Here is a 57671-nt window from a genome sequence, read left to right as displayed (position 1 = left end):
TGGTGCTGGTCGCCGCGCTGAGTTACCTGCAGCTCCGCTACCCGGACATCTGGCCGCGCACCTTCATTGAGGGCAAGGGCCTGACGCCACTGAAGATCGCCATCGAGTGGCTGATCGTCGCGCTGCTGGTGGTCGCCGCCCTGCGCTTTTCCCAAGCCCGCGCGGAGAATCCGCCATACGACGCCGGCGGCATGCTCGCCGCGACGCTGATCGCGATCCTGTCCGAGCTGTGCTTCACCGCTTATAACAACGTCAACGACATCTTCGCCCTGCTCGGTCACCTCTACAAAATCATCGGCTACTGCTTCATCTACCGGGTGGTGTTCGTCTCCAGCGTGCGCGAGCCCTATGAGCGTCTGAGCGTCGCCATCGCCCAGCGCGATGCCGCCGAACAACGCGCCGACCGCCTGGCGTTCTACGACGGATTGACCGGCCTGCCCAACCTGACGCTGCTGCAGGACCGCGCCGAACAGGCGCTGGCTGCCGCCCAGCGCAATCACAGTCAGGTCGCCCTGCTGTGCATGGACATCGACGGCTTCAAGCTGATCAACGACTCCCTCGGCCATGCCCACGGCGACGGATTGTTGCGCGCCATCGCCGAGCGCCTGCGCGACTGCGTGACCGATGCCGACACCGTCTGCCGCCCCGGTGGCGACGAGTTCGCCATCCTGCTCACCGATCTCGCCGACGCGGAATCCGCCGCGGCGGTGCCGGAGCGGATCATCCAACACCTGAAAGCGCCTTTCCCGCTGTTCGGCCAGAGCCTCGAGGTTTCCGCCTCCATCGGCGTGGCGCTGTCGCCGCACGACGGACTCGACTTCCAGACCCTGCTGCGCAACGCCGAAACCGCCATGTACCAGGCCAAGCGCAGCAACCGGCAGCCCTGGTGCTTCTACGACGCCGCGATGAACACCGAAATGAGCGAACGCCTGAACCTGCTCAACGGCCTGCGGCGCGCCTTGGACGAAGACCAGTTGCAGCTCCATTACCAATTGCAGTTCGACCTCGACAGCGGCGCGATCGTTGGCGCCGAAGCCCTAGTGCGCTGGCAACACCCGCAGTTGGGCCTGTTGATGCCCGGGCGCTTCATCGCTGCCGCGGAAGAAAGCGGGCTGATCATTCCCATCGGCGACTGGATCATCCACCAGGCCTGCCGCCAGGCCGTGCAGTGGCGCCAGAGCGGGCTGCCGATCCCCCGGGTGGCGGTCAACCTGTCGGCAATCCAGCTACACGACGGCAAGGTGGAAGACAGCGTGCTCTCCGCCCTGGCCGCCACCGGCCTGCCCGCTTCCGCGCTGGAACTGGAGCTGACCGAATCCAGCCTGATCGAGGACACCGAGCAGGTGCAGGCCACCGTCCGCCGTCTCAAGGCGCTGGGGGTACGGCTGTCCATCGATGACTTCGGTACCGGTTTTTCCAGCCTGTCGTACCTGCGCCACCTGGCGGTCGACAAATTGAAGATCGACCAGTCGTTCATTCGCGACCTGACCGTGACCGCCGACGCCGGGGCACTGGTCAGCGCCATTCTCAACATGGCCGCCTCCCTGGGCCTGAAGACCATTGCCGAAGGCGTGGAAGACCGGGAGACCGCGGATAAGCTGTGCGAACTGGGCTGCCGGCAGGCCCAGGGCTATCTGTTCGCCCGCCCCATGAGCGCCGAGCAGTTGCCCGATTTCATCGCCGAATTGCCCACCCGCTGACCCGCCTGGCGCTTCTCCCCTGTCGTTGGGCGCGAATCCGCCTTGTCCTGGGCTGGCCGTGCCTCCTACCATCGGGCTTCCTCCCTTCCCGAGAGTCGCCATGCGCGAACGCACCATCGCCAGCCATTTCGTCCGTGCAGCCCTGCGGGGTGCCGAACGCCAAGGCCACGACTGCGTCCCGCTGCTGCGCCGGGCCGGTATCCAGCCGGCCGTGCTGGAAGAGTCTCGCGCACGGGTGGCGCCGGAGCAGTTCGCCAGGCTGATTCAGTTGCTCTGGGAATTCCTCGACGACGAATACCTCGGTTTCTGCCATCAGCGCAGCAAGCGCGGCACCTTCGCCATGATGTGCCACGCCATCATCCACTGCCGTACCCTGGAAAAGGCGCTGAGTCGCGGCACGCTGTTCTACGGCCTGTTCCCCGAGGCGCCGGCCATTCGCCTGCAACGGGAAGGCGAATGGGCACGCCTGACGGTCGGCGATGTCCACCTGTGGGACCCGGATCATTTCCTGGTGGAAAGCCTGCTGGTGATCTGGCACCGCCTCGGTAGTTGGTTGATCGGTCAGCGCATCCGCCTCGAGGAAGCCACCTTCACCTATGCCGAACCGGCCCATGCCGCCGAATACGATCTGCTCTTCCCCTGCCGCCGACGCTTCGATGCCGGCGCCACCAGCCTGCTGTTCCAGGCCCGCTACCTGGCCATGCCGTTGCTGCAGGACGAGCGCACGCTTAAACACTTCCTCGAATATTCGCCAGCCGACCTGCTGGCCCGCCCGGACAGCGGCGACAGCCTGACCAGCCAGATCCGCCGCCTGCTCGGCCGCGACTGCATCCGCTGGCCAGACCTGGAAAGCGTGGCGCAGCAGCTGCATATGAGCCCACAGACCCTGCGCCGCCACCTGCGCGAGGAAGGCTCCAGCTTCCAAGAGTTGAAGGACCATCTGCGCCGCGACCTGGCAATCTACCACCTCGGACGCGACGAGCTGTCGATCCAGGACATCGCCGAACAGCTTGGCTTTTCCGAACCCTCGGCCTTCCACCGCGCCTTCAAGAAATGGACCGGCCTGACACCGGGCGCCTACCGCAGCCAGGAGAGCTGAGCGGCAAACCGCTCCCGTTCTGCCGGCGCGGCTGCTGCGTGGCCCCATTCGCGAGCAAAGCTCGCTCCTACAAAGCCTCCGAACCTTCCGTGTGTGAGTTCATTCGCGATTGGCGAAGCATGGTGTTCGCCCATCGCGAATGAATTCGCTCCTACAAACTAAGCACCCACACCAGGCTGCTTTTCGTAGGAGCCAGCTCTGCTGGCGAACGCTCCTACACGCACGACAGGTCGCCTCACAAACAAAAACCGCGGCCGAAGCCGCGGTTTTCTCTCACTCTCCGGATCAAGCCGCAGCCGCTGCCTGACGCAGCTTCTCCGGCTTGATCATGAAGCGTGCCAAGGCCGGGAGCAGCCAGATCGCGCCCACCATGTTCCAGAGGAACATGAAGGTCAGCATCAGGCCCATGTCCGCCTGGAACTTGATCGCCGAGAAGATCCAGGTGGCCACGCCGATCGCCAGGCAGACGCCGGTGAACAGCACTGCCTTGCCGGTGGACTTGAGGGTCTCGTAGTACGCCTCCTGCAAGGGCATGCCCTGGCGCAGGTAGGTTTCCAGACGGCTGTAGATATAGATGCCGTAGTCCACACCGATCCCCACGCCGAGGGCGATCACCGGCAGGGTGGCGACCTTCACGCCAATGCCCAAGTAAGCCATCAGCGCGTTACCCAGCACCGAGGTCAGCACCAGCGGCAGGATCACGCAGAGGGTCGCCGCCACCGAGCGGAAGGTCAGCAGGCACATGAAGATCACCGCCGCGTAGACCGCGATCAGCATGGTGGTCTCGGAGGCCGCGATCACTTCGTTGGTGGCTGCCTCGATACCGGCGTTGCCGGCCGCCAGGAGGAACTGCAGGTCGTCCTTGTTGTGTTCATCGGCGAACGACTTGGCCGCGGCGACCACGTGCTCCAAGGTCTCCGCCTTGTGGTCGTTGAGGAACACCAGCACCGGCGCCAGCGAGCAGTCGGTGTTGTACAGCCCCTCGGCACGGGCGATGGAGTTGTTCAGCACATCCTGGTTACGCGACAGGGTTTCCCACTTCAGGTTGCCCTCGTTCATGCCCTTGATCACCTGCTTGGAGACGGTGACCATGGAAATCGCCGACTGCACACCGGCCGTGTTCTCCATCTTCCACATCAGCTCATCCATGGCCGACAGGGTCTGGTAGGTCGAGCAGCCTTCCGGCCCGGTCTTGACCATCACCACCAGCACATCAGAGCTGGTCGAGTAGTTGCGGATGACGAAATCGTTGTCCAGGTTGTAGCGCGAGTCCGGATGCAGCTCCGGCGCGCCCTGGTCGAGGTCGCCGATCTTCAGGTTCTGGCCGTACCAGATACCGCCACCAAAGGCCAGCAGGGCGATGACCACCGAGATCGGCGCCACCACCGGATGGGCGAAGTTGGCGATCAGGCGCCAGAACGGCTGCTCCCGGGCGGCCTCGTCGCGGCTCTTCTGCACCGCGCGCTTGCTGATGCCGATGTAGGAGATGGTGACCGGCAGCAGGATCAGGTTGGTGAGGATGATCACAGCCACGCCGATGGAAGCACCGATGGCCAGCTCGCGGATCACGCCGATGTCGATCAGCAGCAGGGTGATAAAGCCCACTGCGTCGGAGAGCAGCGCCACCAGGCCAGGAATGAACAACTGGCGGAAGGCCATGCGCGCGGCGCTCAGGGCATTGGTCGCCTCGCCCGAGGCCATGGCGATGCCGTTGATCTTCTGCACGCCATGGGAAATGCCGATGGCGAAGACCAGGAACGGCACCAGCATGGAATACGGATCGAGCCCGAAGCCCAGGGTGTGCAGCAGGCCGAGCTGCCAGACCACCGCGATCAGGGTGGTGAAGACCACCGCCAGGGTGCTCTTGAAGCAGCGGGTGAACCACAGCAGCAGCACGAAGGTGATGCCGATGGCCACGGCGAAGAACAGCGCCACGCCGATCAGGCCGTCGATCAGGTCACCGACCTTCTTGGCGAAGCCGATGATGTGAATCTTCACTTTCGGGTTCTGCGCCTGATATTTCTCGCGGATCTTCTCCTCGAGTTCGTGGGAGAACTTCTGGTAGTCCAGCTTGAGCAGCTTGCTCTGGTCCTGCGGGTCCGGATAGGACTCCAGCAGCGGCACATCGACGATGCTCGACTTGAAGTTGTTGGCCACGAGGCGGCCGATCTGGCCCGATTTCAGGATGTTGGCGCGCAGGGCTTCCAGGCTCTCGGGGGAACCGTCGTAGGTCTGGGGAATCACCTCGCCGCCGGCGAAGCCTTCTTCCGTCACCTCGGTCCAGCGCACGCTGGGGCTCCACAGGGATTTCAGGCCGGAGCGGTCGACACCGGGCACGTAGAACACCTCGTCATGCACCTGACGCAGGGTTTCCATGTACTCCTTGGTGAAGATGTCGCCTTCCACCGCTTCCACCGAAATGCGCACGGTGTTGCCGAGGTTGGCCAGGTCATTGCGATGCTCGAGCATCTTCTGGATGTAGGGATGCCCCAGCGGGATCATCTTCTCGAAGCTGGTTTCCGGGCGAACCTGGGAAGCCTGATAGAAGAGGAAGATGCTGATCAGCAGGCACAGCAGAATCACGGCCGGGCGATTGTTGAAGATCAGCCGCTCGAGAAGGGACGCGGGTTGTTGTTGATGCTTACTCATGCAAAGGCTCCCGGCTTATTTTTGTTGGCCCAGATCGGCGCCAGTCGGCGAGGCGACATGCACGCCGCCCTGCCCCACCAGGATCAGGTTGCCGTCATCCGTAGCGCTCACACCGGCCAGGGAAAGCCGGTCGGGCCGATTGGTCACGCTGAAGGTGCGGCCGTTGTCGGTGCTTTTCAGCACGCTGCCACCATGCCCGACGACGACGATGGCGCCATCTGCCAGGAGGTTGCCGTCGGCCAGGCCGAACTCCAGCGGGCCATTGTGCTGGGTGTTCAGCTCGAGCTGTTCCCAGGTATCGCCGAAATCGTTGGAGCGAAACAGGTGGCCGCGCAGGCCATAAACCATCAGGGTGCCTGGCTCGGCCGTACCCAGCGCGCCGAACAGCGAGCCCTCGTAAGGCCCTTCGACCTTTTCCCAGGTCTGGCCCCAATCGCGGGAACGGAACATCGCGCCGGCCTCGCCGACCACGAACAGGCCGGAATCCTTCACGGCGACGATGGCGTTCAGGTGGAAGCCGTCTTCGTTGTCCAGGCGATCGCTGACGTCTTCCCAGTTCTGCCCGCCGTCGGTGGTTTCCAACAGGGCGCCATAGGCGCCGACGGCGATGCCATGGCTGGCGTCCTGGAACCAGATATCCAGCAGCGGTGCCTCGCGTTCGAGATCCTGGTATTGACGGGCCCAGCTACTGCCGCCGTCGGTGGTGGCCAGCACCTGGGCATCGTGTCCGACCGCCCAGCCGTGCTTCTCGTCGATGAAGAACAGCGCGGTGAGCATCTGCCGGGTCGGCACCTTGGCCTGCGTCCAACTCTTGCCGTTGTCGTCGGAATAGAGAATGTGGCCGCGATCGCCCACCGCCACCAGGCGCTTGCCGGCGCGGGTGACATCGAGCAGCAGGCTACGTACGGCCTTGGGCGACTCGATGGCGTAAACGGGGTTGGAATCGGTGGCACCTTCGGCGTGCAGCGGAGCGGCGAAGGTCAGGACGGACAGCACACTGCACAGCGAGAGCGCTTTAGCCAGCGGCGATAGAAAGCGGAACGTCGGCAAGCGGAAAGACTGCTCGACGAAACCGGACGGGGTGCGCCGCAGGACGGGCTCACTCATACACCTTTCCCCCTTATTGTTATAGGTGGGTCTGCCTGGAAGCAGGCCGCTTATGCTATCCAGCTTTCAAAAGGCCTGACAATCAGCGTGACGTTATGTTTTGTTAAGCCAAAATCCGCGTGATCCGGCCCTATCAGCCGGGCTGATGGACGAAGGCCGCTCACGCTGGAGCGGCCTTTGCCAATACAACCTTAGCGGGTACCGCGCCGACGCAGGGCCGACGGCTTGAAGTAACCGTCATCCGGCGTGGCCTGGCTGAAATCGATGGTGCTCGACTCTTCGTTATCCAGGTTCTGCACGTGGTAACGGCGCGCCTGCAGGTCGTGGAACACATCGAGCGCGGACCAAGTGGTCGGCAGGTCGTAGTAGTTCTTCAGATAAGCGATGGATACGCGCCACAGCTCACCACGGCCGTCGTACTGATCCGCCACCGCGATCTGCCAGCTGTCCTCGTCGAGGTAGAGGGTGCGCTTGGAATAGATGTGGCGAGCGCCGGGCTTCAGCGTGCCCTCCACCACCCAGACGCGGTGCAGCTCATGGCGGGTGACCGCCGGATTCAGGTGGCCGACCTGCAGCAACTGGTCGTACTTCACCTCGGGGCTGGTGACCTTGTAGTTGTTGTAGGGGATGTAGATTTCCTTCTTGCCCACCAGCTTCCAGTCATAGCGGTCCGGGGCACCGTTGAACATATCGGTGTCATCGGCGGTGCGCAGGCCGTCTGCGGCGGCGATGGGCGTGTCGTAGGCCAGGTTCGGCGCGCGGCGCACACGGCGCTGGCCGGCGTTGTAACCCCAGGCCTGGCGCGGCTCCTTCACCTGGTCCAGGGTCTCGTGCACCAGCACCGCCCCACCCGCCAGGCGCGCCGGGCTTTTGGTGAAGGACAGGTAATAGAAGAGGATATTGTCCAGGTTGGCGAACGAACCCTTGGGCTCGTAGAACTTGAACAGGGCTTCCTGCTGGGAAGTCACCAGGTTGAACGCACCGTTGCGCTGCACCGCCACTTCCGATGCGCGGCGCACGACATAGGTGCCGCGGTAACGGGCAATGTGGTTCCACAGCGCCTCGACACCGCTCTGCGGGATCGGGAATGGGATGCCGCCGAAGGCATCGGCGAAACCGTTGCCGCCATCCAGCAGCTTAGCGCTGGTCGCGTTTTTCAGCGTGTTGTCATATACCCACTGCGGTGCCGAGCCGGAGCGCCGGCTCTGGTAGACCGGCATCTGGAAACTGTTCGGGTAGGTGGCGAACAGAGCGATCTGGCCGGGTGTCAGGTTCGCCTTGTACTGCTCCAGGTTGGCCTGGGTAATGGTGAACAATGGCTTGTCGCCGGCGAAGGCGTCCGGGTGATGCTGGCCGGGCTTCTTGTAGTCGGCCGGCGGCTGGGTGATGCCGCCGGTCCATTCGGGAATGGTCCCTGCCGCGTTGCCGGCCTTCTCGGCGCCAAACGGGGTCAGGGTGGTTCCCAGCTTGGCCGCTTCTTGCGGCGAAACCGCCGCCAGCGCGCCGCTGGCAGACAGGGCCAGGGCAATCGCGGCGCCGATCAGCGAGTGCTTCTTCAGCATGCTTGTGTTCTCCATGATGAGCCGGGCCTCGCCGGCCCGGCATCTGTGATCGGGATTCAGAGCGAGTACTTGACGTTGACGCCGACGTTATCGCGGTCGCGCCCGGCGTTGTTTTGGCCAGCGCCGTAGAACTCGGTGTATTGCAGTTCGGCTTCGAGGTTGCTCAGGTAGCTGGCGCGAACGCCCAAGGTGTAGGCCTTGCGTCCCTCGATGAAGTTGCCGGTCTGGTGCGAGTTGCCTTCGAAGTCATGCTTGAACACCGCGAACGGCGAGAGGTTGACCCCGGCGTAGACGTCGTTCCAGGTTCCGTTGAGCATCAGGGTGTAGCCATAGGCGTTGCGGTTGACTTGGTCGTCGCGCTCGTAGCCGGAGATATAGGAGCCGTTGCCACGGCCGGCGTAGTAGCGGGTGGTACCGTCGTAGGCGGTGTAGTGCAGGCTGTCTCCGCGCAAGTGCTCGGAGGCCAGCTCGGCGACGCCGAACAGCGAGTCGAAGCTCATCGCCGGGCCGAAGTTGTAGATGGTGCCCAAGGACGTATTGAACGCTTCCACACGCGTGGCGTTATGAATCTGATCGGTGATCTGCACCTGCTGGCCGCCAATGTTGACGGTACGGCCATCGGCCAGCAGTGCCGCCTGGGTCAGCAGGTCACCGAGCAAATCGTTGGTGGCGGCGATGCCGATCGGCATGTTCGGCCGGTAGGCCAGTTCACCGAACACCGACGCCTCGCCCAGCGTGGTATTGAAGCTCATGCCGTACATGCGAATGTCTTCGGCATACTCGCGGCGGCCGTTGACCTGATTGGCCACGTCGACGGCGGCGGCGCCATTGATCAGATCGAGGACGCTCCTTGCACCGGCGTTGCCGGCTGCTGCCGCGACCAGCGCATCATAGGATGCAAAACCACCGAGGCCCGCCAACTGATCGATGTTCAGACCGGCATAGCTGCTATTCAGGTCGGCGTAGATGGTCGGCTCTTTCGCGTGATAATTGACAAAGTAGAAGCCGAACTCAGTGGAGTTCAGTTCCTCGGCAATATAGCGGAAGGCCACGCCGAACTGGCCGTCGTTCTTGGCGTTGATGTCCGAGCCGATGTTGGCGACCTTGAATACGCCGTTGCTGTCCAGGTACTCGGTACCCTGCAAGCCGCCGAAATGGCTGGCAGAGAGCACTGGATAAAGGGACTGGAACGTCGGATTGCTCAAGCCTTCCACGGTGGTATACGCCGTATTCCCCCCCTCCGCGAACAGATCGGTCTCGGAGAAGAAGGTCCCGGCCGGGTCGATCGCGGTCTCCTTCCAGTTCCACTGGTAGAAGGCTTCCATCGACAGGTTGTCGCTCAGGCCGATGTTGAAGCTGAACGCCTCGACCGGCACCAGCACTTCCTTCAGCTCCGCGCCCGGCAGGCGGAACTTGGCGGCATCCACCGGGTTGGTGGTGTTCACGCCGCCCCGGTAGAACACCCCCTCGCCCCAGTTGAACACTTGACGGCCGACCCGTGCCGACAACGGCATGTCGCCCACGTCCCAGTTGCCATAGACATAGGCATCGAGAATCTCGGCGTTGCGCCCGGCGGTGTGGCGGGTGTCGTAGGTGAAGCGATCGTCGCGCGGATAGTTCTGGCTGGGCTGCGCCGGGTCGTTGTTGTCGTAGTAGTCGTTGCGCTTATCCATGATCTGGGTGTCATAGAACGCACTGCCACGCACGAAGGCACCGTAGTTCTCGTAGGTCACTTCCAGGTCGGAGGTGATCTTGAACACTTCGGAGACTAGGCCGGTATCGAAATTCCGGTTGCCGTCGTTGGTGTTGATGTCGTTGTTGGTCTTGTCCTGGCCCTGGACCCGCCACAACTGACCGTAGGACACCGTGGTATCGAGCGAGCCGCTGATCGCGTCGTCGGCGAAGCTGAACTCGACGGCTTGGGCATGCGCCGCCACCAGCAGCGGCACGAGGCCGACGAAAGCGAAGCCGGCTTTCGCCGGTGCGAGAGATAACTTGGACGATTGGATTGCCAGCAAAACCATTACTCCGATGGGCTATTCGTTTTTCTTGTTCGCACCCGCCGAGCGGGTGCACGACGCTGGGCCACCTTGCCGCAGCCGTGGATTGATCGACGGGAGTCCCTTGAACGCGTGTGGATGCGCGCCCCATCGCTGAGGCGACCGACGAGGAGGCCTGGATGATGGCGCCTTGCTGCAACCCGGATGCCAATCGGGTCGTGGAAGGTCAAAAAAACAACCGTTTGGTCAGCTCCACGCGTGACTGGTTGTTCGCTGAACAAAACCGGAGTTCAAACGAGCGTTTTTCTTATTCGTAACACCAGAAAGCGTCGGATTGTCGGACAGGAAATGTCGCACAGAAGGCCATCGCAAGGCTCTAGAACGCCAACTTCCTGAAGGGGCGAAATTCTGGAGCGCACCTCATATTTCCTTTAGTAACAAAAAAGTGTTACCAGCCATCAGCTAGTAACACTTTTTTATAAGACGCGATCACATCCCAAAGAGGGGTCAGGCGAGACTCTTGCTCACCACCTCGTAGACATCGCTGGATAGCTCGCCGGAGGCGAGGATGCGTTCCAGCTCCGCCCGCATGAGCGCCTGGCGCGCGTTGTCATACTTGCGCCAACGGGTCAACGGCGCCAGCAGGCGCGAAGCGATCTGTGGGTTGAGGGCATTGAGCGTGATCACCTGATCGGCGAGGAAGCGGTAGCCCGCTCCGTCGATTCGATGGAAATTGACCAGGTTCTGGTTGGCGAAGGCACCGATCAACGCACGCACCTTGTTCGGGTTCTTCAGGGTGAAGGCAGGGTGCTGCATCAACTGCTGCACGCGCTCCAGACCTCCCGGCAACGGGCTGCCCGCCTGGACGCTGAACCATTGGTCCATGACCAGCGGATCGTCCTTGAAGTAATCGGCGAACATCTCCAGGGCCTTGTCCCGCTCCGCCTCGAACGGCGAATTCACCAGCACGGCCAGGGCAGTGAGGCGCTCGGTCATGTTATCGGCGGACTCGAACTGTTCGATGCAAGCGGCCAGCACATCCTGGCGCTCGCTGAGCATCAGGTACGACAGCGCGATGTTCTGCAGAGCGCGACGAGCGAAGTGCTCGGCCTCGGCGATATACGGGCTTTGCCGCGATTGCTCGCGATTGGCCTGATAGCGCTGCCACAGCGGCTCGAACAGTTCCTCGGCGAGACGCTTGCGGGCGAACTCACGCGCCGCATGGATCGCATCCACGTCGGCCACATCGCTGATCTCGGTGAGATAGGCCTCGCTCGGCAGCGAGAGCATCTCGGCAACCATGGCCTGGTCCAGTTCCCGGTTCTCCAGCACGCTGCGCAGCGCAGTGACCAGCCGTGGGTCCAGCACCAGCGCTTCGCCCCGTTGTTGCTGGCCGATCAGTTCCTGCAACACCTGCACCGACAGTTGCTGGCCGGCATCCCAGCGGTTGAAACCGTCGGAGTCATGCTGCATGAGGAACATCAACTGGTCGCGGCCGTAGGGGAAGCACAGCTTGACCGGCGCGGAGAAGCCCCGCAGCAGAGACGGCAGCGGCTTTTCGGGGATATCGACGAAGGTGAAGGTCTGCTCCGCCTCGGTCACCGAGAGGACCCGGTTGGTCCCCTGGGCTGTTGCCTCCTCCTGGAGGCGCAACGGCAAGTCCCTGCCCTGTCCGTCCAGCAGGCCCAATTCCACCGGAATCACGAAGGGTTCCTTGGTCGGCTGGCCCGGTGTCGGCGGGCAGCTCTGCTTGAACGTCAGGCTGTAGGTACCGGCCGCGGCATCGTAGGCCTCGCTGACATCCAGGCGCGGCGTACCGGCCTGGCTGTACCAGCGCTTGAACTGGGTCAGGTCGACACCGTTGGCGTCCTCCATGGCCTTGACGAAATCGTCGCAAGTCACCGCCTGGCCGTCGTGACGCTGGAAGTAGAGATCGGTGCCCTTGCGGAAGCCCTGCGGTCCCAGCAAGGTATGGATCATCCGCACCACTTCCGAACCCTTCTCGTAGACCGTCAGGGTGTAGAAGTTGGAAATTTCGATGAAGGAATCCGGACGCACCGGATGGGCCATGGGGCCAGCATCTTCGGCGAACTGGTGGGTGCGCAGGTAGGCGACGTCCTCGACCCGCTTGACCGTGCGCGAATTCATGTCGGCGGAGAACTCGGCATCGCGGAATACGGTGAAGCCTTCCTTCAAGGACAACTGGAACCAATCGCGGCAGGTCACGCGATTGCCCGACCAGTTATGGAAATACTCGTGGGCGACGATCGCCTCGACGCGCTGATGGGCGGCATCGGTGGCGGTTTCCGCCTTGGCCAGCACGGCGCTGGAGTTGAAGATGTTGAGGCCCTTGTTCTCCATAGCGCCCATGTTGAAGTCGTTGACCGCGACGATCATGAAGATGTCCAGGTCGTACTCGCGCCCGTAGACCTCTTCGTCCCAGCGCATGGACTTCTTCAGGCTGTTCATGGCGTGCTGCACCTTGTCGATGTTCTCCGGCTCGACATAGATGCGCAGGGCGATCTCCCGCTCGGTCATGGTGGTGAAGCGGTCCTCCACGCACCACAGGTCGCCGGCGACCAGGGCAAACAGATAGGCGGGTTTCTTGAATGGATCTTCCCAGGTCGCCCAATGACGGCCGTCGTCTTCACTGCCGCTGGCAATCGGATTGCCATTGGAGAGCAGGACCGGATAGCGATGCTGTTCGGCGCTCAGGGTGGTGGTGAACTTGCTCATCACGTCCGGGCGGTCGAGGTAGTAGGTGATCTTGCGGAACCCTTCCGCCTCGCACTGGGTGCAGAACATCTTGCCGGACTTGTACAGCCCTTCCAGCGCCGTATTGCTCTCCGGGTGGATGCGCACGCTGCTGTCGATGGTGAAACGCTCGGCCGTCGGTTGCAGGGTCAAATGATCGGCATCGAGCTGGTAGTCGCCGGGTTGCAACTCACGGTCATCCAGCATCAGCGAGAGCAGCTCGAGCTGTTGGCCATCCAGCACCAGCGGCGGCAATTTCGGGTTGCTGGCGGCGCGCTCGGGGTTGCGGCGCATCACCAACTGGGCGTGCACCAGGGTGTGGTCTTCGTACAGCTCGAAGGTCAGGTGCGTCTCGTCGATCAGGTAATCCGGCGCCTGGTAGTCCTTCAGGTAAATGGTTTTCGGCTGTTCGGTACGCATGCGGGCCCCTTCGAGTCAGCTTCATTCGGTAAGTGAAATAGACGCCGGCCATTCCTGCCAGCGCAACAGGCGGTCGGTCAAGACAGGTGGCTGACCGCCATCTGGTAAGCCGTGTATTTGCGGATATTGATGACGCCGGTATCGAACATCAGGTACTGTCCTTTGATGCCCAGCAGCGTGCCTTCTACCAGCGGTTGCTTATCCAGGTCGAAACTGACGATCTTCACCGGGTAGTTCACCACCGGATAACGGATTTCGACTGGCTCTGCATCGGCCAGCGGCTGGATCGCCTGCAGACCGAAGCGCTGCTGCAACGCTTGTAAACCTTCGACACAAGCGTCGAAGAGCTGTTCACGGATCGCTGGCAGGTCCACCGGTGCGGCGTCGCCCTTGAGCAGCGCGCGCCAGTTGGTGCGGTCGGCCACTTGGCTGCGCAACAGGTCCTCCACTAGGCCCGACTGCTGTCGGGTGCTGACTCGCAGGATCGGCAGGGCCTGGGTCGCGCCCTGGTCGAGCCAGCGCGTCGGCAACTGGCTGGCGCGGGTGATGCCCACCTTCACGCCGGACGAGTTGGCCAGGTAGACCACGTGATCGGTCATGCAGAATTGCTCGCCCCAGGCCGGGTCCCGGCAGGTGCCCAGCTCATGGTGGCACTTCTCCGGACTGACAATGCAGTTGTCGCACTGTGGCAGCTTGGTGAAGCAGGGATAGCAATAGCCCTGGCTGAAACTCTTTTTGGTCTTGCGCCCACAGTGGGTGCAGTGAATCGCCCCCAGGTACTCCAGGCGCAGGGTCTTGCCGATCAGCGGATTGACCGGCACCTCCTGCTCACCCAGGCGAAAGGCGTATTGCACCGGCGCGTCCAGGCGCACCGCCATCTTTTCCAGCGCACCGCGTCCCAGCTCGATCATCAGTGCCGGGTATCCGCGGAAGTGAACAGCAGGTTGGGGATCGGTTCGGACTTCGAACCGCACTCCAGGGTACCCATGTAGCCGGTCCGTTCCTCTTCCGGCAGGTTCTGGATTTCCCAGGCGATGACCGCTTGCAGGCTGAGTTCCTTCTGCTCTTGGGTGAGTTTGCGGCCATCCGGCCACTTGCCGATTTCCACGGCGAGCTTGAGGCTCTGATAGATCTCGGGGGTGATGTTTTCGATCATTTCGGCAAAGGACGACATGGCAGCCTCCGGACGACAAAGGGGGCCATTCTAACGGGACGCAGCGGACCGCGCACGGCCGCCGTCCATTGTCATTGCCTATGGCGCAGCCGCGCCAGGGCACCGCCGGTCACCCCGGTCAGGCAGCCAGCCACCAGCCCGCCGACGTGAGCCGCGTTGGCGATGGCGGCGATACCCAGCCACTCGAACACGCCGGTCATACAGACCACCAGCCACACCAGCATCAGCACCACGACGCCCGGCGGCAACCGGTAGGCGGGATTGGGCGCCAGTTTCTGGTACAGCCAACAATGCCCGAGCAGGCCGTAAAGCACGCCGGAGAGCCCACCGAACAGTGAAGGTCCCGCATGCAGGTACTGGACGAAGTTGGACACCAAACCAAAAACCAGGGTCAGGCCGAGCAGCACCAGGTGGCCCTGATGGGCCTCGATCCGCCGCCCCAGCTCCCAGTACCACATCGAATTCATCGCCAGATGGAGAAAGCCGAAGTGCAGCAGCATGGGTGTCAGCAGGCGCCACCACTGCCCAGCAGCCAGGCTGTCGCTCAAGGTGGAGAAGTAAATGTAGCCACCATCGATGCGGAAATCCTGGAAGGTCAACCAACGGATCGCCGCCACGTTGTCGCCCACGAAGGTGAGTGCGGCAACGATCAGCGTCAGCACCAGGACCGCTACGGTGACCGGTTTGCCGCGCAATCGTTGCAACCAGCCTTCGTCGGTCGGTTCGTCGAGTACCAGGGCGGCCTGTGGATCGCCTTCGGGATAACGCGCATAGAGCTGGCGCACCTGCTCCGCCAGCGGTTCATCGGGAACCCAGAGCACCTGCTCGCCGGACTCTTCGCTGACCCGATACGGCACCCGCAGGCGCCGCAACAAGGCGATGAAGGCGCCCAGGTCGACTTCCAACGGCAGCCTCAGTGCTGCGACGGCGCTCATTTCGGCGCCTCAGGCCGCTCTACCTCGACCCAGACGAACTTGCCAGGGTCCAGGCGGGTTTCCTGATCGAGCCGGTAAGCCACCAGTTTTCCGTACATCACCGCGCTGTAGTCCAGGCACGCCAGGTTCGGCCGGATCGGTGCCGGCTTGCCGCTGCGCCAGTAGTGACCAACGAACAACATGGGTTCCTTCGGGCCGTACAGCAGCAGACCGGCCTTTTCGCTCTCGCTCAGCGGTGTCCGTGCCACATGATCGGGCAACGCATCGGGCTGGAACACGATGTCTCCGTAAGTCTGCGGGTTCTCTTCCCAGAACTTGGTGCGGAAGAAGGCACGGGTGAAGCCGTCGTCGCTGGTCAGGGTCAAGCCATGGGGCAGACGCATGTCGGTGCCACGCAGCAGGCGGTCGAAGACCTGGCAGGCGAAACTACCCGGCACTGCAGCGGCCTGGAGGAAATGTTCGTCGATACGCCCATCCGCATAGAGCGCGCGCAGCGGCTCGATCAAGCCAGCATCCCAGCACGCGTGCACCACCCGGAAACGTCCGGCGTCGATGAACAGGGGCAGCTCGTAGAACCAGTCGAGGAACGCTCGCCAATCTTCCGGATGGCCCTCGAACTGCTGCAGCGTCTCGCGGATCAGCCGCTCGTGCCGGGGCGTGTGCTCGCGTACATAGCGGCGCCCGCTACCGGGCGGCGCCGGCGTCGCCCAGCCAAGTACGTTGAACTCGTGGTTGCCCATGATGCACAGCGCCTGGCCGGCCTCGACCATGTCGCGCACCAGATGCAGGGCTTCGCGGATACGCGGGCCGCGGTCGACGATATCGCCGAGAAACAGCGCCATTCGCCGCGGATGCCGCCAGACGCCACCGTGTCGGCTGTAGCCGAGCTGGTCGAGCAGTCGTTCCAGGGTATGCGCGCAGCCGTGCACATCGCCGATCAGGTCATAACTTCGCGCGGGGTCGAGCATGCTCAGTCTCCGCCTCCCAGGCGGCTGCCCCAGCCCAACTTGGTCCTGCAAATTTCGTAGTAGTTATGATCCAGCGGATGAATCAGTCGCAACTTCTGAGGCTTCTTGCTGATGGTCACGGTATCGCCCGGCGCACAAGTGAAGTGGTTTTGTCCGTCGCATGAGACCTGCGGATAGATCTGCATGTTCGGCGATACGACAATTTTAAGTTCACTGTTGCCATCCACCACGATCGGCCGGCTGGACAGGGTGTGCGGGTACATCGGCACGACGACGATGGCGTCCAGCTTGGGGTGCATGATCGGCCCGCCGGCCGACAGCGAATAGGCGGTGGAACCGGTGGGCGTGGCGACGATCAGGCCGTCGGCCTTCTGGCTGCAGACGAACTGGCCATCGATGTGCAGCTCGAACTCGATCATTCGGGTCGACTTGCCCGGATGCAGGACCACATCGTTGAGTGCATCGCCCTGGCCGATGGCCTCCGCATGGCGGCGCACCTCGGCCTGGAGCAGGAAGCGGCTTTCCACCAGGTATTGTCCTTCGAGCACCTCGGCGACCTTGGTTTCCAGCTCGTCCGGACGGATGTCGGTGAGAAACCCCAGGCTGCCGCGGTTGATCCCCAGCACCGGCACCTTGTGTCTCGCCAATGCCCGCGCCGCACCGAGCATGCTGCCGTCGCCGCCGACGACGATCACCAGGTCGCAGACCTCGCCCAGGTATTTCCGCGAGGAGGTCTGCAAGCCATGACCCGGGAGCACTTCGCCTATGGTGTCCTCGAGAATCACGTGCATGTGACGGTCGAGCAGGAATCGCTTGAGCCGGCGAATGGTGTCGAGCACCTGGGAACTGCCCAGGCGACCGATAATGCCGATATTGCGGAATTGCTCCATGGGACTCCTGCAAGAACAAAGGACAGGTGGAGCCCGGATTATGGGCGAAAGGCCTCGACAGCGGCAAACCGGCGCGGCCAACGCGCTCGACAGCGCCGGGCCCCGCTGGGCTATGCTCGCAGCATGCAGCCGATTCCCGTCGCCCCCAACCTGCTTCCGCACCTGCGCCAACCGCGCGTGCGCGACCTCGCCTGGGCTTTGCTCGCCCCACCGCTGCTGCAGACCACACCATGGCCGCAGCGGCATCCGCTGAGCGCCAGCGACTGGGCACGTCAACCGGAACGACTCGAAAGCTGGCTGCTGGCCCTCGACCGGGACAGCTCAGCCCTGGATGCCTGGCTGGCGCAGGGGTCTATCCGCCGCCTGGGGCTCTATTACGAGCGGCTCTGGCAATTCGCTCTCAGCCAGGCACCCGGCGTCGAGCTGCTCGCCGCGAATCTGCCGGTCCGGCTCGCGGGGCAGACGCTCGGCGAGTTCGACCTGCTGATACGCGACCACGAAGGCGTCCATCACCTGGAGCTCGCCATCAAGCTCTATCTGGGACCGCCGGCCGGCGATGGGCACGACCCCAGCCATTGGCTCGGCCCCGGCAGCCATGACCGGCTGGACCTGAAGCTCAATCACTTGGTACGGCATCAGCTGCCGTTGTCGGCCAGCCAGAGCGGGCGCGCCGCCCTGGCGGAGCTTGGCATCGAGCAGGTGACGGCCGCACTCTGGCTGGGCGGCTATCTGTTCTACCCCTGGCAAAGGCGCTGCGAACCGCCCGCCGGCGCCAATCCGCTGCACCAACAGGGACGATGGCTGTTCCATCGGGACTGGCCGGCATTCTCCGCGGAACACGCCAGCGGACGCTGGCACCCCCTGCCCCGGCATGCCTGGCTGGCGCCAGCGCGCTACACGGCCAACGAGCTTCCTGAGAGCATCGAGCTACTCGCCTGGCTGGCGGCGCTCGGCCCGCTGTCGCCGCCCTACCTGCTGGTCAGATTGGAGGAAAACGCCGCGGGCGAGTGGATGGAGGCGGAGCGTGCTTTCCTGGTGAACGATGGCTGGCCCCGGACGGGAGACCATGAGAACGGCGACCTACCGCCAGCCTGAACCACGCCATTGAAGCGAGCTCTCAGCGGCTCCGCTCGGTTCGTCCACCGGAGCGGGCCAAGTATCCTGCCCCGCTCTCACAGAGCAGCCCTTCGCGCTGGAGCGCTGGCAAGGCATCCAGCCCGTCCCGCAGGGCATAGGTTTCGAAACCCAGTTGCGACAGCAGAAACACTGCATTGGCGCTGCGTTTTCCACTGTCGCAATAGCACAGATAAGTGCGCCCCTTGTCCAGCAGACGGGCCTTGAGGCGCAGCAGGTTCAGCGGCATGTTCAGGGACGAAGGTGCATGGCCGCGCTCGTACTCGTCCTGAAGCCGCACGTCCAGCCACTGGGCACCGGCCTCGATCATGCGCTCCGCCTCGCCCAACGAGACCTCGGCTACCACCGGTGCCTTCAACAGCGCGAAGAAATCCTGGCGATCCAGACGCAACACGACGCCGTCTTCCAGCAGGGTGACAGTGGCATTGCGCGGCCGGTCAGAGAGCAACGCTTCTTCACCGAAACAGGCACCGACCTCCAGCTCGGCCAGCACCTGGGGCTTATCGGACGAATGACGGAGCACTTCGGCCCGACCAGTCTTGAGGAAGTAACAGCAATCGCCCGCCTCGCCCTCACGCAGTACGGTACTGCCGGCTGGCAGTTCGAGCCGGTGCAAGCGTCCCAGCATGGCGCGGACGTTGGTCGGAGGAACCTTGGCGAACAGCGGGTTCTCCAGCAACGACTCCAGCCACTCGACATCCTCCCCACCCTGCTCCAACTCGAGCAACAGGTCCTGATAGGCCAGGCGCCAAGTCAACAGCCGGCTCAGCGCCACACTATCCAGCGCCAGCACACTGGCGTCGGTCAGTGCCCGCGCCTCGTGCAAACGCGGCAGGCTGGGTGAAAGCGGATGACAACTGGCCTCGCTGCCGGCAACGATCCGTTGTACCCGCCCTTGTGCATCCTGCAGCGACAGCTCGCCCGCCAGCAGGTAGTAGGTCATCCGCGACTGGTCGCCTTTTCGGAATAGCGTCTCACCCGCCAGCAACGGTTGCGGCACCATCTGCCCGCGCAATTCGCGCCACTGGTGCTCGGACAATACGTTCAGCGGCGTCAGACTGCGCAATTGCTCAGGATTCAAGGGTTCGTTCATGGTGACGTCGAGTTCGCTGGTCATGGCTGAGTGTAGCCGGGCGGATGTCCGACCGATGCCGACAAGGACCGACGGCCCTGCATCCCACCGGTGTGCACGAAAATCACGCGAGTGCCGGACGCAAGGTAACCGGCCTCGACATGATAGCGCAACGCCATTAATGCCTTGGCAGTATACAGGGGCTCCAGCGGCAGACCGCTTGCTTGCTCGCTGTCGAGAAGAAACCGCGCCAACTCATCATCCAGCCTGCCGAAGCCGCCCCGACAAGCCTCCAACAGGTTATAGCCCCGGTCTGCTGCTCCCGCTTCATCGAGAATCGCACGGATGTTGGTCGCTACACCGTGATCGGCCGGAACCGCCATGGCACCGAATACGGGGCGAGCCCCCGCCTCGGCAAGCACCAGCCCGGCCAGGGTCGTGCCCGTCCCGGCTGCCAGCCACCAGAGGTCATAATCCTTCCAGCCGACGCCTCCCAACCGGCCCCGGACGTGTTCCGCCAAGCCCGTACAGCCGAGCGCCCCGGCCAGACCACCGCCCCCTTCCGGTACCGGACGCAGACCGGGATAGCGTTCACGCCACCTATCCCAGAAACCGTCCTCATGACGCGCCCGGTAACCGCCATAACCGAGCCAGTGAAGTTGCATGCCAAAGGCATGCAGATCCTCCACGGTCGGCGTTTCCTTCGCCTCTCCGCGCAACAGCCCGACGGTTGGGAAACCGAACCGTTTGCCGGCGGCGGCGAGGGCATGCAGGTGATTGGAATGGGGGCCACCCAGGCTGATCAGTCCTTCGGCACCGGCGTCCGAAGCCGCGATGAGGTGATGGGCCAGCTTGTACCACTTGTTGCCGGAAATCAGCGGATCGATCAGATCCAGGCGCAACACCACAACCTCGACTCCGGCCCGCTCCAGCCAGCCGAGATGCAGGCGCTGGAGCGGTGCCTCCAGTTGCGGCAGGGAACGAGGAAGCAAAGGTCTAGCTGACGGTACGCAGGCGGGCGCTTGCCTTGTGCCGGGTACAGCAATTGGACTCGCCGGACACGAAACGGCTCGGCGTATCGATGCGGTCGATCGGCATGGCGCAACGCTCTCCGCTCGGCAATGTCGCATCGCAGGTGGGTTGCTGATAGTGCGCCAGCCACTCACGGTACTGCGTCTCGGAGACAAAGCACTTGGCCGCGGCATAAGCCATGGGGTTGTCCTGATAGCGGGCGATGTCCTGCAGCGGAATGGTGAGGTGACCCGCACCGGGGTGGTAGACGACGAAGACCACACCGAGTTTGGCCAGCCGTTCCAGAATATGGTCGCCACCTTCGCTGGCGAAGCGGTCACGCTCCTGTTGCAGGCGCTCTACGTCCTTCTGCAACTGGGCCTGCTGCTCGCTGCGGTAGGCCAGTTCCACGTCGCGGATCGCCAATTGCTCCTTGTATTCCGCTACCGCCGCAGCGACCCGCACCTTCAATTCCTGATCGAACTGGCTGCGCAGGATGTCGGACTCGGTCCGTCCGTGACGCTCCATCGCGCGCATCTGCTCGGTCATTTCCTCACGGGTCTTCTGGATGCTGTCGGCCTGCGCCTCGAGCTGCGCCTTGAGGTTGGCATTCAGCTCTTCCTGCTGACGCAAGCCTTGATGCAGACGCTGGATTTCCGCCTGCAATTGCTTGCGCTGCTCCTCCGCCGCCAGGCGGAGCTTGGCCAGTTCCTCTTCGTGCTGCTGGCCCAGGCTGGCGATGCGCAGACGCTGCTGCTTGATGAGTTGCGCGGTTTTCAGCCGGTGTTCCTGGTCCAACTGTTCGGCCAGTTTGTCGGCCGACTCCTTCGCGACATCCGGCGCGTACCACTTGTCTTCCGGGGCCATTTGCAGGCGCTCCGGCGCGACGGCCTGGGGCGTATCATCCTCGACCAGCAAGCCGAGGTTATTGCGCTTGGCCGCATCGCGAAGAATGACCAGATCGTTCTGCCCCGGCGCCAGGCTAGGGTCCCACAAATGCATCTGGTGCCAGGACACCGGGCACTGGCTGCGACAGGCCAGACGGATCGGCCCGGCCCCCAGGTCGGGGCCACGGCCGGCACGGTCGGCCAGATGGCGCAACGGGATGTTCCAACCGGAGTCGGCGCCTCCCTTTTCGTCGAAATCCAAGTAGAAGAAGACAGCGGCCCGCACCATGAGACGGGGGTTGATCAGCAGATAGGCCGCACGCATTTGCTGATCGGCGAACTCGGGGATATTCACCACACCATCGAGTACAGCCTCGAACTCGGGAAAGAGCATTTCCTTACAAATGCCGCGCTCGCCGAAGAACATGACGGCTTCGACCATCTGCGGCTTGTTCTGGATGCTCATCGATTTCCCTCGTAGGCCAGCCCGGCAAAATCCCCGACACCAAGTCAGCGGATAATTCGCGCCTTAGAAACTGGCGCTATCTCGTTGTCCTTGCAAGTCTAGGGGAAAAAGCGAAGCGGGCAATGTGACCGGGTTAGCAGTACGCCGGCCTGTCCTGCCCAGCGGAAAGGAACGACAACGAAAGCTGTGAAGAGTTCCGTAGCCATGGCCGCCGATAATCTGCCAGCGATCCAAAAAGAAAACGCCCCATCATCGGGGCGTTTGAACAGTGACGCGAATATCCGTCGACCGGATTACAACGCTGCAGCCAGACGCGAACCCTGATTGATGGCTCGCTTGGCATCCAGTTCCGCGGCGACATCGGCACCGCCGATGAGGTGGACCCGCTGCCCCGCAGCCACCAGCCCATCGTACAACTCGCGCAGTGGCTCCTGGCCCGCGCATACGATAATCGTATCCACCGGCAACACCTGGGGCTCGCCTCCGGCGATACGGACATGCAGGCCGGCGTCGTCGATCTTGAGGTATTCCACCGAGTTGAGCATCTGAACTTGCTTGTTCTTCAGGCCAGTGCGATGAATCCAGCCGGTGGTTTTGCCCAGGCCGTCACCGACCTTGGAGGCCTTGCGCTGCAGCAGGTAGACTTGGCGCGCCGTCGGGTGCGGCTGCGGGCGCACACCCGCAACGCCCCCCCTCGCCTCCAGCGCCGTGTCGATCCCCCATTCCTTCCAGAACGCCTCGCGGTTCAGGCTGCTGGCCTCGCCCTGGTGCGTGATGAATTCCGACACATCGAAACCGATACCGCCCGCGCCAATCACCGCAACGCGCTGGCCGACCGGCTTGCGCTCGAGAATGGCGTCCAGGTATCCGATCACTTTCGCATGCTCGATACCGGGAATCTCCGGAGTGCGAGGCTTGATCCCCGTTGCCAGGATGATCTCGTCATATCCGCCAGCAGCCAGACTCTCGACATCGACCCGGGTATTCAACCGAACCTCGACGCCAGTGGTTTCCAATTTACGCTTGAAGTAACGCAGGGTTTCGTAGAATTCCTCCTTGCCCGGCACGCGCTTGGCAACGTTGAATTGCCCACCGATTTCGCCCGCCGCATCGAACAGAGTGACCTGATGCCCACGCTCGGCAGCGACGGTGGCCGCCGAAAGTCCCGCCGGACCAGCCCCGACCACGGCGATCTTCTTCATCGTCACGGTCGGGATGTAATTCAGCTCGGTTTCATGGCAGGCACGCGGGTTGACCAGGCAACTGGTCAGCTTGCCGCCGAAGGTGTGATCCAGGCAGGCCTGGTTGCAGCCGATACAGGTGTTGATCTCGTCGGCGCGACCTTGCGCAGCCTTGTTGACGAAGTCCGGATCGGCCAGGAACGGACGCGCCATCGACACCATGTCGGCATCGCCCTCGGCCAGCACCTGCTCGGCCACTTCGGGGGTATTGATGCGGTTGGTAGTGATCAGCGGAATGCCGACCTCGCCTCGCAGCTTGGCGGTGACCTTGGTGAACGCCGCTCGCGGCACCTTGGTGGCGATGGTCGGGATACGCGCCTCGTGCCAGCCGATGCCGGTATTGATCAGGGTCGCCCCAGCGGCCTCGATCGCCTTGGCCAGCATCACGATTTCGTCCCAGGTGCTGCCTCCCTCGACCAGATCGAGCATCGACAGCCGGTAGATAATGATGAAGTTCGGCCCTACCGCCTCACGGACGCGACGGACGATCTCCACCGGCAAGCGCATGCGATTTTCGTAGCTGCCGCCCCAGCGATCCGTGCGATGGTTGGTGTGAGCGACCAGGAACTGGTTGATGAAGTAACCTTCCGATCCCATGATTTCGACACCATCGTACTCGGCACGCTGGGCCAGTACGGCACAATTGACGAAGTCGGCGATCTGCTTCTGGATGCCCTCCTCGTCCAGCTCCCTGGGCTTGAACGGGTTGATCGGTGCTTGGATGGCACTTGGCGCCACCAGTTTCGGGCTGTATGCATAACGCCCCGCATGCAGGATCTGCATGCAAATCTTGCCACCCGCTTCGTGCACCGCCTGGGTAACGATCCGGTGCTTCTCCGCTTCTTCGACGGTCGTCAGCCTGGCCGCCCCCGAATAGACACCACCCTCTTCGTTCGGGCCGATGCCACCGGTCACCATCAGACCGACACCGCCACGGGCCCGCTCGGCGAAGTAGGCAGCCATCCGCTCGAAGCCATCGGATTTCTCTTCCAGCCCCGTGTGCATCGAGCCCATCAGGGTCCGGTTGCGCAGGGTCGTAAAGCCCAGGTCGAGAGGCGCAAGCAAGTGCGGGTAGGTGGCGTCGGTCATCTTCGTTCTCCGAATCGGCTGTCACGGGCGCTCGCCTCTATGGGCGAAGTCGATGAGGGCAGACGATAAGGAGCGCACTCTTTCGACTCAATGATCGAAAGTGACAACTTATTGATCGAAATGCACAGCCACGCTTGGCAAGTCCCTGGCATATGCCTACCCTGTGGCGCATATGCGCAAGATCTCCGCTCTTCTCGTCCTCGTCATCCTTGCCGGATGCCTCGCAGCCTTTCTGGTCTGGGCCGAACGGCGCCCCTCCGCCCATTACCTGTCCGATCTCCGCAGCACGATCGACACGGAGCCAAGACCCATCGACGCGGAAGCCAACATCCTGTCGATCCGCCCGGAACTCTTTCCGCTGGACTACCAGAGCCCGGACCACTTGCGACTGAAGTTGGTCGCCGCCCTCGACCGCGCCAAGGCCGAAGGACTCCTTGATGCCAACACACTGGTGGCACTCCCCGACCATATCGGCACCTGGCTGCTGGCACGAGACGAAAAGGTCGAGTTCTATCGCGCCCGAAGCCGCCAGGAAGTCCGCAACTGGCTGCTTCTCGGCAACCCCCTGCTGGCGATCAAGGCCCTGGTTCTGAACCTCGATGCCGATCGCCTGGATGAAGCCCTTCTCAGGATGAAAGCCGAGCAGATGGCTGCGGACTATCAGCAATTGTTCTCCGCCCTCGCCCGCGACTACCGCATCACGCTGCTGGCCGGCTCCATGTTGCTACCCGAGCCGTACCTGCAGGACGGCCGACTGCGCAGCGGCAACGGCCCCCTGCGCAATCTCAGCCTGGTATTCGGGCCTGACGGTGAAATTCTCGGCGATCTCTACAAGGAGCCCTGGCCCTGGCGCCCGGACAGCGGCCACACGCAGCAGGTGCAGTTGGGCGAGCGCCATCTTAGCGTCGAACGGGACTGGAGCCCCGGCTACCCGCAGACTGCCCTGCGCGGGCCGGATGGCGAACCGGCAGGCGCCCCGCTGTTCCTTCGCGGAAAGCTGAGCTGGCCGATCGGCGGCGCCTCCCGCAACATCGAACTGACTCCCAGCGCCGCCCCCCAAATGAGCACTGCGCCGGGCAGCCATCTGCTCAATACCTGGATAGGGCCTCGATGAAAGCGCAGCGGGTTCGCCTCGGCGACCTCTCGGCGGGCTTCGTCCATAGCTTGGCCGATACCGTTCGAGAACACGGGATCGATCCAGCGCCCCTTTTGGAACAATACGGACTGGACCCGGTGCGCCTGGGAGAATCCCGGGCCCGCCTCTCGATTCCACGCTACATGCGGCTCGGCCACGCGGCGATCCAACTGACCGGTAACGCAGCAATCGGTCTCTCGATGGGCCGGCTCAGCCGGCTCAGCCAAGTCGGCCTGGCAGGCGTAACCGCAGCACAGGCTCCCACGGTTCGCGAAGCGGCACGCGCACTGATCCGCTTCGAGCCGCTCTATGCCTCGAATTATCGTGGACACTCCAGCTTTCACGAGGATGCCGGGGGCGCCTGGCTTCGCTTCTATTCCATCAGCCCGTACAACAACTACAACCGCTTCGTAGTGGACTCGGTGCTATCCAGTTGGATTTTCCAACTCGGCTTCCTGGCCCGGCAGTCCCTTCGCGTGGAAAAAATCGAGATCGAATTTCCCGCTCCAGGCTATGCCGAGCGGTACATCGAACTGCTTGGCTGCGCGCCGGAATTCGGCGCCAAGGAAAATCAGCTGCGCCTGGATCAAACGAGCCTGGCGCTACGCAACCCGGAACACTGCCCGAGCACCTGGCGCCAGTTGCTGGAAATCTGCGAAAGAGAGTTGGAGCAGCAGACCCGCACTCGAAGCCTGCGCGAACGCATCATTCAATTGCTCGGCCCGCTACTCAACGGACGCGAGCCGGACCTCGAAGAAGTAGCCGCACGACTGCAACTACCCACTTGGACGCTTCGTCGCAAGCTGGCCGAAGAAGGCACCCAGTTCCGCAGCATCCTCAACGACACTCGTCGCGACCTGGCGATGACCTACATCCGCGATACGGAGCTTGCCTTCGGCGAAATTGCCTATCTGCTCGGCTTCGCCTCTGCCGAAGCCTTCCAGCGCGCCTTCAAGCGCTGGAGCGGACAGACGCCTGGCGAATTCCGCCGCGCCCAGCGGCAAGCGGGGTGATCAGAGCTCGGTGGCGTCGTCCGCCGGCTCGACAGGGTCCTGCTCGAAAGCATGGTATTCGAGGAGCTCTTCTTGATAGTCGTCCATAGGGCTTTCTCCTGTGCTGTTGGAATTTCAGAAAACAAAGACCATGCCAACAGGCTAAGGTGCCCAGATGAACAAAAAATGAATGTGGAATGCAAGGCACAAAGAAAAAGCCCCCAGGTATTGCTACCTGAGGGCTTTCGATGTGGCGCAGCGGACGGGACTCGAACCCGCGACCCCCGGCGTGACAGGCCGGTATTCTAACCGACTGAACTACCGCTGCGCGTCGGCTGGACTTTCGTCCGTTTCGCAAGACCTTGGTGGCTGATGACGGGATCGAACCGCCGACCCCCTGCGTGTGATGCAGGTGCTCTCCCAGCTGAGCTAATCAGCCGATCGCCTTGCGAGGCGCGCAATTTACGCAGGCACCGAAGGTAAGTCAACACCCTGCTTGAATTTTTTCTTGAGAAGCGGAAACCAGGAAGCCGATCGGCTCGCACGCTCGACAGGCACATTCAGCATCTTCCAACGCACCGGATTGGCGCAGCCAAGAATATCCAAGCCCCAATCGTGATCATCCGGCCCGCCCTGCCCCATACTCCGGACGATGTCCGCCAAAACAGGCACGACTTGAAACCGTAACAACCAACACGTATCACGGCCTTGCCGAAACGAGCGCCAGCCCGAGCCGGGCATCCAATATGTGCTGTCTCACCGCGAGCCGACGCATGACACCCGCTACTCTATGTGTCGCGTCAAGCACCCGGACGGGGTGCTGCTCGAGACGCACGAGCTGTTATGATCGATACGCGATCCAACATAACTACAACGTTTGCCGGAGTGATTCCTTTGCCCTTTGCAGGTGCCCCGCGCTGGCTGCAGCTACATGCGCCCAAGCTGGTCGGTGCGGCATTGATATTCGCCATGTGCGTCAGCCTCGCCTGGCAGACCGCCGGATGGATACGGCTGATGCGCGCGCCCACCCAGACTGTCGCCACCGATACCCCTGTCATTCATAGCGCGCCCGTGCTGGAACGATTGGAGCCTTTGTTCGGTCCTAGCAACGCAGTTGCCGGCAATGCACCACCGCCCGCGACCAACCTGCGCCTCACTTTGCATGGCAGCTTCGTGCATGCCGACCCGGAACGGTCCAGTGCAATCATCCAGAGCGAAGGAGGCAAGCCGCAGCGTTACCGGGTGGGCGCCGAACTGGAAGGCGGCATACGCTTGCATGCGGTCTATCGTGATCGCGTCGAGATCGAGCGCAACGGGCGATTGGAAACACTGCCATTTCCCGCTGCCCGATCGGGGTCCGGCCCCGCCAATTACCTGATGGAAGAGTCGCTCGACCATACCGGGCAAATGAACACGCTGGAGCAAGAGGACGCCGAACTGCTGCGCGAACGGATGGAAGCACTTCGCGAACAAATGGAGGCGGCCGGTAGCGCGCCCGAGGATCACCCGGAGGAGACATCGCCGCCAGAGGATATGCCGAGCGACTCCGACACCGAACAGCCCATGGAAAGCGACTGAACCGATGCCTCTGACTTTTCCCCGTCTGACCCTAGCTCTCTTCATGGCCGGCGTGAGCGCTGTTTCGCAGCCGCTGCTGGCCGCCCCGCAAGCCGCCCCCAGCGGCATCACGCAGAATGACGAGCGCTGGACGATCAACCTCAAGGATGCTGATATCCGTGCGTTCGTCGATCAGATTGCGGACATTACCGGCGAAACCTTCGTCATCGATCCACGGGTGAAAGGCCAAGTCAGTGTCATATCGAAAGCCCCGCTAACGCTGAGCGAGGTCTATCAACTGTTCCTCTCGGTCATGGCCACCCATGGCTTCAGCGTGATCACCCAAGGCGATCAGGCGCGTATCGTACCCAACGCCGAAGCCAAGGCCGAAGGCGGTATTGGTGGCCAAGGAGCCCCCGACAAGCTGGAAACCCGCGTCATCCAAGTTCAGCACGGCACGGCGGCAGAACTGATCCCGCTCATCCGCCCACTGGTTCCGCAGTACGGCCACTTGGCGGCAGTGACTTCGGCCAACGCCCTCATCATCAGCGACCGCAGCGCCAACATCGCCCGCATCGAGGATCTGGTGCGCCAGCTCGATCAGAAGGGTTCGGACGATTACAGCGTCATCAACCTCCAGTACGCCTGGGTGATGGATATCGCCGAAGTACTGAACAATACGGCCAACCGCGGCCAGGCCAAGGGCGGCACCGGCACACAGGTCATCGCCGACTCCCGCACCAACCGCCTGGTTCTGCTCGGTCCGCCAGCCGCACGTGCCAAGCTTGCGGAACTGGCCCGCTCCCTGGACACCCCGACGACCCGCTCGGCCAATACCCGGGTGATCCGTCTCCGACACAACGATGCCAAGGCCCTGGCCGAAACCCTCGGGCAGATATCCGAAGGCCTGAAGACACCGGAAGGTGGTGGCGGCGAAGCCGCAGCAGGAAAGCCCCAGAACATCCTGATACGCGCAGACGAAAGTCTCAACGCCCTCGTCCTGCTTGCCGACCCGGACCTGCTGGCGCCCCTGGAAGACATCGTGCGCCAGCTCGACGTACCGCGTGCCCAGGTAATGGTCGAAGCCGCCATCGTCGAAATTTCCGGCGATATCTCCGACGCACTGGGCGTGCAGTGGGCGGTAGATGCCCGTGGCAAGACCGGCGGCCTCGGCGGCGTCAACTTCGGCAATACGGGGCTTTCGGTGGGAACCGTGCTGAGCGCGATCCAGAGTGGAGAGATACCGGACGACCTGACACTGCCCGATGGCGCCATCGTAGGCATCGGCACCGACCATTTCGGTGCCCTGATCACCGCCCTGTCATCCAACAGCAAGAGCAACCTGCTCTCGACCCCGAGCCTGCTGACGCTGGACAACCAGAAGGCGGAAATCCTGGTCGGCCAGAACGTCCCCTTCCAGACCGGCTCCTATACCACCGACTCGTCCGGCTCGAGCAACCCGTTCACCACCATCGAGCGCAAGGATATCGGCGTTACCCTCAAGGTCACGCCTCATATCAACGAGGGGGCTACCCTTCGCCTCGAACTCGAGCAGGAAATCTCCTCCATCGCCCCCAGCACCTCGCTGAACGCACAAGCCGTTGACCTGGTGACCAATAAGCGCTCGATCAAGAGCACCATCCTCGCCGAAGACGGCCAGGTCATCGTGCTTGGCGGCCTGATCCAGGACGATGTCACCCGCACCGACTCCAAGGTCCCGCTGCTGGGCGACATTCCCTTCCTGGGCCGGCTGTTCCGCTCCACCAAGGATCAGCACGTCAAACGCAACCTGATGGTTTTCCTCCGGCCCACCGTGATTCGCGACGCAGCAGGACTCGCAGCGCTATCCGGGAAGAAATATGGGGACATACGCGTGCTGGATGACGATGCCAGCCGCAACAGGCCCAGCATCCTGCCGAGGAACCCGACCCAACTGTTCGACGGTGGCCAGGGCGAACCAGCTATCGACGTGCGCCCGCACGATCAAAAACCGTAAGACGACCAGGGAAGCAGCGGTCCTCGGGGCCGCCCGCTCGTGACAACACCACGAATATCGCAAGACATGGATTCGACGGCGGCCGCTCAGTCCCGGTAGATCATCTTGCGGGTCATACCGCCGTCGACGATGAATTCCTGGCCGGTCACGAAACCCGCGTTATCCGACAGCAGCCATGCCACCAGCGAGGCAACATCCTCGACACTGCCAACCCGCCCAACCGGATGCTGAACATGATCGGACTCACCCAGCGGCGCCTCATGACGGGCGGAGGGATCGCGCGCATCGATCCAACCGGGGCTGACCGCATTGACGCGAATATCCGGTCCCAGGCTCAACGCCAGCGCATGAGTCAGCGCCAGCAACCCGCCCTTGCTGGCGGCATAGGCTTCGCTGTCCGCCTCGGACTGATGCGCACGGGTCGATGCCACGTTGATAATGGAGCCGTTGTGAGCGCGCAGATAGGGAGCTGCGTGCTTGGCCACCAGCATGGGACCAGTCAAATTGACCGCCAGAACACGGTTCCAATGCGATAACTGAAGGCTTTCCAGCGGAGGGTTGTAGGGCTCGGCAATCGCGGCATTGCACACCAGCGCGTCCAGACGCCCGAATTGTCCGAGCACCTCGGCCACGCCGACCGCTACCTGGCATTCGTGGGCGACATCCATCGCCACGAACCAGGCATTGACACCCAAGGCCTTGGTCACCTTCGAACCGCGTTCGCGGTCCACATCGGCCAGCACGACCTGCCACCCTTCCGCGATCAGCCAGGCAGCGATTCCCAGCCCGATGCCGCGCGCGGCTCCGGTGACCAGGGCAACCTTGCCATTGGTCGGAGCCGCTTGCTCCCCCGACCACTCCATCATAAGGCGGCAAGGCCACGCGCCAGGTCGGCCTTGAGATCGGCGACATCTTCCAGCCCCACAGCGATACGGACCAGCGAGTCCTTGATTCCCGCTGCAGCCCGGTCTTCCGGCGTGAGACGCCCATGAGTCGTGGTAGCGGGATGGGTAATGGTGGTCTTGGTATCACCAAGGTTCGCCGTGATCGACACCAACCGGGTCGCATCGATGAAACGCCAGGCGCCATCCTTGCCACCGCTCACCTCGAAGGCGAGCACCGCGCCGAAGCCCTTCTGCTGACGCTTGGCCAGCTCGTGCTGCGGATGGCTCGGCAGCCCCGCATAGTAGACCCTCTCCACACCCGCCTGGGCTTCCAGCCACTCGGCCAGCGCCTGGGCATTGAAGCAATGGGCCTGCATACGTAGACGCAGGGTTTCCAGGCCCTTGAGGAAAACCCAAGCGTTGAACGGACTGAGGGTCGGCCCTGCTGTACGCAGAAAGCCAACCACCTCTTTCATCTGCTCGGCTTTGCCGGCGACCACGCCCCCCAGGCAACGTCCCTGCCCATCGATGAACTTGGTTGCCGAATGGATGACGATATCTGCGCCCAGGGCCAACGGCTGTTGCAGCACCGGCGTACAGAAGCAGTTGTCCACCGCCAGCATCGCACCGCGAGCATGGGCCAGATCAGCCAGAGCTGCGATGTCCACCAGCTCGGCCAGCGGGTTGGACGGCGACTCGACGAACAGCAGGCGCGTGTTGGGTTTGAATGCCGCCTGCCAGGCATCGAGATCAGCCAAGGGCACGTAATCGACCTGTACGCCGAAGCGCTTGAAATACTTCTCGAACAGCGTGACGGTCGCGCCGAATACGCTACGCGAGACAAGGATATGATCGCCAGCGCCACACAGGCTCATCACCGCGGCGAGAATGGCGGACATGCCGGATGCCGTCGCAACTGCCTGCTCAGCACCTTCCAGGGCCGCGATACGCTCTTCGAAAGAGCGCACGGTGGGGTTGGTATAACGCGAGTAGACGTTGCCGGGAACCTGGCCGGCGAAACAGGCCGCGGCATCCGCAGCGCTACGGAATACGTAGCTGGAGGTGAAGAACAGCGGCTCGCCATGCTCTGCTTCCGGGGAACGATGCTGGCCAGCACGCACCGCCAGCGTATCGAACGCCACCCCTTCCAGATCACTGTTCAGCCGTCCCGCATCCCATTCTTGCGTCATGTCATTCACCTTGAGCCCGACCCAGCACCTGCCGCGCTGGAGCCGCCGGTCAGTTGTTATACAGATCGATGATCGCACTCACCGCGTGAGCCTTGGCCTTCGACGCATCGTTGCGTGCCTGCTCGATCTTATTCAGATAGGCCTCGTTGACATCGCCGGTGATGTATTGGCCGTCGAACACGGCGCAATCGAATGTCTTCACTTCCGGATTGCCTTCCTGCACAGCCTCCTTGAGATCTTCCAGATCCTGGTAGACCAGCCAGTCGGCCCCGATCAGCTCGCAGACCTCTTCGGTGGTGCGCCCATGGGCGATCAATTCGTGGGCGCTGGGCATGTCGATGCCATAGACATTCGGGTAACGCACCGCCGGTGCCGCCGAACAGAAGTAAACGTTCTTCGCACCGGCCTCACGCGCCATCTGGATGATCTGCTTGCAGGTGGTGCCGCGCACGATGGAATCATCCACCAGCATCACATTCTTACCGCGGAACTCCAGCTCGATGGCATTGAGCTTTTGCCGTACGGATTTCTTCCTTGCCGCCTGCCCCGGCATGATGAAGGTACGACCGATGTAACGGTTCTTGACGAAGCCTTCGCGGAACTTGACGCCCAGGCGGTTGGCCAATTCCAGTGCCGACGTACGGCTGGTGTCCGGAATCGGGATGATCACGTCGATGTCATGGTCCGGACGCTCACGAAGGATCTTCTCGGCCAGCTTTTCGCCCATGCGCAGGCGCGCCTTGTACACGGAAATGCCATCCATGATGGAGTCCGGGCGAGCCAGGTAAACGTGCTCGAAGATGCAAGGAGCGTACTGCGGAGCCTTCGCGCACTGACGGGTGTACAGCTTGCCGTCTTCGGTGATGTAGACAGCCTCGCCCGGCGCCAAATCGCGGATCAGGCTGAAGCCGAGCACGTCCAGGGAAACGCTTTCCGAGGCGATCATGTATTCCACGCCTTCGTCGGTGTGGCGCTGGCCGAAGACGATCGGGCGAATGGCGTTCGGATCGCGGAAGCCGACGATACCGTAGCCGGTAATCATCGCCACCACCGCATAGCCGCCCCGGCAGCGCTCATGGACGCCGGAAACCGCCGCGAATACGTCCTCCTCGGTCGGCTGCAACTTGCCCCGCACCGCCAGCTCATGGGCGAAGACGTTGAGCAACACTTCGGAGTCGGAGTTGGTGTTGACGTGCCGCAGATCGGATTCGTAGATCTCCCGCGACAACTGTTCAACATTGGTCAGGTTGCCGTTATGCGCCAGCGTGATGCCGTAGGGCGAGTTGACGTAGAACGGCTGCGCCTCGGCGGAGCTGGAGCTGCCAGCGGTGGGATAGCGCACGTGGCCGATGCCCATGTGACCGATCAGGCGCTGCATGTGACGCTGCTGGAAAACGTCGCGCACCAGGCCGTTGTCCTTGCGCAGGAACAAACGCCCCTCATGACTGGTCACGATACCGGCAGCGTCCTGGCCGCGATGCTGAAGGACGGTAAGCGCGTCATACAGCGCCTGATTGACGTTCGACTTACCGACGATACCAACGATGCCGCACATGTGACGCAACCCCTGCTAGTAGTTCAGGCTAATTCTGGTCATGACGCCGGAGCGTTGCATGCCCTTTATCGGCGACCTCAGCTCTGCGAGCCGAGGCCGCCGGCGATCCATTGACTGGAAAGGCCCAGAATGAGGTTCTTGGACCAGTCCGCAACCATCAGAAAATGCGGCAGCAGGGTCGACTGCTGCCACCACGGGTCCTGGTGTACCGGCGCCAGGCTGAGCAACCCGACCAGCACGACGACCAGCAAGCCACCACGGGCGGCCCCGAAAACCATACCCAGGAAACGGTCGGTTCCGGACAGACCGGTCACCCGGATCAGCTCACCGATCAGGAAATTGACCAACGCCCCCACCAGCAGGGTAGCGACGAAGAGAATGGCACATGCGGCAATCACGCGCGCAGAAGGTGTTTCGATGAATTCGCTCAGATGCTGCGACAAGGCACCGCCGAACATCCAGGCAATCACGCCTGCGATGATCCAGGTGAGCAGCGACAGCGCTTCCTTGACGAAGCCGCGCTTCAAACTGATCAGACTGGAAACGGCGATGATGGCGATAATCGCCCAATCGACCCAGGTGAATGCCACGGTGCAGCCTACGAACGGAAAAGGCGCTGCATTTTAGCAGAGCGCCGGGACTGGGGTAAGCCGCAGCTCACCCCTTCTCGGGCTGGAAGCGCACGACGAAGCCGTTCAGTTTCTGCTGGCGGCTCAATTGATCGCGCAGGCGATCGGCTTCCGCACGCTCGATCACCGGCCCTACGAATACCCGATTCATGCCATCGGCACTGCGGATATAGGCGTTATAGCCCTGACTGCGCAGCGTTTTCTGCAGATTTTCGGCGCTGGCACGATTGGAAAGACTGGCCAACTGGACCGACCAACTGACTGGCAGGCCATTAGCATCAAGGCGGCCTTCCGGCGCCTTTGACGGCACGCTGGGCGTCGGCGAGGCAATCGGCTTGGCGATCTCTTCTTTCGGCGCTTCGGCAGGCGTAACGGGAGCGACCTCTTCTCCCGGAAGCGAAGCGACGGGCTGCGATTCGGGCGGTGTCATTTCGCTCGGAATCGGTTCATCCGGCAATTGTTGCGGCTCAGGCACCGCCGTCTGCTCCATCTCGATCCGAGGAGGCGACGGCGTCTGCGGCATGGAAGGGGCATCTACCGCCACTTGGCGCAACTCATCCTCGCGAGAAAACAGCATCGGCAGGAAAATCACGGCCAGCGCGATAAGCACCAAGGCCCCCACCATGCGTTGCTTGAGCCCTTTATCCAGCAAAGCCATTCCCGCTTCCTCTTAAGCGCGCCGGGCCAACCAGTCAAGGGCCTCGGCCACACAGTAAAACGACCCGAACACCAGGATCTCATCATCCGCTGCCGCCCGTGCGCATTGAGCTTCCAATGCGGCCTCGACACTGCCATAAGCCGCCACGCTCACGCCATGGTTCAGCAAGACAGCTTCGAGCTCCGCCGCCGGACGGGTCCGTACCGTCGGCAACGGCACCACTGCCCAGTTTGCGATCTCACCAAGCAACGGCCGGATTACACCTGGCAGATCCTTGTCGGCCAATAAGCCGAACACCGCTAGGCGCCCCCCCGAGACAGGCCGACTGGCCAGGCGCCGAGCAAGATAATCGGCGGCATGGGGATTATGCCCAACATCGAGCAGCAGCGTGAGAGGCTTGCCATCCCAATCGATCCGACGGCGATCCAGGCGTCCGACCACCCGAGCCCGCTGCAGCGCTTTGCCAATCCGCTCCGACTGCCATGGCAAATCCAGCAAGGCATAGGCCTGCAAGGCCAAGGCGGCATTTTCCATCGGTAAGTCAAGCAAGGGTAGATCGTGCAGTTCCAGGACTTCGCCTTCCTTGGTCAGCCCACGCCAGTGCCAGGCACGATCATCGACTGCCAGATCAAAATCGCGGCCACGCAGGAAAAACGGCGAATCCAGCTCGGACACCCGTTCGAGCAACGTCGTCGGCGGATCGAAGTCGCCACACAGAGCCGGCCTCCCGGCACGGAAGATGCCTGCCTTCTCGATCGCAACGCTCTCGCGCGTATCTCCCAGCCATTCGGCATGATCCAGGCCAATGCTGGTAACCAGCGCCAAATCTGGATCGACCAGATTGACCGCATCCAACCGGCCACCGAGACCGACTTCAAGCACAGCAGCATCGAGAGCGGAACGCTGGAACAGCCAGAAAGCCGCCAGCGTCCCCATTTCGAAGTAAGTCAGGCTGATTTCGCCCCGTGCCGCCTCGACAGCAGCAAAAGCCTCGCAAAGCGCCGCATCCGTTGCCTCCACACCATCGATCTGCACTCTTTCGTTGTAGCGCAGCAGATGCGGCGAACTGTAAACCCCGACCTTGCCCCCCTGCTCCTTGAGCAAAGCCGCAAGAAAGGCACAAGTGGAACCCTTGCCGTTCGTGCCGGTCACCGTGATCACCAGCGGCGCTGGCTTACCCAGTCCTAGCCGGAGAGCCACCTCACGCGACCGATCCAACCCCATATCGATGGCCGACGGATGCAGTTGCTCCAGATAAGCGAGCCATTCAGCCAGAGAACGCGCTGTCATGCCGTTGCCGGAAGACGGGCCGGGCTAGGCATCCCCATGAGCTGGGCAAGCAGCACAGCCAGGCGCGGACGAAGCTCGGCGCGAGGGATGATCAAATCGATGGCGCCGTGGTCCAGCAGGAACTCACTGCGCTGGAATCCCTCGGGCAGCTTCTCCCGCACGGTCTGTTCGATAACCCGCGGACCGGCAAAACCGATCAGTGCCTTGGGTTCGGCGACAATCACATCGCCCAGCATCGCCAGACTGGCGGACACACCACCGTAGACCGGATCGGTAAGCACCGAGATGAAAGGAATTCCCTCCTCCCTCAGGCGCGCCAGTACGGCGGATGTCTTGGCCATTTGCATCAGAGAGATCAGTGCTTCCTGCATACGCGCACCGCCGGAAGCGGAGAAGCATACTAGCGGGCAACGCTGTTCCAGAGCGACATTGGCGGCGCGAACGAAGCGCTCGCCAACAATGGCCCCCATGGAGCCACCCATGAAATTGAACTCGAAGGCACACGCCACGACAGGCATGCCTTGCAACGTACCGCGCATGGACACAAGTGCATCCTTTTCGCCGGTCTGCTTCTGCGCGGCAGTCAGTCGATCCTTGTATTTCTTACTATCGCGAAACTTGAGACGGTCCACCGGTTCGAGCTCCGCCCCCAGCTCCTCACGCCCCTCGGCATCCAGAAAGATGTCCAACCGGGTCCGTGCATCGATGCGCATGTGGTGGTTGCACTTCGGGCAGACATCGAGCGTCTTTTCCAGCTCCGGCTTGTAAAGCACGGCATCGCAGGATGGGCACTTGTGCCAGAGCCCTTCCGGCACGGAGCTTTTCTTCACTTCGGAACGCATGATCGAAGGGATCAGCTTGTCTACCAACCAGTTGCTCATGCTTTCTTCTCCACAGCTTTCACGCCCGGACGCGGCAGTTCCTGAATGCGTCCCAGAGCAAATTCATGATTGTGGCCAAATGTCAGGGCCGGCCCGGCAAATCTGCAACGACTCGCTACAGCGACACCTACCACCAACATCGACCACCTGAGCGACTGCACGGTCGCAATGGCACGAAACCAAAAAACTCGATCCCCCAACAGCGTTGAACCATCGACAGCGACTATCGAGGCCCGAGATGGCATCACGCTAGTGGACGGCCGCGAAACCAAAGCCGTCACATGCCACCATGACCATTCGAAACAGCCGCGAAAACGAATAGAGAGGCTTCGCTACCGGCAAGTTCGAACAGCCGCTACAAAAGCACGAATCTTCTCGGGGTCCTTCACCCCCCGGCTTGATTCAACCCCCCCACTGACATCGACGGCATACGGACGGACCTGGGCGATAGCTGCGCCGACATTCCCGGCCGTCAGCCCCCCGGCCAGAATCACCGGCCTGGACAAACCGGCCGGCACAAGAGACCAGTCGAATGCTTCACCTGTCCCCCCTGGCACTCCGGGCACGTAGGTATCGAGGAGGATGCCGGACGCCTTCCCATAACACGCAACGGCAGCAGCAATATCGTCGCCGGGCCTCACTCTCAGCGCCTTGATAAAGGGCCGATGAAAGCCTTCGCAGTCTGACGGGGACTCGTCACCATGAAATTGCAGAAGATCCAGCGGCACAGCATCAAGAATCTCGTTCAACTCGCACCGGGAAGCATTGACGAACAAACCGACCGTCGTCACGAAAGGGGGCAGCGCAGCGATAATGGCCCGGGCCTGCTGGATCGTTACCGCGCGCGGGCTTTGCCGATAAAAAACCAGGCCAATGGCATCGGCGCCCGCCTCGGCAGCGACCAGTGCATCTTCGACCCGGGTAATCCCACAAATTTTGCTGCGAACGGCTGCCAACGTGCTGCCACCTCAAAAAAGAAAGGCTCGATGGTAACAAATGCCCTTTTAAGCGTCAGCCCGCCAACAGCGGCAATCCCGAGAGGAAATGTGGCCCGATGTAACGCTCCGGTAGATCGAACTCTTCGGGATATTCCACCTGCACAAGATAAAGCCCATAAGGATGGGCGGTTACACCGCCAGCCCGTCGATCACGAGCATCAAGAACCTCTCGCCCCCATCCGACGGGCCGCTCTCCCGCACCGATGGTCATGAGAACCCCTGCGATATTGCGCACCATATGATGCAGGAAAGCATTGGCGCGTACATCCAGCACGATGAAACAGCCCTGCTGTAGCACATGCAGGTGATGAACCGTCTTGACCGGCGACTTCGCCTGGCACTGAACCGCACGAAAGGATGTGAAGTCATGCGTGCCAATCAGACACTGGGCAGCAGCACGCATACGCTGCACGTCCAGCGGGCGATGATTCCAGGTGACCTCCTCCGCCATATGGGCCGGACGGATCTGATCGTTGTAGATCACATACCGATAGCGCCGAGCGAATGCCTTGAAACGTGCATGGAAGTGACTCGGCATCGACTGAGCCCAAGTCACACTGATATCCGGGGGCAGACTGGCATTTCCCCCCATGACCCATGCTTTTAATGGGCGCTCGACGGTTGTGTCGAAATGCACCACTTGACCACTGGCATGCACGCCAGCATCGGTTCGGCCTGCACAAACGACCGAAACCGGCTCAGCCGCAACTTTCGATAACGCGCGCTCCAGAGCTTCTTGAACGGACGGAACACCAGCCTCCTGACGCTGCCAGCCGCGGTAACGGGCCCCCTTGTATTCGATGCCCAGTGCGATCCTGGAAACGCCAGCGGCAGCCATTTCGGCTGCCGCTGCGGGAAGTACTTCAGTCATGAAATCAGGCGAGACGGGCGAGCAACTCGCGCGCTTCCTGTTGCTGGGTGTCGCTACCTTCCGAAATCACTTCGTCGAGAATGTCACGAGCCCCTTCGGCATCGCCCATATCGATATAGGCGCGTGCCAAGTCGAGCTTAGTAGCTGTCTCGTCGGTTCCGGCAAGGAAATCGAAATCATCATCCGCATCCAGATCGGCCACATTCCGCGTGCTGGCCGTCGGCTTCATCGGCTCCTCGTCCGCCTGCGGCTCGAGGCTGTCAGCAAACGCTTCAAGCTCGGCGTTGACCTCATCGAGCTGAGCCGCGAAGTCATCAGCCTCCGGCTTAGCGACGGCAGGAACCTCATCGGCTACCGACAGATCGAAGTCGGCAGGAAGATCGAACTCACTCGCCACCTTTTCCTCTGGTAGATCCAGTGTCGGCAGTTCGGCAGACGGTTCTGCGCGAGCAACGACAGGCTCATCGTCCAGGGAAAGCAGGAAATCATCTTCTTCCACTGCCGGCGCCTTGCTTTCCTCGTCCAGATCCAGACTGAAGTCCGCCAGATCATCACCAAGCCCCGAGGCAGCTCCACCTGCCGACTCATCCGCAAAATCAAGGCCGAAATCGAGGCTTTCCTTGGAGGTCGATGCGGCTGGCTCAGTATCGAGCCCAAAGTCGAGATCGGAATCCAGGCTCAGGTCATCAAGGCCGAGATCATCGGAAGCCGGCGCAGCCGAGCTCTTCAGGTCACGCTCGAGGTCCGCCTCAAGATCGTCCAGGCTGAGGTCGAAAGCATCGTCCAGATTTCCCTGAGCAGCGGGGACCGCGCCCTGTGCCGGCTCATCCAGCGCGAGATCATCCAGATCGAAGCTGTCGAAATCATCCGCCGCCGCAGCAGCAGCCATGCCGCCCGCCAGAGCGACCATTGCTGGGTACTTGGCCTTGAGCTGTTCGACTTCCTGGCCCGCCCCGCCAATCTCACGCAGTTCGTTTTCCTGACGAGCGAAACCTTCACGATCACCCAGCTCCGCATAGACCTCCATGAGCTTGAGGCGCAGGTCCTTGCGATGGGGCTCGTCGTTGATAGCATTCTGCAGAAGCTCAGCCGCCTGATTGAAACGACCATAGGCGATATAAATGTCAGCCTCGCCCAGCGCATCGCTGGTTTGCGCTGTTACGCGCTCTTCCGGCTGCGCCTGCGAGACCGGGGAACGCTCAAGGTCGGCTTCCAGATCCGCGAAACTGTTCTCGGGAAGCTCCGATTCATTATCGAACGCGTTATCGCTTTCTTCATTCAGGGAAAGGCTGTTCTGCAGCTCGGCCTCCTTCATGGCATTGCGCCGCGACAACACCATCAAGCCGACCAGGAGCAGCAGCAGTGCGCTGCCGCCAATGATGCCGAGCAGCATGGGATTGCCCAGAAGATCGTCGATGAAGCTCGTGGGCTGAGGCTCTTCCACAACCGGTTTCGGAGCCGGGGCAGGAGTCGGCTTAGCTGGCTGAGCAGCGGGAGCAGATGCCGGCGGCTTAACGGCATCAGCCGGCTCACTGGCCGGCTGCTGCACGTTGGTCTGAGGAGCCGCGCCGGGTTCGGCGGCCGGCTCCTCACTGTAGTTGTAGTCAGGAGCCGCAGAGGCCGGCGGAGTCGCCGGCTCCTCCGCCGCAGGTGGAGCCGATTGCTCCGACGAAGCAGGCGCTGCCGCCTCGGGCTTGGGCTCATCCGTCCCTCCCCCCGCCCCGGCCTTACCCTGGTTAGCCAGGTCGGCCTGCATTTTCGCGAGCTGGTCATCCTTCAACTGAATCAGTCGTTGCAGTTTTTCCAGCTGACTCTGAAGATCCTCCATCCGGCTCTTCAGCTCTTCATTCTCACGACGGGTGGAATCCAGGCTCTCCTGGGTGACCGCCAACTTGTCGGCAAGGGCCTTACTATCGCCCCCAGTGCCTTTGTCGCCCTTGGCGGTTGCTTTACCGGTATCACCCGAGACCAAGCGCAGGCTGTCCTTGCTTTCTACCCGAGCGGGCGCAGCACCGGCAGTATCACGTTTGGTAGCGTCGAGCTGCCGGGTTCCCGCAGCGACACCTCGCCCTTCACGCCATGCAGTATTTTGCGCAGCGACCTGCGCAATCGCCTCGCTCTGCGAACGGCTGCGAACCTGCTGCTCGTCAGGCAAGCGAAGCACCTGGCCACTCTTGAGGCGGTTGATATTGCCGCCAACGAAGGCATCCGGATTGAGATCTTGGATGGCCAGCATGGCCTGATGGACGGAACCACCCGGAACACGCTGAGCAATATCCCAAAGGGTGTCGTTGGAGCTGGTCCGGTATTCATTACCGCTCAGCGGTGCAGTTCCCGGACGGCTGGCACCAGACGGCTGTGTAGCCGACGCTACCGGGCGCGGAGCTGGCGTCGCAGCAGGACGCGGCGCGGAAGAGGCAACCGGCAATTGCGGAGCGACGGCTGGCGTCGACGGCGCATACAGCGGCGGATCAAGCAACAATGTGTATTCACGCAGAAGACGACCGTTCGGCCAGAGCACTTCGACCAAGAAATTCAGGTAGGGCTCGCGAACCGGCTTACTGGAGGTCACCCGGATAACGCTCTTGCCGTTCGGCTTGAGCACTGGCGTGAACTTGAGGTCGGTCAGGAAGTACTGGCGATCGACACCAGCCTTGTTGAATTCCTCAGGAGAGGCCAGGTTGGGAATCACTTCATTGGCGCTCAGATCCCGAACTTCCAACAACTCGATTTCCGCGACCAACGGCTGGTTCAGCGCGGACTGCAGGGTCACCTCCCCTAGCCCCAGCGCATGCGCCATACCGGAGGACAGCGCCGAAGCAGCTGCAATTGCCAGCACCAGTTTGCGAACCCGAACCATAGCGTTATCCCTTGTTTTAACTTTTTTCTCGATATTCGAGAGGGTCTTAATAGTCGCTGCCTGCCATCCTCACGGACGTTCCCCGCCAGCGAACAGCTAAGCCAGTATTGCCAACCTAGAATAGTTCTTCAAATTTCAGGTAAGTATCTTTGACAGATAGTCTTTTATCAATAACTCACCCAACTGCACTGCATTCAGAGCGGCGCCTTTTCGTACGTTATCAGACGCAATCCACAAATTGAGTTCATGAGGATTGCCCAGCCCGCAACGCAGCCTTCCGACATAGACGACATCCTGGCCGACAGCATCCCCGACTACCGTCGGATAGTCCGGAGACTCTACCCGCTCGATACCTTGAGCGTTATCGAGTGCCGCACAGATTGCCTGCAAGTCGATCATTTTTTCGCTACGCAGCGTCACACTCAAGCTATCGCCGAAGAAAACCGGAGCCTGCACGCAAGTAGCCGAAACGTCCAGCGCAGAAATTCGAAACATCTGCTTCAACTCGGACACCATGCGTTTTTCAAGAAGCGCATGGCCTTCCGAATCCACCTCGCCCACCTGAGCCAAGAGATTGAAGGCAATCTGCCGATCAAAGAAGCGCGGCTCCAGCGGGCGGGCATTCAACAATTCGGCCGTCTGTCGCGCCAACTCATTCACCCCCTCACGCCCCATGGTGGAAACCGAGAGACAAGCCATGACACAGACCTGGCGCAGGTCGAGCAAAGGACGCAACGGAGCCAGACCCATTGCCAAGGCAACCACCGGAGCGCAGGGACTGGTCAGACGATACGGCGCCTCGAGCCCTACCAGGACGTCGGCATTGACTTCCGGCACCACCCGAACCGCATCATCGAGCGACAAGGCGCCGGACAGATCGATGAAAGAGCAGCCAGCCTCGGAAGCACGAGGTGCATATTCTCGCGTAACGGCAGGACCACCTGCGAAGAAGGCCAGACGGGCCTGGGAAAAATCGAACCCGTCAAGGGCACGCACGCGCAGGTTCTTACCCCTGAAGGGCACGGATTGACCTGCGGAATCGCCACTGGCGAGCAGATACAAGGTGGAAACCGGGAAATCGCGCTCCTCGAGGAGCTGAACGAGGGCTTCGCCGACGGTGCCGGTAGCGCCGATCACGGCGATATCGAAGGACTGGCTCATGGTCTGCCTCTGAGAGATAAAACGGAGAGGCACTTTATAGAGGAAAGGGCGGCAGCGAAAGCTGCAAGCTGCAAGCTGCAAGCTGCAAGCTGCAAGCGTCCTGGGTCACCCCTGAGCTTGCAGCAGGCAGCTTCAGCTATCTATTAGCGCTCCAGCAGGATGCGCAGCATGCGGCGCAGCGGTTCCGCCGCCCCCCAGAGCAACTGGTCGCCCACGGTGAAGGCGCCTAGGTATTGGGAGCCCATGTTCAATTTGCGCAACCGGCCTACGGGAACACTCAGAGTACCGGTCACAGCAGTCGGGGTCAGTTCGCGCATGCTGATCTCGCGCTGGTTCGGCACCAGTTTCACCCAGGGGTTGTGCTGGCTGATCATGCCTTCGATGTCGGCAATCGGCACATCCTTGTTCAACTTGATGGTCAGTGCCTGGCTGTGGCAGCGCATGGCACCGATACGAACACAGATACCGTCCACCGGGATCGGGCTCTTGAAGCGCCCGAGAATCTTGTTGGTTTCGGCCTGGCCTTTCCACTCTTCGCGGCTCTGGCCGTTCGGCAGCTCCTTGTCGATCCAGGGAATCAGGCTGCCGGCCAGCGGTACGCCGAAATGCTCGGCAGGGAACGCTTCGCCGCGCATGGCCTCCGCCACTTTGCGATCGATATCCAGGATGGCACTGGCCGGGTTGGCCAGGTCGTCGGCCACCGAGCCGTTGATCGCGCCCATCTGCTTGATCAGCTCACGCATGTTCTGCGCGCCGGCGCCCGATGCCGCCTGGTAGGTCATGGCGCTCATCCACTCGACCAGCCCGGCTTCGAACAGGCCGCCGAGCGCCATCAGCATCAGGCTGACGGTGCAGTTGCCGCCGATATAGTTCTTCACGCCTTCGTTCAACGACTGATCGATGACCTTGCGGTTGACCGGATCGAGGACGATCACCGCGTCATCCTGCATGCGCAGGCTGGATGCCGCATCGATCCAGTAGCCCAGCCAGCCGGCCTCGCGAAGCTTGGGGAAGACCTCGTTGGTGTAGTCGCCACCCTGGCAGGTCAGGATCACATCCAGGGTTTTCAGCTCATCGATGCTGTAGGCATCCTTCAACGGGGCAATGTCCTTACCCACGGCAGGCCCCTGCCCACCGACGTTGGAGGTGGTGAAGAACACCGGCTCGATCAAGTCGAAATCCCGCTCTTCCAGCATCCGCTGCATGAGCACGGAACCGACCATGCCGCGCCAACCGATCAGACCTACACGCTTCATGACGACTACACCTTTCAAGAAAAAGTGGGCCGCCGGCTCACCGGCGGGCCCAAGAGATTACAGATTCCGCAGCGCCGCGACTACCGCGTCGCCCATCCCGACGGTACCGACTTTGGTGGTGCCCTCGGAGTAGATGTCGCCGGTACGCAGCCCCTGATCCAGCACCACGCTGACCGCACGCTCGATGGCATCGGCCGCATCGCTCCGATTGAAGCTGTAACGCAGCATCATCGAGACCGACAGAATGGTCGCCAACGGGTTGGCGATACCCTGCCCCGCGATATCGGGAGCGGAACCGTGGCACGGCTCGTACATGCCCTTGTTGTTCGCATCCAGCGAAGCCGAAGGCAGCATGCCGATAGAACCGGTAAGCATGGAAGCCTCATCCGACAGAATGTCGCCGAACATGTTGTCGGTGACCACCACGTCGAATTGCTTCGGCGCGCGCACCAGTTGCATGGCTGCGTTATCCACGTACATGTGGCTCAGCTCGACGTCCGGATAATCCTTGGCAACCTCTTCCACAACCTCGCGCCACAACTGGCTGGAAGCCAATACGTTGGCCTTGTCCACCGAGCACAGCTTCTTGCCGCGCACACGCGCCATGTCGAAACCGACCCGGGCGATGCGACGAATCTCGCTCTCGCTGTACGGCAGGGTGTCGAAAGCCTGGCGCTCGCCGTTGTCCAGCACGCGAGTGTCGCGCGGCTGGCCGAAATAGATACCACCGGTCAGCTCGCGAACGATGAGAATGTCGAGACCCGCGACCACTTCCGGCTTGAGTGTCGAAGCCTCGGCCAGCTGCGGATAGAGAATGGCCGGTCGCAAATTAGCGAACAGCCCCAGCGCCGAGCGAATCTTCAGCAGACCGCGCTCAGGACGGATATCGCGCTCGAGCTTGTCCCACTTGGGCCCGCCGACCGCACCCAGCAGCACCGCGTCGGCCGCCTTGGCGCGAGCCAGCGTCTCGTCGGCCAGCGGCACGCCGTGCTTGTCGATGGCGGCGCCGCCGATCACGTCATGGCTCAGTTCGAAGCCGAGCTGGAACTTGTCGTTGGCCAGTTCCAGCACCTTCACCGCTTCGGCCATGATCTCCGGGCCGATGCCGTCGCCGGGAAGAATCAGAATCTGCTTGCTCATTGAATCCTCTCGATTGATGGTCGAACCGGCGCTCAAGCGCCGATCCGCTCTCCATAGATTGCCGCGATGCGCTCATCCTGCTCGCGGGCGGAAAAATGTTCCCACTCGATGCCATTGACGTCGGGCGTACTGGTAAAGCCTTCCGCGTCGTCGTCCTCGAACCCGACATGGCGCAGCATTCCAGCACGCTCGGGCATCTGGTTGATCGAAAAATTGAGAATCCCGGTACGCCACATGGCGTATTTGCCCGGCACCACCACAGTCGCGGGCTGGCCAAGGCGACGATCGTAATCGGCGATGGACGCCTCGAGATCGGCCACGGTCAGCGCAATGTGGAAGCGCTTCATGATGTTCGCCTCAGGCTTCGCGAAACAGCCAGGGGCTGCGTTGCCGGTAACTTTCCTCGAAGCCCTTGATCGCATTGGCATCCTGCAAGGTAAGGCCGATGTCGTCCAGGCCGTTGAGCAGGCAGTGCTTGCGGAAAGCGTCGACCTCGACGGCGTACTGCTTGCCATCCGGACGCGTCACGGTCTGCGCCGCGAGATCCACGGTCAACCGATAGCCCTCGGTGGCCTCGCATTGCTGGAACAGTTCGTCCACGTCGCTCTCGGCGAGGATGATCGGCAGCAGGCCGTTCTTGAAGCTGTTGTTATAGAAGATGTCGGCGAAGCTCGGCGCGATGATCGCGCGGAAGCCGTATTCGTCCAAGGCCCAGGGCGCATGCTCACGGGACGAACCGCAGCCGAAGTTCTCGCGGGCGAGCAACACGCTGGCACCCTGGTAGCGCGGAAAATTCAGCACGAAGTCCGGGTTGATCGGACGCTTGGAGTTGTCCTGGTTGGGCTGGCCGACATCCAGGTAACGCCATTCGTCGAACAGGTTCGGACCGAACCCGGTACGCTTGATCGACTTCAGGAACTGCTTGGGAATGATCTGATCGGTATCGACGTTGGCGCGATCGAGCGGCGCGACGAGACCGGTGTGTTGGGTAAAGGCTTTCATGTCGGGTCTCCTCAGGCCTGCATCAATTCACGCACATCGACGAAATGCCCGGCCACCGCGGCAGCGGCGGCCATCGCCGGGCTCACCAGGTGGGTCCGGCCACCGGCGCCCTGGCGGCCTTCGAAGTTGCGGTTGGAGGTGGAGGCGCAATGCTCGCCGCTCTCCAGGCGATCAGGGTTCATCGCCAGGCACATCGAACAGCCCGGCTCGCGCCATTCGAAACCGGCCTCGATGAAGACCTTGTCCAGCCCTTCCTGTTCGGCCTGCGCCTTGACCAGACCGGAGCCCGGCACCACCAGCGCCTGCTTGACAGTCGGAGCGACCTTGCGGCCCTTGGCGACTTCCGCCGCGGCGCGCAGGTCCTCGATACGCGAATTAGTACAGGAACCAATGAAAACGCGATCCAGCTTGATGTCGGTAATCGGCTGATTGGCCGACAGTCCCATGTATTTCAGGGCACGGACAATCGAATCGCGCTTGACCGGATCGGCCTCGGCTGCGGGGTCGGGCACGCGCTGGTCGACCGCAACCACCATCTCCGGCGACGTCCCCCAGCTGACCTGCGGCTTGATGTCTTCGGCACGCAGCTCGACCACGGTATCGAAATGCGCATCCGGATCGGATACCAATCCACGCCATTGCGCGACAGCCTGTTCCCAGAGCGCCCCCTTGGGCGCGAAGGGGCGACCTTCGACGTAGGCGATGGTCTTCTCGTCCACCGCCACCAGCCCCACACGAGCACCGGCCTCGATGGCCATATTGCAGATGGTCATGCGGCCTTCCATGGACAGGTCGCGGATGGCACTGCCGGCAAACTCCAGGGCATGGCCGTTGCCACCGGCGGTACCGATCCGACCGATAACGGCCAGGACAATATCCTTGGCGGTCACGCCGAGCGGCAGCTTGCCCTCGACGCGCACCTGCATGTTCTTCATTTTCTTCGCCACCAGGCACTGGGTGGCCAGCACATGCTCGACCTCGGAAGTGCCGATGCCATGGGCCAGGGCACCGAAGGCGCCATGCGTGGAGGTGTGCGAGTCGCCGCAGACCACGGTCATGCCCGGCAGCGTGGCGCCCTGCTCCGGCCCGACCACATGGACGATACCTTGGCGCACATCATTCATCTTGAATTCGAGGATGCCGAAATCGTCGCAATTCTCGTCCAGGGTCTGGACTTGGATACGCGAGACTTCGTCGGCGATGGCGTCGAGGCCACCCTTGCGCTCCGCCTGGGTGGTCGGCACGTTGTGATCTGGCGTGGCGATGTTGGCGTCGATCCGCCACGGCTTGCGTCCAGCCAGTCGCAGCCCTTCGAACGCCTGCGGCGAAGTCACCTCATGGAGAATGTGGCGATCGATGTAGATCAGCGACGAGCCATCGTCGCGCCGCTTCACCTCATGCATGTCCCAGAGCTTGTCGTAGAGCGTTTTGCCAGCCATCAGCCTATCCCTCATCAGCGTGTTTCTATGCCCTCAGGGCTTGTGAGGATGATCCTAAGGACTTGCATCGAATAACTCAAATTCATATTTTTCATTCAAAGCATTCCCATACGGAATACACCATCCACCTTCAACCTGTGTCTCCCGGAGCATCCATGGATCTCGCCAGCCTCAACGCCTTCATCGCCATTGCCGAGACGGGCAGCTTCTCGGAGGCAGGCGAACGGCTGCACCTGACCCAGCCGGCCGTCAGCAAACGCATCGCGGCGCTGGAACAGCAACTCGGCGTCCGCCTGTTCGACCGCCTTGGCCGCCAGGTAAGCCTCACCGAGGCCGGACGCGCCCTCCAACCACGCGCCTACCAGATTCTCGGCGTACTGGACGACACCCGCCGGGCGCTTTCCAACCTCAATGGCGAGATTGGCGGCCGTCTGACGCTAGCCACCAGTCACCATATCGGCCTGCACCGCCTGCCGCCCCTGCTCCGCGCCTTTACCCGGGCACACCCCCAGGTGGCCCTGGATATCCAGTTCCTCGACTCCGAAGTGGCTTATGAAGAAGTCCTGCACGGCCGCGCCGAGCTGGCGGTGATCACCCTGGCGCCGGAAACCCACGCCACGGTCAAGGCGGTACCGGTCTGGGATGACCCTCTCGACTTCGTCGCAGCGCCGGAACATCCCCTGGCCCGGAACTCGGCGATCGGCCTGCCAGACATCGCCCGACACCCGGCAGTCTTTCCCGGCGGCAACACCTTCACCCATCACATCGTACGGCGGCTGTTCGAGGCCGAAGGCCTGACGCCGAACATCGCCATGAGCACCAACTACCTGGAGACCATCAAGATGATGGTCTCCATCGGGCTGGCCTGGAGCGTGCTGCCACGCACCATGCTGGACGACCAGGTGGCACGCCTGCCGTTGCCGGGCATCCAGCTCAGCCGGCGGCTCGGCTACATCCTGCACACGGAACGGACCCTGTCGAATGCTGCCAAAGCCTTTATGGCCTTGCTCGATGAGCAGCGCAGCGGCCTTGCATGGGAATAGTGGCAACGGCTAACGTGGAGCCAGGACGAACGAGCTGGCGACCGGGCTGTTTCGAATCGGCCGCCATACCTATGAACAGCAGATGGGCCACCGATGGCCAAACCCACTGACCGCACGCCTCCACTCCCCTACATTCCGGCACTCGACCCCGCGGAGTTCGAACAGACCTGGCAAGACGCGCCACGCCTGCTCGCCGCACTGAACGGTGCCCGGTTGGGAGCCTGGTCGTGGGACATCGAAAATGGGCAGGTCAGTTGGTCGCGCGGCGCCCAGGCGCTGTTCGGGCTGGACCCACGGCGCCCGTTGAGCCAGCGAGTCGACTATATCGACCTGATCCCCGAAGAAGACCGTGCCGCAGTGATGCGCTCTTTCCAGGCAGTGCTGACCGGCGCCCCGGAAACCCACTCACTGCGCCACCGTATCCGCTGGCCGGACGGCAGCCTGCATTGGCTGGAAATCAGTGGCCGTCTGCAGCCGGAGAGCGATCGCCCGATGATGATCGGCGTGATCCGAGAGATCACTGCCCAACAGGAACGCGAAGAAGCCCTCGCTAGTTCCGAACGGCGTTTTTCCAGCCTGTTCCGCCTGAGCCCGGATGTCATCATGCTGGTCCGCTACGAGGACGGCGTCATCACCGAGGCCAACCAGCACTTCGAAAACATTTTCGGCTGGCCCGCCAACGAGATCATCGGCCAGACAGCGATGGACCTGGAGCTGTGGGTGGACCTGAGCCAACGCGACCACCTGCGCCGCACCGCGCCGGCCACGCCCGACCCGGTGATCCAGAAGGTCAGCCTGCGCACCCGCCACGGCAATATTCTCGAGGGGGTGCTTTCCAGCCAGTACGTCGAGCTGGAAGGCCAGGGCTTCATCCTCAGCACCTTCCTCGACACCAGCGAGCGCGAACGTGCCGAAGCCGCTCTGCGCGCCAGCGAGGAGAAATTCGCCAATGCCTTCCGCAGCGCGCCCGATGCGGTCGCCATTAGCGAAAAGGCGACGGGACGCCTGATCGAGGTGAACCACCGTTTCGAGCAACAGTTCGGCTGGAAGGCGGAAGAGGCCATCGGGCACACGTCGCTGGAGCTGGGCCTGTGGCCGCGCCCGGAGGACCGTCAGTTCGTCATCGACACGCTGGATCGCGAAGACGTCATCGCCCAGCTGGAAATGCGCTTGAACAAACGCGACGGCACCCAGAGCATCAACCTGATCTATGGTGGGCAGATCCAACTGAACGGCCAGCCCTGCCTGGTGCTCACCCTCCGCGACATCACTCTGCAGCGGGCCCAGGAAAAGGCCTTGGAAGAAAGCCAGGAGCGCCTGACCCTGGCGCTGGAGTCCGCCGACCTCGGCACCTGGGACTGGCACATTCCCAGCGCCATGCTCTATGGCTCCGCCCGCGCGGCGAACCTGCACGGATTGCCGGCGGAGCCCTACCACGGCGACTTCAACCAATTCTTCCGGCACGTCCCGGAGGAAGACCGTGAATACATGCGCCAGGTCTACGAGGAACTCCTGGCGGGCAAGCGCCAGGAATACCAGGTCACCTACCGGATGAACCTGAGTGCCGGCGATGTGCATCATCTGGAGAGCACCGCCCGCCTCTACCGCGACGAGGCCGGACAGCCGCTGCGCATGGCCGGCATCATCATCGACATCACTGAACGGGTGCTGCGCGAACAGCGCCTGGCAGCCTCGGAGGAGAAATTCGTCACCCTCTTCCAGGCCAGCCCGGAACCTATTTGCGTCACCCGCCTCAGCAACGGCGAGTTCATCGAGATCAACCCCAGCTTTAGCGAAACCTTCGGCTGGAAGCCGGAGGACATCGTCGGCCGCAACGCGCCCGAGATCGGCTTCTGGGTCGACTTGGAACAGCGCCGCGCGCTTTACCAACAGCTGCACCGGCAGCAGGGCCTGGATAACGTCGAGGCGCGCTTTCGCACCAAGGATGGCCGCGAGCTGACCTGCATGGTCTCCACCCGCTTCATCCACGTGGAGCGTCAGCCCTGCATCACCACCACCTTTCGCGACATCACCGAGCATCAGCGCGCCGAAGCCGCGCTCAAGGCCAGCGAAGAGAAATTCGCCAAGGCGTTCCACTCCAGCCCGGACGCGATCACCATCACCGAGCGGGACACAGCCCGCTATATCGAGGTCAACGAAGGTTTTTCCCGCCTGACCGGCTACCGGCCGGAAGAAGTGATCGGCCGCACCGCCTACGAGATGAATGTCTGGGCCGACCCGACCGAACGAGCCTTGCTGCTGGAAAAACTGCAGCGCGACGGCCGTGTGCATCACCTGGAGATGCACGGCCAGCACCGTGACGGCAGCGTCCGGGTCGTGGAGGTGTCGGTCGAACCGATCAACCTGGAGGGCACCGACTGCCTGCTTCTCACCGCCCGCGACATCAGCGAACTGAAAAACGCGCAGGCGCAGATCCACCACCTGGCCTATCACGATTCGCTGACCAACCTGCCCAACCGAGCCCTGCTGATCGACCGCCTGACCCAGCAGATCTCGCTACTGAAGCGTCACGACCTACGGGGAGCCTTGCTGTTCCTCGACCTGGATCACTTCAAGCACATCAACGACTCGCTCGGCCACCCGGTCGGCGACGCCGTGCTGAAGATGGTCACGGCACGACTGGAGGCCAGCGTGCGCCTGGAAGATACGGTGGCACGGCTGGGCGGCGACGAGTTCGTCGTGCTGCTTTCCGGCCTCGAAGGCAAACGCTCCGAAGTGACGCGGCATGTGCGCCAGATCGCCGATAAGCTGCGCAAGCTGCTGGCCGAACCCATGCTGCTCGACGGCCAGCGCCTGCAGGTCACGCCCAGCATCGGCATCGCCCTCATTCCCGACCACGGCACGACGCCGGCGGACCTGCTCAAGCGCGCCGACATCGCCCTCTACCGCGCCAAGGATTCCGGCAGGAACGCCATTCAATTGTTCCGCACCACCATGCAGGAAGCCGTCAGCGAGCGACTGCGCCTGGAGAACGACCTGCGCCTGGCAGTCACCCGTGGCGAATTCGAGCTGTATTTCCAACCGCAGGTGGACGCCCGCAGCAATGCCATCGTCGGCGCCGAGGCCCTGATTCGCTGGCAGCACCCGAGCCTTGGCCAGCAGTCGCCGGCCCTGTTCATCCAGCTACTGGAGGAAAGCGGGCTCATTCTGGAGGTTGGCGCCTGGATCCTCAGCGAAGCCAGCCAGATCTGCGCCCAACTGCTCCAGGATGGCCTGGTGGACGAGGACGACTTCAGCCTCTGCATCAACATCAGTCCGCGCCAGTTCCGCCATAACGACTTCGTCGAGCGGGTGGAAACCTGCCTGACCCGCAGTGGCGTGCCCAAGCAGATGGTGACCCTGGAAATCACCGAAGGCATCGTGATTCAGAACCTCGAGGACACCATCGCCAAGATGCATCGCCTCAAGCGTCAGGGTGTCAGCTTCGCGATGGACGACTTCGGCACCGGCTATTCCTCGCTGACTTACCTCAAGCGGTTGCCGGTGGACGTGCTGAAAATCGATCAGTCATTCGTCCGCGACGCCACCACGGACCCCAACGATGCCGAGATCATCCGCGCCATCGTGGCCATGGCGCGCAGCCTGGGGCTGGAAATGATCGCCGAAGGCGTCGAGCAAGCCGACCAGCTGGACTTTCTCCAGCAGCAAGGCTGCCATCTCTACCAGGGCTACCTGTTCAGCAAGCCTTTGCCCCTGAATGAATTCCGCGCCCTGCTGATTCGCAAACCGGAACAATCGGTGCATGCCTGAACGAAAAAGGGCGCCATCACTGGCGCCCCTTTGACAAATGGATATCAGTGTTCCAGAGCCGGCAATTCGCCGCCAATCGGGATGCGCTTCGGCTTGGCCTCTTCAGGCACATTGCGCACCAGATCGATGTTCAGCAGGCCGTTGACCAGCGCTGCCCGCTTGACCTCGATGTGGTCGGCCAGACGGAACGACAGCTTGAAAGCGCGCTGGGCGATGCCCTGGTGCAGATAGGTGACGTTCTCGTCGCTGCGATCACGCTTGCCGCCACTGACCGTCAGCACGCCGCGCTCGACCTGCAACTCCAGGTCGGCTTCCTGGAAGCCGGCAGCCGCAACGACGATGCGATACTCGTCATCACCGTGCTTTTCGATGTTGTAGGGTGGATACGAACTGCCCGCGTCATTGCGCAGGGCCGCTTCGAACAGATCGTTGAACCGGTCGAAACCGATGGACTGACGGAACAACGGAGCCATGGAAAATGCAGTGCTCATAACTAATCTCTCCTGATTTCAGCGAGTGGTTACTTGCGGGACCCGCTAGCGGCATCCCGCATGGTTAGATAGGGACAGCCGAATGAATTTCAAGGGCATCCGCATAGCGAGGGGTTTATGCCGAAAGTCATGCTGATCACAGGGGCGAGTCGGGGCATCGGCGCCGCCACCGCCCGCCTCGCTGCCGCACAGGGCTATGCGCTGTGCCTCAATTACCGGGAGCGCCGCGAAGCGGCCGAGGCTCTGCTGCGCCAGCTCGAAGCCTCGGGAACCGAAGCGATTGCCGTGGCCGCCGATGTCGCGGACGAGGAACAGGTGATGCATCTCTTCGAGCGCCTGGACCAGGCCTTCGGCCGCCTGGATGTGCTGGTCAACAATGCCGGCCTGCTGGAACACCAGGCGCGGCTGGAGCAGATGGACGCCGTGCGCCTGCAGCGTGTCTTCGGCGCCAACGTGATCGGCAGCTTCCTCTGTGCCCGCGAGGCAGTGAAGCGCATGTCCACCCGCCACGGCGGCCAGGGCGGCGCCATCGTCAATCTCTCTTCGATGGCGGCCCGTCTCGGCGCGCCCAACGAGTACATCGACTACGCCGCCGCCAAGGGTGCCATCGACAGCCTGACCATTGGCCTGGCCAAGGAGGTCGCGGCGGAGGGCATACGGGTGAACGGGGTGCGCCCCGGCCTCATCCACACCGATATCCATGCCAGCGGCGGCGAACCGGGACGCATCGAGCGGCTCAAGTCCAGCGTGCCGCTGGGGCGCGGCGGCGCTCCCGAGGAGGTGGCCCGTGCCATTCTCTGGCTGGCCGGCGACGAGGCGTCCTATACCACCGGCACCCTGCTCGACGTCAGCGGAGGCCGCTGAGGGTCATACCGCCGTCGCCAGGCCGGCGAGCGGATCGGAAATGCCCAGCAAGGCATCGATGCGCGCGCAATCGCTTTCCCGGCGAACTTCGGCGAACAGCGCCACCGCTTCCGGATAGCTGCGAGTCAGCATGGCCAGCCACTGCTTCAGGCGCCCCGGCGCATAACGCGGCGACAGCTTGCGCCGGGCCTGTAGCCAGAAGTCACGCAACAACGGCAGCAGCTCGCCCCAGGTCATTTCCTGGGGCGTTTGCCCTGCCTGTACGGCGGCGATCTGCCGAGCCAAGTCGGGGCGGGATACCAGGCCCCGGCCGAGCATGACATCATCGACGCCGCTCACCTCACGGCAACGCCGCCAGTCGTCCAGGCTCCAGATTTCACCATTGGCGAACACCGGCACCTTGACCGCTTCCTGGACCCGCGCCACCCATTCCCAGTGGGCCGGCGGCCGGTAGCCCTCCGCCTTGGTCCGTGCGTGCACCACGATCTGCGCCGCGCCACCATCGGCCAGAGCCCGCGCGCAATCCAGCGCCCCGTCCGGGCTGTCGAACCCCAGGCGCATCTTCGCCGTGACCGGAATCTCCCGCGGCACCGCACGCCGGACCTCGCAGAGAATCGCATGGAGCAGCTCGGGCTCCTTGAGCAACACGGCCCCGCCTCGCGAGCGGTTCACCGTCTTCGCCGGGCAGCCGAAATTGAGGTCTATCACCGGCGCGCCCAGCTCGCAGGCAAAGGCGGCGTTCTCTGCCAGGCACACCGGATCGGAGCCAAGCAGTTGCACGCGCATGGGCGTGCCGGCACGGGTCCGCGATCCGACCGCCAGCTCCGGAGCCAGCTTATGGAAATGGGCGGCAGGCAGCAGGCGGTCGCAGACCCGGATGAATTCGGTCACGCACCAATCGATGCCGCCGACACGGGTCAGCACATCGCGAAGAATCTCGTCGACCAGCCCCTCCATGGGCGCCAGAGCGATCTGCATTCAGGGTTCTCAAAAGAAAAAGGCGCGTAGTTTACGGCGATCGCCGGGACGCGCAAATCCCGGCCGGCGAATGGCTGCGGAGCTTCGCCGAGTCGGCGCGGTCTGCTCATGAAAGGCTACCTACGGAAATACGTTATGAGCGCTATCGCCCCCTTCGTCGCCCTGATACTGGCCATGTTCACCACCGGCATTGCCGGCAGCGAGTCCATTGCTCCGGACGGCAGCGCACGGCTGATCGTCGAGCGCGACAGCTCGTCGGCAAATGCCTGCGATATCGAGCTGTATGTACAGAACAGACTGGCGGCCCAGCTAGGCCCCGGAGAGCGGGCGGTACTGCAAGTCGCAGCGGGAGAAGTCTCGCTGGCGGTCATTCAGGCCACCTCCGGCCCTTGCCTCGAGGCAGCTTCTCCCAGCCGCCCCCAGTCCGCCCTGTTCGCAGCGGGGCAAACCCGGGCATACCGGATCATGCAGGATGCCTCCGGTCTGTTTCTCTCTCCGGTTTCCGAATGACCCTTAGAGTTCCAGCGGATATGGCTGGATCAGCGCTTGGCCATAGCCCTCGACGAACTCCACCGGCATGCGCTTGGGCTTGCCGCTGGACAGTTCGATGCAAACGAAGGTGGTCGATGCGCGCAGCAGGGTCGCCGCATCGGCCGGTCGCACCAACTGGAAACGCCGCTGCATCTTCACACGCTGGTCCGACTCGACGATCCAAGTGGCCAATTGCAGCTCGTCCCCTTCGTAGGCGGCGGCCAGGTAGTCGATCTCATGGCGCACCACCGCCATGGCGCGATCCAATCGGCGATATTCGCTCAGGTCCAGCCCCAGGCTCTGGGAATGACGCCATGCGCAACGCTCCAGCCAACTGACGTAGACGGCGTTGTTAGCATGTCCGAGACCGTCGATATCGTCCGCTTCGACACGGATATCGATCACGAAGGGGGTAGCAAGATCCCAGTTCATTTCACCGCTCCGGCTGGTGGCTATGGCCGGGGAACACACCGTCGGAACGGGCACTCCCGGGTTCGGCCGGCCATTCTAGGCGCTTGCCGCGCCCGAGACCAAGCGATGGCTGCCCGACACAACCGGAGAAACATCCCACTTTGATTTTCCGGCCATCGGACTGCGCACCGATGAAGCCCCAGGCTTTCGTGGACTATCTCGCCGAAGCGATCGGCAGCTGACCCCGACGAAACGCTCAACGTGCCAGAAAGGAAGCATCCTGACGCAGCGCCAGCCCCCGAGCACCGGCTTGCTCTTCCAGCAGCCCCATGACCGCACTCACTACGCGGGGATCGCCAAGAACGCGGTGATGCCCACCCGACTCCAGCAACAGCAGGCGACTGTCGAACCAGTTTTCGTGGATTCGCTCCGCTTCACTTGCCGGCACCATGGTGTCGTCGGCCGCGTGGATCACCAAGCCACGCATATCCAGCTGATAGCGCGTTACATCCAGGTGCGCGGCCGGCATACCGGCGTGTTGCTCGACCAGTCGCACGAAGTGCGCCCGGGCCAAGGGCGGCAGGGCCATGAAGCGGGCGAACTGGCGCAGCACGGTCAATATCCGGCTGGGTGTCCCGATGGTCACCACCGCCTCGCTACGCAACCCCAGCTGGGTTGCGAGCAACACGCTGGCACCACCCATGGAATGCCCGATCACCGCTTTCAGCGGCGGCAGTTCCCCGGCCGCTTCGAGCACAGCGCGAGCGAACAGGACCACGCTGGCCTCCTGCCCTGGCGACCGGCCATGGGCCGGCCCATCCAGCGCAACCACAGCGTAGCCGGCCTGGACCAGCGCCTCGATCAGCGCGGCGAACTGCGTCGGACGCCCTTCCCAGCCATGCATCAGCAAGACGGCGGGCCCGCTTCCCCAACGCAGCGCGGACAGGCCGAAGCGCAGCGTTATGCGCTCCGCACTGGCCAGCAACGGCAGCTCCCAGTTGCGTGGTGGCAGATCGCGGGGCGTCATGAACTCGCGACGCATTCTGCTCGCTACCGCATGCGGAGCCACCCAGCCCAAGGTGGCGTTGATACCGCGAACCCAGTTCAAGCTGCTCATCACAAGACCCTCATCGATTGACGGCGGACAGCGCGACCGCCTGGATGGGCGCCCGACGGGCGTCCGGTATGAACCGAGCCTTCCCGGCTCAAATCACTGCCGATTTCGCGGCCCGCAGCACCCGGTCGGACATCTCGCCCGGCCCCAACGCCCGCGCCAGCACCAAACCGCCCACCATCAACGCCAGGTCCGCCAGCACCTTGTCGGCCTCCTCCGGGCTGTCGGCAAGCTCCGCCATGACCAGCTCCAGATGCTCGGCCAACACGGCACGAAAACCTTCCGGCATGTGCGCCAGCTCGGCCAGCGAACTGGGAAGCGGGCACGTCTCGCTGGTCTCCGCATCGCGGTGCTTGCGCGAGAGATAGAACGCCGCGGCCAGGGTGCGCCGCTCGCGTGCCGGCAAGCTCCGATCCATCTCGCCCATCAATGCACGGCGGCGCCGAAGCGTCTGGCTGAAGGCCTCCAGCATCAGCGCATCCTTGCTTTCGAAGTGCGCATAGAAGCCACCGACCGTCAGACCGGCCGCCCCCATCACGTCCCCTACACTGGGATCGGCCGGGCCACGGCGGATAAGCGCGGCACTGGCGGCGGACAGGATGCGTTCGCGGGTCTGGGCTTTTTTGTCATTCATGGTGAGGCTCCAAAATATTACAACTGAAATATTATGCTCGTAATAATTTTTGGCAAGTCCTCGGGACACCATTCGTCGCCAGAGATAAAGCAGGAGAAAAAACAAAAGGGCCACCCTGACCGGATGACCCTTTAAAAGCCCGCATTGCGGGTTGGAAAAGTGGCGTCCCCTAGGGGACTCGA

46 protein-coding genes and 2 tRNA genes (1 of these 48 running past the window's edge) are annotated in these 57671 nt (G+C 62.6%); 11 read left to right on the top strand and 37 right to left on the bottom strand.

Annotated elements, in window-relative coordinates; all coding sequences use genetic code 11:
* A protein-coding gene (locus BZL41_RS27115) for a bifunctional diguanylate cyclase/phosphodiesterase (RefSeq protein WP_095602137.1) crosses the window boundary here: on the top strand, positions 1–1700 show its 3' portion. 502 nt of this gene lie to the left of the window's left edge; only the last 1700 of its 2202 coding nucleotides appear in the window; its start codon lies beyond the left edge, outside the window; its stop codon occupies positions 1698–1700.
* Between the two features lie 100 nt (positions 1701–1800).
* Entirely contained in the window at positions 1801–2799 is a 999-nt protein-coding gene (locus BZL41_RS27110) for an AraC family transcriptional regulator (protein WP_095602136.1), read from the top strand.
* A 285-nt stretch (positions 2800–3084) separates the two neighbouring features.
* Here the strand turns inward: BZL41_RS27110 and BZL41_RS27105 are convergent, their stop codons facing one another.
* The 10 genes from BZL41_RS27105 to BZL41_RS27060 all read right to left on the bottom strand — a co-directional run bounded on the left by BZL41_RS27105 (position 3085) and on the right by BZL41_RS27060 (position 17258).
* Positions 3085–5448, bottom strand: coding sequence for an RND family transporter (locus tag BZL41_RS27105; RefSeq protein ID WP_095602135.1), 2364 nt, complete (start codon positions 5446–5448; stop codon positions 3085–3087).
* A gap of 15 nt (positions 5449–5463) precedes the next feature.
* The gene (locus tag BZL41_RS27100; RefSeq protein WP_095602134.1) at positions 5464–6555 is read right to left on the bottom strand and encodes a YCF48-related protein; all 1092 of its coding nucleotides are present in this window, start codon (positions 6553–6555) and stop codon (positions 5464–5466) included.
* 191 nt (positions 6556–6746) lie between these two features.
* Entirely contained in the window at positions 6747–8117 is a 1371-nt protein-coding gene (locus BZL41_RS27095; RefSeq protein WP_095602133.1) for a DUF1329 domain-containing protein, read from the bottom strand.
* Positions 8118–8173: 56 nt separating this feature from the next.
* Positions 8174–10132, bottom strand: a complete 1959-nt coding sequence (locus BZL41_RS27090; protein WP_095602224.1) for a DUF1302 domain-containing protein — start codon at positions 10130–10132, stop codon at positions 8174–8176.
* Between the two features lie 492 nt (positions 10133–10624).
* The gene (pepN, locus tag BZL41_RS27085) at positions 10625–13291 is read right to left on the bottom strand and encodes an aminopeptidase N (RefSeq protein WP_095602132.1); all 2667 of its coding nucleotides are present in this window, start codon (positions 13289–13291) and stop codon (positions 10625–10627) included.
* Positions 13292–13368: 77 nt separating this feature from the next.
* Complete coding sequence (locus tag BZL41_RS27080; protein ID WP_095602131.1) at positions 13369–14202, bottom strand: DUF2797 domain-containing protein; 834 nt, start codon at positions 14200–14202, stop codon at positions 13369–13371.
* Positions 14202–14465, bottom strand: a complete 264-nt coding sequence (locus BZL41_RS27075) for a YeaC family protein (protein WP_095602130.1) — start codon at positions 14463–14465, stop codon at positions 14202–14204. Before BZL41_RS27075 ends, BZL41_RS27080 begins: the two co-directional genes overlap by 1 nt.
* 71 nt (positions 14466–14536) lie before the next feature.
* Complete coding sequence (locus BZL41_RS27070) at positions 14537–15400, bottom strand: rhomboid family intramembrane serine protease (protein WP_095602129.1); 864 nt, start codon at positions 15398–15400, stop codon at positions 14537–14539.
* A complete protein-coding gene (locus BZL41_RS27065; RefSeq protein ID WP_095602128.1) occupies positions 15397–16368 on the bottom strand; it encodes a metallophosphoesterase in 972 nt (323 codons plus the stop codon). The genes BZL41_RS27070 and BZL41_RS27065 overlap by 4 nt, the downstream gene beginning before the upstream one ends.
* A gap of 2 nt (positions 16369–16370) precedes the next feature.
* Positions 16371–17258 carry an NAD(+) kinase gene (locus BZL41_RS27060; RefSeq protein ID WP_095602127.1) on the bottom strand — a complete coding sequence of 296 codons (888 nt, stop codon included), beginning with the start codon at positions 17256–17258 and terminating at the stop codon, positions 16371–16373.
* 123 nt (positions 17259–17381) lie between these two features.
* On the opposite strand from BZL41_RS27060, the gene BZL41_RS27055 reads away from it, so the two are divergent.
* Complete coding sequence (locus BZL41_RS27055) at positions 17382–18353, top strand: DUF1853 family protein (RefSeq protein WP_095602126.1); 972 nt, start codon at positions 17382–17384, stop codon at positions 18351–18353.
* 22 nt (positions 18354–18375) lie between these two features.
* Here the strand turns inward: BZL41_RS27055 and BZL41_RS27050 are convergent, their stop codons facing one another.
* The 4 genes from BZL41_RS27050 to BZL41_RS27035 form a co-directional block, all read right to left on the bottom strand.
* Complete coding sequence (locus BZL41_RS27050) at positions 18376–19485, bottom strand: cyclic nucleotide-binding domain-containing protein (RefSeq protein ID WP_095602223.1); 1110 nt, start codon at positions 19483–19485, stop codon at positions 18376–18378.
* A gap of 20 nt (positions 19486–19505) precedes the next feature.
* A complete protein-coding gene (locus BZL41_RS27045) occupies positions 19506–20456 on the bottom strand; it encodes a 1-aminocyclopropane-1-carboxylate deaminase/D-cysteine desulfhydrase (protein WP_095602125.1) in 951 nt (316 codons plus the stop codon).
* 4 nt (positions 20457–20460) lie between these two features.
* Positions 20461–21828: a chromosome partitioning protein ParA gene (locus BZL41_RS27040; RefSeq protein WP_095602124.1), complete on the bottom strand. Its 1368-nt coding sequence runs from the start codon at positions 21826–21828 to the stop codon at positions 20461–20463.
* A gap of 293 nt (positions 21829–22121) precedes the next feature.
* Positions 22122–24158, bottom strand: coding sequence for an NADPH-dependent 2,4-dienoyl-CoA reductase (locus BZL41_RS27035; RefSeq protein WP_095602123.1), 2037 nt, complete (start codon positions 24156–24158; stop codon positions 22122–22124).
* Positions 24159–24330: 172 nt separating this feature from the next.
* On the opposite strand from BZL41_RS27035, the gene BZL41_RS27030 reads away from it, so the two are divergent.
* Both BZL41_RS27030 and BZL41_RS27025 read left to right on the top strand, forming a co-directional pair.
* Entirely contained in the window at positions 24331–25272 is a 942-nt protein-coding gene (locus BZL41_RS27030) for a hydrolase (RefSeq protein WP_095602122.1), read from the top strand.
* The gene (locus tag BZL41_RS27025) at positions 25269–26306 is read left to right on the top strand and encodes an AraC family transcriptional regulator (RefSeq protein ID WP_095602121.1); all 1038 of its coding nucleotides are present in this window, start codon (positions 25269–25271) and stop codon (positions 26304–26306) included. The genes BZL41_RS27030 and BZL41_RS27025 overlap by 4 nt, the downstream gene beginning before the upstream one ends.
* A 230-nt stretch (positions 26307–26536) precedes the next feature.
* Here BZL41_RS27025 and BZL41_RS27020 read toward each other — a convergent pair.
* Both BZL41_RS27020 and BZL41_RS27015 read right to left on the bottom strand, forming a co-directional pair.
* Positions 26537–26613 (bottom strand) — tRNA-Asp (locus BZL41_RS27020).
* Between the two features lie 35 nt (positions 26614–26648).
* Positions 26649–26724: transfer RNA gene (locus tag BZL41_RS27015), tRNA-Val, on the bottom strand.
* Between the two features lie 404 nt (positions 26725–27128).
* Between BZL41_RS27015 and BZL41_RS27010 the strand changes: the two genes are divergently transcribed.
* Positions 27129–27863, top strand: a complete 735-nt coding sequence (locus tag BZL41_RS27010; protein WP_174706209.1) for a type II secretion system protein N — start codon at positions 27129–27131, stop codon at positions 27861–27863.
* A 4-nt stretch (positions 27864–27867) separates the two neighbouring features.
* Positions 27868–29838, top strand: coding sequence for a type II secretion system secretin GspD (gene gspD / locus BZL41_RS27005; RefSeq protein ID WP_095602120.1), 1971 nt, complete (start codon positions 27868–27870; stop codon positions 29836–29838).
* An 86-nt stretch (positions 29839–29924) separates the two neighbouring features.
* On the opposite strand, the gene BZL41_RS27000 is transcribed toward gspD, so the two are convergent.
* The 16 genes from BZL41_RS27000 to leuC form a co-directional block, all read right to left on the bottom strand.
* On the bottom strand, positions 29925–30704 hold the full coding sequence (locus BZL41_RS27000) for an SDR family oxidoreductase (RefSeq protein WP_095602119.1): 780 nt from the start codon (positions 30702–30704) through the stop codon (positions 29925–29927).
* On the bottom strand, positions 30701–31912 hold the full coding sequence (locus BZL41_RS26995) for an O-succinylhomoserine sulfhydrylase (RefSeq protein ID WP_095602118.1): 1212 nt from the start codon (positions 31910–31912) through the stop codon (positions 30701–30703). The genes BZL41_RS27000 and BZL41_RS26995 overlap by 4 nt, the downstream gene beginning before the upstream one ends.
* A gap of 49 nt (positions 31913–31961) precedes the next feature.
* Entirely contained in the window at positions 31962–33467 is a 1506-nt protein-coding gene (gene purF / locus BZL41_RS26990) for an amidophosphoribosyltransferase (protein ID WP_095602117.1), read from the bottom strand.
* Positions 33468–33544: 77 nt separating this feature from the next.
* Positions 33545–34057: a CvpA family protein gene (locus BZL41_RS26985; protein WP_095602116.1), complete on the bottom strand. Its 513-nt coding sequence runs from the start codon at positions 34055–34057 to the stop codon at positions 33545–33547.
* Positions 34058–34124: 67 nt separating this feature from the next.
* The gene (locus BZL41_RS26980; RefSeq protein ID WP_095602115.1) at positions 34125–34754 is read right to left on the bottom strand and encodes an SPOR domain-containing protein; all 630 of its coding nucleotides are present in this window, start codon (positions 34752–34754) and stop codon (positions 34125–34127) included.
* A 12-nt stretch (positions 34755–34766) separates the two neighbouring features.
* Complete coding sequence (gene folC, locus BZL41_RS26975; RefSeq protein ID WP_095602114.1) at positions 34767–36044, bottom strand: bifunctional tetrahydrofolate synthase/dihydrofolate synthase; 1278 nt, start codon at positions 36042–36044, stop codon at positions 34767–34769.
* Entirely contained in the window at positions 36041–36925 is an 885-nt protein-coding gene (accD, locus tag BZL41_RS26970) for an acetyl-CoA carboxylase, carboxyltransferase subunit beta (RefSeq protein WP_095602113.1), read from the bottom strand. The genes folC and accD overlap by 4 nt, the downstream gene beginning before the upstream one ends.
* Before the next feature lie 332 nt (positions 36926–37257).
* A complete protein-coding gene (locus tag BZL41_RS26965; protein ID WP_095602112.1) occupies positions 37258–37881 on the bottom strand; it encodes a phosphoribosylanthranilate isomerase in 624 nt (207 codons plus the stop codon).
* A gap of 55 nt (positions 37882–37936) precedes the next feature.
* A complete protein-coding gene (truA, locus tag BZL41_RS26960) occupies positions 37937–38794 on the bottom strand; it encodes a tRNA pseudouridine(38-40) synthase TruA (RefSeq protein WP_095602111.1) in 858 nt (285 codons plus the stop codon).
* A 4-nt stretch (positions 38795–38798) separates the two neighbouring features.
* Positions 38799–41654, bottom strand: a complete 2856-nt coding sequence (locus tag BZL41_RS26955) for a FimV/HubP family polar landmark protein (RefSeq protein ID WP_095602110.1) — start codon at positions 41652–41654, stop codon at positions 38799–38801.
* A gap of 135 nt (positions 41655–41789) precedes the next feature.
* On the bottom strand, positions 41790–42815 hold the full coding sequence (locus BZL41_RS26950) for an aspartate-semialdehyde dehydrogenase (RefSeq protein ID WP_095602109.1): 1026 nt from the start codon (positions 42813–42815) through the stop codon (positions 41790–41792).
* Positions 42816–42958: 143 nt separating this feature from the next.
* Complete coding sequence (gene asd, locus BZL41_RS26945; RefSeq protein ID WP_095602108.1) at positions 42959–44071, bottom strand: aspartate-semialdehyde dehydrogenase; 1113 nt, start codon at positions 44069–44071, stop codon at positions 42959–42961.
* 57 nt (positions 44072–44128) lie between these two features.
* Positions 44129–45211: a 3-isopropylmalate dehydrogenase gene (leuB, locus tag BZL41_RS26940; RefSeq protein ID WP_095602107.1), complete on the bottom strand. Its 1083-nt coding sequence runs from the start codon at positions 45209–45211 to the stop codon at positions 44129–44131.
* Between the two features lie 32 nt (positions 45212–45243).
* The gene (locus BZL41_RS26935; protein ID WP_095602106.1) at positions 45244–45558 is read right to left on the bottom strand and encodes a hypothetical protein; all 315 of its coding nucleotides are present in this window, start codon (positions 45556–45558) and stop codon (positions 45244–45246) included.
* A gap of 10 nt (positions 45559–45568) precedes the next feature.
* Entirely contained in the window at positions 45569–46213 is a 645-nt protein-coding gene (gene leuD / locus BZL41_RS26930; RefSeq protein ID WP_095602105.1) for a 3-isopropylmalate dehydratase small subunit, read from the bottom strand.
* An 11-nt stretch (positions 46214–46224) separates the two neighbouring features.
* A complete protein-coding gene (leuC, locus tag BZL41_RS26925; protein ID WP_095602104.1) occupies positions 46225–47652 on the bottom strand; it encodes a 3-isopropylmalate dehydratase large subunit in 1428 nt (475 codons plus the stop codon).
* Between the two features lie 155 nt (positions 47653–47807).
* On the opposite strand from leuC, the gene BZL41_RS26920 reads away from it, so the two are divergent.
* Entirely contained in the window at positions 47808–48695 is an 888-nt protein-coding gene (locus tag BZL41_RS26920; RefSeq protein ID WP_084337491.1) for a LysR family transcriptional regulator, read from the top strand.
* 93 nt (positions 48696–48788) lie between these two features.
* On the top strand, positions 48789–52466 hold the full coding sequence (locus BZL41_RS26915) for a PAS domain S-box protein (RefSeq protein WP_095602103.1): 3678 nt from the start codon (positions 48789–48791) through the stop codon (positions 52464–52466).
* A 44-nt stretch (positions 52467–52510) separates the two neighbouring features.
* Here the strand turns inward: BZL41_RS26915 and BZL41_RS26910 are convergent, their stop codons facing one another.
* Positions 52511–52957, bottom strand: a complete 447-nt coding sequence (locus BZL41_RS26910) for an Hsp20 family protein (protein WP_095602102.1) — start codon at positions 52955–52957, stop codon at positions 52511–52513.
* A gap of 117 nt (positions 52958–53074) precedes the next feature.
* Between BZL41_RS26910 and BZL41_RS26905 the strand changes: the two genes are divergently transcribed.
* Positions 53075–53821 (top strand): SDR family oxidoreductase, encoded by a 747-nt coding sequence (locus BZL41_RS26905; protein WP_095602101.1) that lies wholly within the window; start codon positions 53075–53077, stop codon positions 53819–53821.
* Positions 53822–53824: 3 nt separating this feature from the next.
* Here BZL41_RS26905 and BZL41_RS26900 read toward each other — a convergent pair whose 3' ends face one another.
* Positions 53825–54799, bottom strand: coding sequence for a tRNA-dihydrouridine synthase (locus BZL41_RS26900; RefSeq protein ID WP_095602100.1), 975 nt, complete (start codon positions 54797–54799; stop codon positions 53825–53827).
* A gap of 135 nt (positions 54800–54934) precedes the next feature.
* Here BZL41_RS26900 and BZL41_RS26895 point away from each other — a divergent pair, with 135 nt between their 5' ends.
* Entirely contained in the window at positions 54935–55309 is a 375-nt protein-coding gene (locus BZL41_RS26895) for a hypothetical protein (RefSeq protein WP_095602099.1), read from the top strand.
* Positions 55310–55312: 3 nt separating this feature from the next.
* Here BZL41_RS26895 and BZL41_RS26890 read toward each other — a convergent pair whose 3' ends face one another.
* The 3 genes from BZL41_RS26890 to BZL41_RS26880 form a co-directional block, all read right to left on the bottom strand.
* A complete protein-coding gene (locus BZL41_RS26890) occupies positions 55313–55762 on the bottom strand; it encodes a thioesterase family protein (RefSeq protein ID WP_095602098.1) in 450 nt (149 codons plus the stop codon).
* A gap of 235 nt (positions 55763–55997) precedes the next feature.
* Positions 55998–56858, bottom strand: a complete 861-nt coding sequence (locus BZL41_RS26885; RefSeq protein ID WP_095602097.1) for an alpha/beta hydrolase — start codon at positions 56856–56858, stop codon at positions 55998–56000.
* 88 nt (positions 56859–56946) lie between these two features.
* Complete coding sequence (locus BZL41_RS26880; RefSeq protein ID WP_095602096.1) at positions 56947–57489, bottom strand: TetR/AcrR family transcriptional regulator; 543 nt, start codon at positions 57487–57489, stop codon at positions 56947–56949.
* Between the last annotated feature and the right edge of the window lie 182 nt (positions 57490–57671).

Origin of the sequence: Pseudomonas sp. PIC25 (assembly GCF_002286785.1) — a bacterium.
Taxonomy (GTDB): Bacteria; Pseudomonadota; Gammaproteobacteria; order Pseudomonadales; family Pseudomonadaceae; genus Pseudomonas_M.
This window is presented reverse-complemented; position numbering and strand designations above follow the sequence as displayed.

Bases quoted from the DNA above. Each gene is read 5' to 3' on its own strand.
- BZL41_RS27060 (WP_095602127.1), bottom strand. From the start codon at position 17,258: ATGGAGCAATTCCGCAATATCGGCATTATCGGTCGCCTGGGCAGTTCC.
- pepN (WP_095602132.1), bottom strand. From the start codon at position 13,291: ATGCGTACCGAACAGCCGAAAACCATTTACCTGAAGGACTACCAGGCG.
- BZL41_RS27070 (WP_095602129.1), bottom strand. From the start codon at position 15,400: ATGAGCGCCGTCGCAGCACTGAGGCTGCCGTTGGAAGTCGACCTGGGC.
- BZL41_RS26885 (WP_095602097.1), bottom strand. From the start codon at position 56,858: ATGAGCAGCTTGAACTGGGTTCGCGGTATCAACGCCACCTTGGGCTGG.
- BZL41_RS27075 (WP_095602130.1), bottom strand. From the start codon at position 14,465: ATGTCGTCCTTTGCCGAAATGATCGAAAACATCACCCCCGAGATCTAT.
- BZL41_RS26915 (WP_095602103.1), top strand. From the start codon at position 48,789: ATGGCCAAACCCACTGACCGCACGCCTCCACTCCCCTACATTCCGGCA.
- BZL41_RS27100 (WP_095602134.1), bottom strand. From the start codon at position 6,555: ATGAGTGAGCCCGTCCTGCGGCGCACCCCGTCCGGTTTCGTCGAGCAG.
- BZL41_RS26905 (WP_095602101.1), top strand. From the start codon at position 53,075: ATGCCGAAAGTCATGCTGATCACAGGGGCGAGTCGGGGCATCGGCGCC.
- BZL41_RS26895 (WP_095602099.1), top strand. From the start codon at position 54,935: ATGAGCGCTATCGCCCCCTTCGTCGCCCTGATACTGGCCATGTTCACC.
- BZL41_RS26980 (WP_095602115.1), bottom strand. From the start codon at position 34,754: ATGGCTTTGCTGGATAAAGGGCTCAAGCAACGCATGGTGGGGGCCTTG.
- BZL41_RS27000 (WP_095602119.1), bottom strand. From the start codon at position 30,704: ATGATGGAGTGGTCGGGGGAGCAAGCGGCTCCGACCAATGGCAAGGTT.
- BZL41_RS26890 (WP_095602098.1), bottom strand. From the start codon at position 55,762: ATGAACTGGGATCTTGCTACCCCCTTCGTGATCGATATCCGTGTCGAA.
- gspD (WP_095602120.1), top strand. From the start codon at position 27,868: ATGCCTCTGACTTTTCCCCGTCTGACCCTAGCTCTCTTCATGGCCGGC.
- BZL41_RS27025 (WP_095602121.1), top strand. From the start codon at position 25,269: ATGAAAGCGCAGCGGGTTCGCCTCGGCGACCTCTCGGCGGGCTTCGTC.
- BZL41_RS27110 (WP_095602136.1), top strand. From the start codon at position 1,801: ATGCGCGAACGCACCATCGCCAGCCATTTCGTCCGTGCAGCCCTGCGG.
- BZL41_RS26920 (WP_084337491.1), top strand. From the start codon at position 47,808: ATGGATCTCGCCAGCCTCAACGCCTTCATCGCCATTGCCGAGACGGGC.
- BZL41_RS26995 (WP_095602118.1), bottom strand. From the start codon at position 31,912: ATGACGCAAGAATGGGATGCGGGACGGCTGAACAGTGATCTGGAAGGG.
- leuD (WP_095602105.1), bottom strand. From the start codon at position 46,213: ATGAAAGCCTTTACCCAACACACCGGTCTCGTCGCGCCGCTCGATCGC.
- BZL41_RS27080 (WP_095602131.1), bottom strand. From the start codon at position 14,202: ATGATCGAGCTGGGACGCGGTGCGCTGGAAAAGATGGCGGTGCGCCTG.
- BZL41_RS26900 (WP_095602100.1), bottom strand. From the start codon at position 54,799: ATGCAGATCGCTCTGGCGCCCATGGAGGGGCTGGTCGACGAGATTCTT.
- asd (WP_095602108.1), bottom strand. From the start codon at position 44,071: ATGAAGCGTGTAGGTCTGATCGGTTGGCGCGGCATGGTCGGTTCCGTG.
- BZL41_RS27010 (WP_174706209.1), top strand. From the start codon at position 27,129: ATGATCGATACGCGATCCAACATAACTACAACGTTTGCCGGAGTGATT.
- purF (WP_095602117.1), bottom strand. From the start codon at position 33,467: ATGTGCGGCATCGTTGGTATCGTCGGTAAGTCGAACGTCAATCAGGCG.
- accD (WP_095602113.1), bottom strand. From the start codon at position 36,925: ATGAGCAACTGGTTGGTAGACAAGCTGATCCCTTCGATCATGCGTTCC.
- BZL41_RS27065 (WP_095602128.1), bottom strand. From the start codon at position 16,368: ATGCTCGACCCCGCGCGAAGTTATGACCTGATCGGCGATGTGCACGGC.
- BZL41_RS27040 (WP_095602124.1), bottom strand. From the start codon at position 21,828: ATGAGCATCCAGAACAAGCCGCAGATGGTCGAAGCCGTCATGTTCTTC.
- leuC (WP_095602104.1), bottom strand. From the start codon at position 47,652: ATGGCTGGCAAAACGCTCTACGACAAGCTCTGGGACATGCATGAGGTG.
- BZL41_RS27055 (WP_095602126.1), top strand. From the start codon at position 17,382: ATGCAGCCGATTCCCGTCGCCCCCAACCTGCTTCCGCACCTGCGCCAA.
- truA (WP_095602111.1), bottom strand. From the start codon at position 38,794: ATGACTGAAGTACTTCCCGCAGCGGCAGCCGAAATGGCTGCCGCTGGC.
- BZL41_RS27095 (WP_095602133.1), bottom strand. From the start codon at position 8,117: ATGCTGAAGAAGCACTCGCTGATCGGCGCCGCGATTGCCCTGGCCCTG.
- BZL41_RS26880 (WP_095602096.1), bottom strand. From the start codon at position 57,489: ATGAATGACAAAAAAGCCCAGACCCGCGAACGCATCCTGTCCGCCGCC.
- BZL41_RS27030 (WP_095602122.1), top strand. From the start codon at position 24,331: ATGCGCAAGATCTCCGCTCTTCTCGTCCTCGTCATCCTTGCCGGATGC.
- BZL41_RS27050 (WP_095602223.1), bottom strand. From the start codon at position 19,485: ATGAACGAACCCTTGAATCCTGAGCAATTGCGCAGTCTGACGCCGCTG.
- BZL41_RS27035 (WP_095602123.1), bottom strand. From the start codon at position 24,158: ATGACCGACGCCACCTACCCGCACTTGCTTGCGCCTCTCGACCTGGGC.
- BZL41_RS26935 (WP_095602106.1), bottom strand. From the start codon at position 45,558: ATGAAGCGCTTCCACATTGCGCTGACCGTGGCCGATCTCGAGGCGTCC.
- leuB (WP_095602107.1), bottom strand. From the start codon at position 45,211: ATGAGCAAGCAGATTCTGATTCTTCCCGGCGACGGCATCGGCCCGGAG.
- BZL41_RS26955 (WP_095602110.1), bottom strand. From the start codon at position 41,654: ATGGTTCGGGTTCGCAAACTGGTGCTGGCAATTGCAGCTGCTTCGGCG.
- BZL41_RS26910 (WP_095602102.1), bottom strand. From the start codon at position 52,957: ATGAGCACTGCATTTTCCATGGCTCCGTTGTTCCGTCAGTCCATCGGT.
- BZL41_RS26950 (WP_095602109.1), bottom strand. From the start codon at position 42,815: ATGAGCCAGTCCTTCGATATCGCCGTGATCGGCGCTACCGGCACCGTC.
- BZL41_RS27105 (WP_095602135.1), bottom strand. From the start codon at position 5,448: ATGAGTAAGCATCAACAACAACCCGCGTCCCTTCTCGAGCGGCTGATC.
- folC (WP_095602114.1), bottom strand. From the start codon at position 36,044: ATGACAGCGCGTTCTCTGGCTGAATGGCTCGCTTATCTGGAGCAACTG.